A 57671-nucleotide genomic window follows, 5' to 3' on the forward strand; every position below is an offset into this window, starting at 1 on the left:
AACATTACGTTAGACGGAATTTACGCTGAGCTTAGTGCTTAAGGTTCTGTCTATGATTGTGGATTAGAAGATTTAGCTACATTGTTGGATCCTTAGGCATGAGGAAAAGTAAGGCAAGTTGCAGGTATGAAACTGAGTTCAATCTCTCTGGCATACTTTGGGGCAAAAGTTTATAGCAACAAAGCTCACGAAAACACTCCATGCTCTAAACGGCCAATCAAATTGAGTACAGCCTTGGTATCTTCGGCTGTCGAAAGCATATCAATTGGTCGTTTGTTACCAAGTCCTCGAACTGGGTGCTTAAGCCAGTGATTAGCAGCTTCTTCATTACCACACAGTGCTAACGCAGCCTGAAATACTTTATCAAAATTCTTTTTGGTTTCTTTATTCACCTTAAACTCCGCCCAAATCTATATGATAACTCCTATACACCATACCTACATCAGGAAAAGTTGGTCAAATAATGATTAGCGAACGGATAGATAGTAATGAGCTCAGCAATAATTGGGTAAAGACGATTTACGAAACAACTTCTTTCGCATTTTTGCAAGACCCTCTTGCAAAACTTAGGTATTAAAATTTATCCAACAGGCTATTGGACAATTGGGCATGTAGGGGTAGTTGCAAACTTTGCAACTACTGAGGATTCCTCGGTAGTTGTTCATTAGCTAATCCTATGGGTTTTACTATGGCTCCTGAAACGTTTTGGGGTATTTTTGAGCTAGCAGGATTTACTAGCTCTTTCGGGCCAGAAGCAATACAGGTCGAAATGCTGAATTTATATTGAATCAAACGACTTGGTAAAACAATAGGCCTATTCAAGAAGCCAAAAATGCCGATATTACCCGCTGTTTAAAAGCTCCGAGCCGAAGCTCATCAAACGCACCAAATGCGACATCAATATTCTCAGTATTCCTTGTCGTGCTATTCCATACCAACTTAGAGCTAAGTCCTCCTCTCTCTTCTAGCCCCCCCTTTTCGCTCAGACGGTTGCGCTTAGTATCTGGCTCGGCTTCTGCAAACTTTTCCCATTTTGCATATATACACGACTCAGGAATATCTTGTTCGATCCTTTCTGCATAGTCAATCAAGCTTTGTTCAGCAAAAGTGAATAGCCACGCTTGTTGATTTGTCGCGCCGTTCACACGAAGAATTCGCCCGAGCACCTGTCTGAAGTATAATTCGGTTTTGACAGAACTCATGTGACAACACACTTGAAGGCGCGGAATATCAGTTCCCTCACTAATCATTCCAACGCTGACAATCCATTGAGTATCGCTTAGTCTATAACGTTCAATCTCTGCTAAAGGCTCTTCATGCCGATAGGTCACTATTGAGACCGATTGAGCATACTTTTCAAAAAGTACCTTTTTAATTGTTTGTGCGTGCTGAACTGATGCAGCAACAATTAACCCTCCAGCCATCGGGGATAAAGCACGGATTTCGGCAAGCTTTTTGCAGCCCAATCCAAGTAAGTACTCCATTGCATCTGGATTATGAATGATGCTTTGATATGAGGCCTTAGTCTGCTTAATCATTTCCAATATTGAAGAAAAAGACTCCACCTTCTCATCGTTCGTCACGGTCAAGTGTTCATTATCAACCAAAACAATCTTAGGGGCTCTGCAAACCTTATCCCCGATTGCTTGTTTCAACGTGTATTGATAATCAACCAAAAGTATCCCGTCAGGATCGCTGTACTGTCCCAATACTATCGGCAAAGAGTCTGAACGCCACGGAGTCCCTGAAATAGCAAGGGTATACGTTGCGAGTCCTTGAATCTTTGCAAGGACTTGTTGCCCCCAAACATTCGCATTTTCAATCTCTGTACCAGAGCAGTGGTGTATCTCATCAAAGACCACAAAAACTCGATGATTTCTTAACGTCAGCCAAAACTCTTCATTTAAAAATTGAATCGACTGATAAGTGAGAGATCGTCCAATAGAACCTAACCCTCCATTAAAGGTACAATTTAGAATCTGTGAAAAGGTTTTCTTTATTCCACTTGAAACCGTTAAAGAGGGTGAGAAACATAATACAAGGTCGATCTTGTCCTCTTGTATCAACCTTGAAGCGACCGTCGCAGCCAGTACCGTTTTTCCAGCCCCTGGAGTTGCTTGGCAGAAAAAGTGCTGTTGGTTTGAGCTGTATTTCTGTAATGCCTTCTCTGAGCATTCTGCCTGCCATTGCCTTAGCACGACTGGTTGTCCTCACAAAGTGTTTTGAGAACACTGGTGAGTACATTCACTCTTCCTAACAACTGCGCTGAATGCACTCTTGCTTGCTCAAGAAGTGGAAGCAACCTCGGCTCGAGTTCAGGAAAGCGGCTACAGAGAGATTGATACTCATTAATCTCCCCAAAAACAATCTCTAGCTCACCTTTGTACTGATTGCGTTCGTGTCTTAATACCGAGTAAGCAGACGAGGTGGTAAAAGTAACCTTAGTTTTGTCTGATGCAGTATCGATTTGAAGGCCTTTAAATAAGTCTGTTTGAAAGTATCGTTTCTGCTGCCCCGTCCCTTCAACTCGAAGCCAATTGTTCTTCACCAAACGAAGGAGCTGTCGATAAACCTTACGACGAGCATCATCCAAATCAACATAGGAGTCATCAATCGAAACAAATGCATCTCTTAGCTCAACAACTAAAAAACCATCCATCTCTTTTTCAATCAATAGGTTGTGCATTTCATCACTGATTTTCAAAGAACGCTTCATGTACCGCATACACCACTAAAATACTAAGGATTGCTTAGTATACAGAAATCAGTAAAACTAAGAAAATCTTAGTTACCGTGAGATCAGAGAAATGAAACTTAAGTGCCATTCGAAAACCCAATTCCAGTGCGGCTCAAAGAAGCCCGCAAAAAAGCAAACCTCTCTCAAAAAGCATTGGGAGTACGTATAGGTATGGATGAAAGCTCTGCTAGCCCAAGAATGAATCAATACGAGAAGGGTAAACACACACCAGACGTACAAACCTTAAAGCTATTAGCCGATGAACTAGGTGTGCCTTTAAGTTACTTTTTCTGTGAAGATGCAAGCGCCGCAGAACTAGCATGTATTGTTTCTCAAATGACAGAGAGTGAGAGGAAAGAATTAATTTCATCATTACTAGCCAAAAGTAAACGTGAAGTCTAATTGCACTATCCAGACTTAGATTTGGTCTGCGGCCTGACTAAATAGGTACTATTTAGGATCTTCCTTTACTGTTTCTTGTTGGCAGAATTCAAAGGCGTAATTACCGAGTACGTCCACACAGTATGTCCACTCCCAAGCAAGGAGCTGGACAAAAACGTGTCAGTGGCTTCGCTAAATTAGTAACAAACGGATAACCATAGGTATGGCAAATCCTCTAACGTTTGGCTAAGTCAACTGATCCACAACACATCACCAAGTCCGAACAAAATCTGTTATTTATTACCATCACATCTTTAATGGCTAAACATTGATACCTGTTAATATTTTTGTTCGTGCCCTTTCGAAGATTAATTGATAGAGTAGCTTATAAATCAGCAACTTTGGTGTCTTTAGGGTTATTAACTGTTGGAGCGATAGGCAGTGGTGAGAGTTGAAGTGAAGCATCTTCATTTTATCATGGAGCGGGCACAGATCCCAACGTGGGTGAATCGAATGTGTAACCTCGGCTTTATTGCGAGCATCTTGTTCGGCTTATACTGCTTTACTCAACTTACTTTGAGTGCCTTAACATTGAATATCGAACTCAAATGGTTTTTCGGGTTTGCAGCGTCTCTATCCTTTTTCTGGGTCATCGTAGAGTGCAAGAGTTGGTTGTTTTACAAAACCCTGTTTAAATCTTTTTGTATAGAGAAGCCAAATCCAGATGCCGTTGAGTTTTTCCTCGATAATCATCTGTATCGAGGTTCAGGGAGCCAACATGCATTGAAGCAATATTTGGCGAAAACAGAGCACAAGGAATTGTTGTGAGAGTGTTGTATATCGATGTGGTTGGGCTTCTCTATTCAAAGCGCTACCTTGAAAGCCACGAAGTCTTTTTTGATGACCTGAAATTCACTATCAGCTATCAACCAATGAGCATCACAGACAGCCTACCTCATGACGCAGTATCTGCGAGGTTGCTTGAAAAAGCTGTTTCGGACGCCTCTTTGAAAATCTACCCTGTTGAGCCGTTTAGATCCTATAAATGGGTTCGAGACCAAGAGGTTTTCAGTCCTGCATCTTTGGCTCCTGATATCGATTGGCGAGGAAAGCTGAGAATGGGGAGTGGCGGTACTACCGCAAGAACGCTCTTGCATGCGGAAAATTTAGGGGTAAAACAATGGTGGTGCTGTGGTGGCAGTAAGTTAAATTGGCAACTTGCACATCAACAAAGCCGATACTTAAAGTCATCGGCAGAGTTAGGAGTTACCCCTCAACTATTGAGTCGCATCCGCGCCCTTTAACCGACCTTTCGGCTGATAAGAGGTGGCAATAGGCACTAATGCAATACATTGCGTGCAATCACAGCAGAGCTGGTGGCTAAATAGAAACCATTAGCTATGCAGCACTTAGATCAGTTATGTAGTGCTCAAAGGGAGCTTAGTATGACATTTAAAGGACTAATCAGAGTTTTACTGGGCAAGGTTGAGCACCCAATCATTGTATCTCCATGCGACTTCGAGGCACTGTACTGCCTGTTTCCGAGGCCCATTACCTATGTCGGTGAAATCGAAGTCAGAGTGCAAGACTATTTTGATACGCATGTTTTAGTTGATGGGCTAACTCAAGAATATCTCTTAGGGAGTGCTATTGATTATCTATATGAAAAACAAGATGAACACAGCTTATTGGAGGTAGAGAAGCTAGAGCTTAAACATCTTGAACTGCGCTATCCACATTTTTTTTAACCATCAACACCCAACTTGGTTGCTCACCTCGAAATTATACTAGCCTTAGAGCACCTAAACGCTGCTTATGTTACATTTCCGTTACACGCTAATAAACGACCTAATTATGCAAGGCATCATACATGTACTCTGCGTTTTCAGTTTCATTTACAATGGCAAACGTGCAACAAACTCGCTTCAACATTGAGTGCCCGAAAACAATCACTGTTAGTGCTAATTTATATTTGTCTAGTTCATCAGTCTGATAATCAACAGGAAAACCTTCTACGCCTAACTTGCCATCTATAATCAATCGACACACTTCAACCAGCTCTGACAAAGTGCAGTCCCATGATGATGCCAACTCGTCAAGCAGGCAAGCTTTTGCGACATCCACATTATCGAAAATAAAATGGTTGTTTCTTTTTTGCTCGGAAAGAGAAGTGCTACTTTCCTTCTTTACATATCGTTCAACAAAGGCCTCGATAACTTGCGAGTAAGGCGAACTCGGGTCAATATCTTCATTAGAATAGTTCCAGTATTTATCCGCGACTTGTCTTTCCGTAGTTCGACACCCCAACACCTTCGGCAAGTATGTGCCAACCGCCCCTTCCCTTTTCAGACATGAAGATACTGTAAAGCAAGACAGCAAGTTCTGTTTTAACTGTTCAATCCTGTTAAGAATCCAATCCTTTAATGAGGAGTTCGCTGCGTCATCCATTGGCGCAACCTCATCGCAGATGGCATATAGGGCCATAACGCCGATTATCAAGTTAACAATCCGGTGTTTTCCATCAATTATGACATTCGCCTGTAATAAACCTTCCCCTTGGTCTAAGGGCCTCACTCCATAGACTGCTGCGGCGATAAGCGCTCCCTTAAAGTGCATTTTTTCAAGGTTCTGCGGGTAGATATTGAAAGAGCGCACCATAGTCGAAAACGTTTCCTTGATCTGCTCAGCATCATCGCAATAGTCACAGTGAAAACCCGGAATCAAGAAAAAGCTGTCATTGCTTCCCAATAGCGACTGTAGTGTTTCTGATCTGCATTCGAGTGACTTTCGCGCCCAATCAGCATTAACAGGAACAATACTAATACCCAGTGCTCGATATGTTTGTCTTAGTTCTTCGGCTTCAACATAATGGATTACATCATGATAATAGCGTGACAATAGCAGGCGATCTTGACGATGAATAGCGGATAAGCTCTCTAGGCTCATAGCCTTATCATGATACTCGCGAGCTCGCACTGAGTAACCCGCCTTCCAGAAAGTCAACGCCGACAAAAGTAGGGTTCGGCAACTAAAATCATTGTCCATGCTAACCTGCTGTGTCACATGGTTCATTGCGTCCATGACACTGGTAACAGCATCTGAGCTCTGCCGCATCTGCATGTAAGCCGAAGGTAGGTTGAGTAGCGCCTCCTCGTAACTTATTGCCACTTCCAAAACCACGGCCTTATGTTTGATCCTGAGGTAGTCTTGTCCAACCGAGGAGCGCCACTCCTCCTTTGAACGAAAACTCGTAATTGCTCTCTCACAGTGATTCACAGATGCTTGATAGTGCTGTGCATGTAAGCAATACTTGGCAAGTGTAGCGTGAATGATGACGTCACCAGCTGCCGAGCAGTGTGCATCCTTTTGGCTCAATACGTTATGAATGGATAATGCCATCTCCTCAGTGTGCACAGCTCGTTCATATTGCTCCATTTCAAAACAAATTAGCGCTTTTATTCGAAGGTGCTGAATGTACGTTTCATTCCAAGCCTGAGGGTTTTCTTTCAGTAGAGGCTTCATAGCCTCCATTAAGACAGTGCTAAGCCGCATCGACTCATTGTAACGATCGTAAGTCCGAGTTGTCAGTGCTCCTTTTGAGTACTTAGCTTCATCGGCTTGAGTTAAGCAATAGACCATATTCGAAGTGAGACCTTCAATGTAGTCGTTCCGCCAAAAATCGGGGTTACGATAGAACCCTTGCTCTCTGATGCTAAAGGATTCTTGTCGTTCGCTATGGTGTGACGACTTACGGGAACACAGATATTCATCAGTAGAGGCAAGGGCCAATAGCGCCGAAGCTTTGAGCTTGGCCCAGCTTTCATCATTCTCTGTTAGCTGGTGTTCATAGCGCCCAATAATTTCAAGCGCATCTTTACAAGTATCATGGGCTTTTTGAAAGTCATTAATTGAAGAGTAAAAGTCATCCACCAAATACTCTGATAACGTTACGAGGTGGTAAGCATACCTCATGTCTAGCTCTGGGCTAGTTCCCGTTTCATGGTACTGCTCAAAGACCTCACAAACTTTTTCCTGACAATGCTTTGCTCGCCACCTCGCCGGTGCTTTCAAAAATAGCTTGTACTTGCAATGCAGCAATTCACAGTAAAACGCATAATGCTCCCCTGGGTAACGCTCAAAATAAGTCGAATAAATCCTAGACGTCTCGAAAATAGGCAAGCTGCTTACTAATCCGTGGTTTAAGTCAAAACAAGCGTTAAACCAATCAATGCGATTTTGAACAAAACGCTTTGCCCAGACATTGCTATCCTTCTTTAAAGCCTCCCTCAGCAAACGATCTTTGATGAGTAAAAGATTTAACACTTCATCTGCATCCTGTTTGGCCAGGAGAGCAATCGGTTTGTCACTAACAAAAGGCGCCCCAATAGACTCTAGCGTTTCAAGAACCAGCTCATAAAACGCGACCCATGATTTTTCTTTCGGTGTACCACACACTAGACTAAGCAAACTTTCTCGTTGGCTAACAAGGTAGTAGTTCAACAAGCTATGGTAATGACGGTAGCTTTCCTGCGGCGAATCCACACGGCGCAGGAGCTCATACACCTGCTCGATGATCGTATAGTGCTCTTCCTGAATATAGAAGTTCGTCCCTTTTCCAAAGACGTGTTCTTGCATGGGGATAAGCAAAGGGTCTCGTGTGTTTCGAAGGGATTTTAATAACGTTAATACATTGTCTGGCGAAAACTGAGTGCCAAGTATCGATGAAAAAATCAAAGTATTTGCTGCGGCGTTACCATAGTCATTGAGATACAGCTTAAGGTGATGCAACCTCTCTTCAAAAACTGCGTACGTTGATAGATTGAACCGCAGTGTATCGTGCACTGAAGAGGCTTGTTTGAACGCGTCATGATACTTACTACGCAAGGATTCAAACGTTCTTTCCATCGTATAGCGAATACTCGTCACATCGTCATTGAATCTGATAGGCTCAACCAAAATTAATTGCTCTGCATCCATGCCATCGTATAGCCTTTGCTCACAAAGCATGTTGATCGCTTCAATTGCAAACAAAGTATTGACCGTCTCTGCATTGGAACCCGATAACTGAGAGATAATCGCCTGACTTAATTCAGCCGCTTGCTGTTGATTGCCGGCGACGACCTTCTCGATAAATGCTTGAAGCTGAAAACAGTCGAAGCCTCTAAGGTGTAGGCTACTTGCTTGCGGTGTGACGATCCCCTGAGCATACTCGGTATCATCACTACCGAAAGTACCAATCGCCTTTAACAATGACAGCCTAAAGGCATTCTCGTCTTTTGATTCAGCGTGGACCTTGTACAGCGTCGCCGCATCACTAGGCCTCACCGAAGTCACTACGTAAAGGGAGTAATGCTTGGCAAGATGAGTTAGGACGTATTCACTGGAACTTTCATCAATCCATTGAAGATCGTCAATAAAAAGCATCAGTGGCGAGCTCGGGTCAACCAACTTGCACAGCAGGCTGATTGCTTTATCGAGTTTATTAAACTGTTGCTGCTTGTAGCTGCTGTGCTCACCATTCAAGTCACCGCTGCCCACTTGTTTGGTCTTCTCAAGCACAGATCCCACATCAAGACGCTGCTTGACTGCCAAACCGGTATTGATGAAGTTGTCTACGTTACTAAACACTTTACCAATGGCATCGACAACCAGCTTTTCTTTATCCAGATTAAAGAAATAGTCGAGGCTCTTTTCTTTCCAGTTTTTTAGCTGCTCTAGCCTTGCTGCCTCCTCGAGAATACTTTGCTCTAAAGAACAAAGCCCTGTATTGAGAGAGCTGTGTCCGTTCTCGTTAAGCATGGAAAGCACAACGCTGCGCTCAGGCGCAATGTCATCGATATGCTTTTTAATGAGAGTGGTCTTTCCAACGCCGGGCTCACCGCTCACTGCCATCATAGTAAAACCCGAATGTTTCTCAAAGCGGTCTCGAAGCGCTTGCAGTTCACTCTCTCTCCCAATAAAGTGAGAGTGCTTTGCAGCCACAGTGGGTACTTCATTATTTGGGCTCACTAACATCGCGTAGCGCTGCGCGAAACGGCGCTGCTCATCAAGAAGGCGTTTCTTAGTTTCTAACGCCTTGGGCACTTTACCGTAGGGCTGGCACTCCTCATCGCAATGCGCGTAAACCACAGAGAGGCCCAAATGCATGCCCTCGTCTTTTCGGTGTTTTGCATATGACAGTAACAACGAGATGATCGCTAAAGAGTTATCATCGAGCCTGTGAGGGTTTTTCACATAGAGTAGTTTCGAGGAACCAATGGAGGTGGCGAGCAATACCTTAAAAGTCAGCTGAAAAATATCGTGCTTCCCGGCTTTACTAAACGTCTGCGAAAGTAACTCTAATTCCCCTATCGCCTCACGACTTAGACTTAATGGACGTTTAGGCTGCTCGCCCGTCATCCTTGCCACGCCATTTGCAATGGCATCTTGAATTAAGCCCTCAACATTACCCGTGATTTGGTTAGAAACATCAATGGTTTCTGTGAGCGTATTGAAGAGTATGTTTGAAAAACGTTCGCCTAAATCGTCAAAGAGAAAGTCCACCCCTTTGTCAACATAGGTACCAATAAACTGATTGAGTAATCCGCCAGTCCCTACCGCAAGTCCGGTACTAATAACCTCTCGGACGATCTCAACGTTTTTAATATTTTTGATTTCATCTTGAAGCTGCTCAATCAAACTCTCCAAAAGAACAAACGGCTCTGTGCCTTCTTTTATTTGTCCATCTATGACAATGATGTTCGTCGCATTTCTCTCTGAGTTGGCGTCATACATCGCTTTTGCAAGAAAATAAGAAACATCGACGCTCGATTGCTCGGGTTTGGGAGCAATGGCGTCCATTTCTTTTTTGTTGAGTTCGATTAAGAGAGGCGTATCTAAGGACTTGATAAGCTGCCGCTGATAGCTGATTAGTTGAGACTTAGAGTTCATTTATAGCTTTTATTCTTTCAAGGTTTGATCCATTACACCAGACGTTCAGAAATATATCAAGAATATGAAATCATTGACTTTATAATAAAAAACTTAAGCCTTGGGCGTACAAATATCAGAACGGTACGCAAAGAATATTTAGTGCATTTCACGAATACAATTTCTCGTATTTGGTCAACAACTTGTTGACCAAATAAATATTATGATGGTTTTATACATGCAAACACGTTTTGGGGCAAAAACGAGTCAGCTTTAATAACCCCAAAGTTGTGATCACCCCAAAGTATGATCTAGACGAAAAAGGTGGCTGATTGAACAATTCTCAAGAGAACGCTAGTCTTTCAAAAAACTTTCAAACACTTGATTGCGATGGTAGTTTAAGTATTCTTCTTTGGGTGGTGACTTTCTCGGTCTGTGAATTTTTACCCCTTTAATCAGGTCTGTTACAGCTTTTAGCGGTAGATCGGCATTCACAACGTCAGAAACGACTACTTTATTTTCGGAGCTAAGTGTTATATAGCCCGCATCAAAAAGCTTGTCATGCATAACACAAAGCGAAATTCCATTTGATGGGTCGAGACGGATATCCTTTCGTGTAGCCCATGGAATAATGTGTGATCCTATTAGTAGGGATTTGGTTTGAATTCCACATATGGCACATATATTCCCATAGTTATTCTTAACCTTATTTGAAAAGACACTTTGCTTCGAACGTCGATTCGCTTCACTTCTTTCATCATCCGCATGGTAGTTTTCATTTTGGATATCTTGAAGCGCCTCTGTAGCAGCTTCATTGTCATACTCAATATCCCTCGCTCCGAGCTCCATTAAGGCAATGAAGTCCTCTCTAGCAATCTTGTTCATTCCGTATTGATTGAAGAAGTACATCCATGAGCCTGGCTTTCGGTCTTTAAACGTCCATTTGAAATTGTCGAGATCATCAGGGTGAAGATTATTGATAAATGGGTACGCTTTACTTATAGCACCATTCACGCGAGTTTCATCATCTACGTCAATGCCTAAATCTACCGCAGAGGTAATTGTCTCGATTTTACCTGCACCAAAAAAGTAAAACTTACCGGTTTCAGATGCCTTGCCCGGCCGACGGTATATGAAGAGGTCCCCAGGCTTAACTAGGCCAAATTTGTTTGTTCGCCAAGAGTATTTTACAAAGTCCGTATCATCATGCTTCACACCGCTTCCTTTAGTATCAAGTATGAAGAAATTTGTGCCAGAATTGTTTAGCTCTTTCTCATATATTGTTTTGTAATTCATAACCTAGCTCAGGTAATCAACCGATATTATCTAGACACTATATTGTCTAGCAAACCTTCGTCAAATTCCAGTTTTCAAAACGGGAGTTAGACGGTTGCTAAGGTGTCGGGGAAAGCTGTTAAAGGTTGAAGGCTAAACTAACAGGGTTAGCCTAGCTGGTTTTGTGGCAGTTCTAGTTAATTAGAAAATTATGCATAATTACGTCTATGAAAAGTCACTAAACTTAATACCCAGTCTTTGTGATGCGCGTTATATAGCTATCAACTCTCACATCAATCTCGACAAGCTCTTTTGATCGATTCTGGATTGTGAGACCAGATTTTACTGGACAAGCTGGTTCTGAGACGATTTTGCTCCGCCAAGCTTAGGTTGTTCAAAAATGATAATCCCGACATGACTTCAATTTCATCTATCGTCGTCAGGTAACGAAAGTGTTGATATGTGCCGTTGTAGTAACCGGCCCCCACTTGAGGGTAAATAAACGCGAGCACCTCCGGTTTTCCTTCTGTGAGCTCCCTTATTACTATTTTGAACAAAGCATCGGGGATCGCGACTTTGAATTCGTTTTCTTCACCTATATAGCCTGAGGGCATTCCGTCGATATAAATCGGCCCAGTCACCACCCAAAGCTTGCCATACTCTTGAGCCCAAGCTGAGGTGATGTATTCTAAATCGAGCCAGATCCCTTCATTGAATTTAGCTCGTTGAGGAACCGCATTTAAAAAGGTGTGTGTTTGCGCTGCCGCTTCATGGCTAATCCTCTCTGCGATTAACTTCATTTGGAGGTGCCCACGAACATACCAATCAGGGTTAGCACTTCTAAACGCTCGTGCGTATCTATAACTATTGTCTTTCGGTGCTATCCCCTCATCGACAAACCGTCTCTCCGATCGCCACTCTGGCCGCTTCTCAGTAGGAATACACTCTTCAGCATACTTCTTAATCTCATAAGCTACCCACTCCGGTGCCCCTATTACATCCTCTCCGGGTAACCCGTCATTATCATCTTTGGAATCCATACTCGCAGTGAAGGCGATGAAGTCTTTAGTTGTGTCTTTCGGCAAAGTGCCCCATTTGTCGTGTTCATAAGGAATTTGATTTTCAGCGAAGCTATATGGCACGGCCAAAGCCAGCCGCATAATCAACAAGATAGAATGGTTCATCGACACTTCCCTGTTATTCTGTCAGTTGAGGAACGCTTATAGTGTAAGCATAGCACTTTGCACGGCCTAACTTCTTGTGTCGGTTTGGGAATGTGTCGAGGATATGAGGGGCGAGCTGGATACAGCGGTCGCTATGGTTTTGGTGGGAGGGTTTTGGACATTTCTAAGTTATGACCCAAAGATCATTCTTACTTTTTCGGATTAATTCTAGTATTGCAACCATGCGACCTGCCTACATGTGGTGACTAAATTCCCTTATCCACTACACAATAGTAAATCCAACTGACTCTAGTTGCTGCCTTTCTGCTGGTTTCAGCGTTTTCACTGCCCAAATCAGAAGTTCTCTCGGCCTTGATGATGCAACGTAAGCAAACCTAGCAGCCTCGCTATCAGGGTCTTTGAGCCAATCTTTCCAATGAGCATCACCTCCTGAGCGAGCAGATGATATAACTATAGTGGCCGAGTGGGTTTCGCCTTTCGCACTATGAATCGTTCCTTTTGTAAACTGCAAAAATGGCTTGTTAGTAACAGTCAATGACAGCGCAACTTCAAGTTTGGCAGATCCTGGCGGGGAAATTAAGTTAACGTCTTCCAACGGAGCTAGTGTGCTTACAATAGCTTCAGAACAAAAGCTTTGCTGTGGGAGAGCTCGGATTAATACCTTTGCTTTTTTTGCCCAGCTTGACCACTCAATATCGACATTCTGTAAAGAGTTACTAATCAAATAATTTAAAGCCCCATATAAAAACTTGCGCCATGTAAGGTTAGAGCTAATAGATTGAGGACAATTTAAACTGTTTGGCTTATAGCTTTCCTTTAAGTGATAGCGAAGAAACTCTGAGAAGTGCTGTAAAGACTGATTGAGGGCTTCCATATTATCGGGGTCATATAGCTTAACAGCGAGAGCTAGCCTCTGAATGTTGTTTGGCTTGGCAATAGAAGTCTGGAATTTATTCAGTATGGAGTGGCCTCTTGACACAACGACGTTGTTTTCGAACCCATCACATTTTTCCTCGAAAGAACTTATGAGTTCTGTAGGGCACTTGTCATACTGAAGCACTAAGCACCTTGGTTCAAGCCAAGTCATGTTTCCAACTATATTGTCACGACCAGTTAATGTCGCACAAAGGTTGACGATATTTTGGCAACTTCTAAAATTTCGCGTTAGATACAAGCAAGTGAAATTATTATCTTGTGCAAACTGTTTTACTTTTTCTGGCTCAACTTTACGGAAGCCATAAATTGCTTGATGAAGATCTCCAACAAAGTGGAGACTTGTTCCATTACGGGCAAGTAGCTTTACAATTGTTAGTTGTAATTCTGATAGATCTTGGCACTCATCAACAATGATTAGTGGATATCGTACCGCAAGCAAAGAAAAATAGTTGTCAAACTCTTTTTTCTTCAGTGCTTTATAGGTTAAATATTCAATATCTTGATAGGTAGCAAACCCGCCTCTGAGCATTTTTCTCTTGGTAGTGATCAGATCTTGTATTTGGGTGTCTTCTAAGGCAATTGAATTAAGGGCTTTATCTAACTTTTGGTCAGCAGTTGCAAAAATAAATTTCTTCTTTATCGGGTCAAAAGAGTAATGGTGGGCACTTATTCGCCCGCGTTCTGAAATATCAGTTGCAGTTCGATATCCTAAATACGCACTTGGCTCAACAATGCGAATTGATGCATCATGCCCTTCTCCAGTATAGCCTGTCAGTTCTGTAGAGAGTGGAGAAACGATATTCTTGTACATAAAACTATCAAATGTACCTAAAAAGTGAGGGAATTTGCTCTGACCTCTGGGTAGATACTTTGAGACTCTTCTCGCTAACTCGTCTGTAGCGCTGTTTGCAAACGAAAGTGCAGCAAGTCCACCTGGATGCTTTTCCCAAGCATCGATTTCCTTAGCAACCTTTGCAGCAACAACTTCAGTTTTTCCGCTTCCGGGACACGCTTCCAAAAAGATGTTATCTTCTATACTTGAGTGCACATAAGCAAGTTGCTCATCAGTAAATTCCACAGCCATTAGCATTCCTCTGCAACATCAATTGATGTAGCCCACAGAATTGCATCCCTGATGTATTTAGGGACAGCAAAAGGGCGACCCTCACGTTGGATTTTTTCGGTGAGCACTTGAGCAAAAATCCCTTTCCCAATCTTATCGTCGTCAATTCTTTTTAGAATGTTGTGAGCCATTACAGCGACATCTTCTGGAGATTTTTTTGTCCAGTCTATCGAGGCTAGCTGTGAAAAATGTTCAATTATTTTGCTCGTTCCTGTTTCTGGCGTAGGCCACAGAGAAGCGATGATTTCAGACATTAACGCAGCATTATTTCCTTCCATAGCTAAGTCATACTCTAAGGTCTTGTAATTACTAACATATAGCCGAGCATTGGTAGATTCATTGATAGAGGCAACTAGTTTGATGGCATGGTTAGTCCCGTCTTTCGTGTTACCTTCATAGGGTCTGAAATCCTCTTCGATTTCTTTTATTTTGCTTGTATCTTCTGGATCGGAAATCTGCCTTGTTTGCCTCTTCGGTGGATCTAGATCTGTGATGCCGGCACATCTTACAGGAATGTTATTCCAGGAGCTCCTATCGTCATCATCTTTGCTATCAATATTGCAATATAACTGCATGAAATGCTTGAAATAGATTCCGTTTAAGTTAATTGCCGAGATGCCTAAGTCTTCAAGGTTTTGGCGTCCTTCTTCTTGTTCTTTCAGTACGATTTCTGCCAAGGCTGGAATTATCATTTGTTCTGCAATCCCTTCTACAAGGATTACGCCACCTGCAAATAATAAGTTTGATTTAGTTACATCTAACCATCGGTTTATGAACTGACTGCTAGTTTTAGGAAGTCCACAGGTACGCAGAGGAGTTGCTACTGGGGTTGGTGATTTGGACAAATGAATGATCGACTCAAGGTCTACAGAAGAAGCTAAAACGGTAGAGTGTGTAGTTACTATGACTTGAACATTTTTGTTCTCTTCCGCCACTGATCTTAAGTGATTTAACAGCCTTATTTGCAGCTGAGGATGAAGATGGGCTTCTGGTTCTTCAATAAGTAATAGCTTGAAAAGTGGTTGGTCTTCATCTTCGTCATCAAGCGTTAGCTCTGCCAAAATCGACGCAATATAAAGCAAGTTGTTATAGCCCAAGCTATTTTGACTAAGCTCACGGAACAGTTCCTGATCTTTTTCAGATAAGTCTGGGAAGAAGAGCAAGGTCAGGCTTTCGGCAATTTTAGTAAAATCACTTTTTGCAAATTGGATACTGGTTTTTTGCCCGAAGTAATGCCCAATTGCCTTGGTCAAATTATCATTTATTAGCTTACTAGCATCTTTAATCCCTAATTTACCGTCATCAGCCAATGATTCATTGAATTCTTTCAACTTAGATTCAAGAGGATGAAGTTTAGTGTCTCTTTTACACTCTTTTAACTGTTTACGATTTAGAGCTTTTAAAAGCTTTGATAGCCTAGATTGGCGTCCATTTGATAGTTTTGCCTCAGCGTCCCTTAATGGGGGAAGGTAAATACACTGAACGAGATCTAGTAACTCAGGATCAAACTGGGAGCTTCTAGATATCCCTCCCCAAATAACTTTTTTGAATCGCCCTCGAACTTCCTTGTTTTCAGCTTGTAGGTTTAACAGCGCAGTATTAGAGGCTCCCACCCAGGGAAGAAAAGCAACTTTGTCAGCTGCGTCTAGCCCATCAAATTCAGCGCTTATAGAGAGCGATGAAGCATCTATGCCTCCAGCGACAAAAGGGCTAAAAAAATCATCGCTAATAATGCTATATCTACCTGATTCAGAATCGTGAAAAAGCTGTCTAATAGCGCTAATTATGGCCGTTTTACCTGCGCCATTTTCACCAACTATCACATTTAATCCGCTTGCTAATTGGACGTTAAACTCTTTTCCAAAACACCGGAAACCTTCAGCTTTTAAGTTACTTAAATACATGCCTTACCCTACCTACTTGAATAGACATATTCTAACTGTTTGATATGGTTTGGGTAACTATATTGATAGCTGACTTGAGTGACTTAGCTAACACTATTCATGTACGATGCGGACTTTAATGGTTCTAACAGGAGGTCGACGAGTTCACTATATACACATGTTACTTTGCATAACCTTTACTATGGCAAACTAATGAAAAAGCAATGTGATTGAACTTTTACTCTAAATGATAAATTTACTCACAACGTTGGCGCGTTGAGGATTATCACAAAGCCTGGATAACCGGTGCCGGCGCAGAACGTCAACGCATGACTGAACCGAAAAACCTTGAGCGTATGGTCTCGATATTAGCCTTTGTCGCCGTTAGGCTCATGCAGCTGCAAGAATGCCTGAAGCTGGCGGCGCAACTCAGGGCTCGCGGGCTCAAATAACAGGCCGAAGCGATTGAGTCACAACCTTGCACAAACGTGCTCACACATGACGAAGGCGTATCCTCTATCAAGCTATTGACAAACTTGGCGGCTTTTATGACTCCAAACGCACAGGAATCGCCAGTTGGGCAACCATGAGGCTCGGGTGGGACAAACTACAGGATATGCTTAGTGGCTACTATTTGAGCAAAGAAACAGCATCGCTGCTGAATTATTAGACCGAGATATGATTAAGAGATAGACGTATGAGTTTTTATTTTATGAATAGACTTCAATTTAAATTTTTGGTTTTTGCGATCAATATCAAGATATTTAGTGATAATTTCCAGGCGACTGATTCAGCGGTTGCTATAGTTTAATATGCAGTCGCTAGTATTAAAAAAGACTTATCAAAAGCGTGTCTGGCAACTGCATAAATCCAGTTGGCTGGAGACATATTATGAGCAAATCAATACTCGTCGTCACCCACGGCATGGGTGAGCACACGGCAAGTGCCACTGAAGCAAAAATCATCAAAGCTGCAAACATTGCCTTGAGTCGATACCCTTCCTCAAAGGACGTTAAGTTTGAAAACCACGTCGATATTGTTTCTATTGGCTACGATGATATTTTCGAGGTAGAGCGGGAACGAATAAAACAGGCCAACGAGCCCATCAGTGCTTACTTTCAAGCCCATTCAAACCTGCCTGCCAGCTTTATTCAGCACATCGTCTCTCTGGAATCACAGATTGATAAAGATACCTTTTTTACTACCCATATCCTCGATGTATTGCTCTATGCGGGTTTACACGGACAAAGGGTGAGGTTGAGACTGGCTGAAAAGTTTGCCGAAGCTATGGCGACTCGCACCCAGCAACAGAAGGTTCATGTGTTGGCGCATTCACTAGGAACTGCGGCAATGCATGACACATTAGCATGTTTATACGGTGGGGGAATAAAAGACCCTGAGACTGGTATATCATATAGCTACACTCCAAATGAGCTAAGATTGGACTCACTCTGGATGGTTTCCAACGTCAGTAACTTGCTCTATTCCGTAAATCGTAAGCTCCTTGGTACAAGCCTGAACCCACTATCTACAAAAGTTAAACCAAGCCGCGACAATACTGGGTGCACGGAATATTTTTATAATGTTTTTCATGAATATGACCCGTTTAATCTCTTCTATCGTTTTGATCCCAAAGCGGATGAAGGTTGGGTGACAGTACGTGCCTATCAACGCAATTACATTCGTATGGAGACTGAAAGATTTACTCACTCTGCAAATCCACATGATCTGGTGGGTTACCTTAGCAACCCGAATGTGGCGATACAGTTTTTAGATAGAGTGATGCCTCAAGGCAGTTTCTCAGTTAATGATACTGAAGTTGAGAAAGCGCATCAGCAAGTTAAGGATGTATACCAAGGCGTAAAGGCCATCAAAAACTATGTATCAGCGATGGACTCATTTGATGATATGAAGGGTTTACTTCTGATGCTCAAAGACTATCGAATGTTTATAGAAAGTCTTTTTGATGACGATGATGAGTAACGGAGGACAAGCCATGAAAGTCTATAAACTAGCACTAGTCTTAGTGATGGGTTGGAGCCAAATGGTTAATGGTTCTGAGTGTCAACCATCCAGCGGATACGAACATTGGAACATACTGAACAAAACCTCAACAGAGCTCGGCGAAATGTTGTTGAAAGCGAAAGATAGGGGGTTGACAGAGTCGGAGAAAAAACAGGTGACAACGTGGCTTGAACGGTTGGAAATGAGTGCTGAAGAGGTAGATAGAACGCTGCTGTTAAATCAGGAAAACAGTACAACCCATTTGATGACTAAGTTTCAGCATCAAACGGAAGTGACGAACGTTTGGCCATTGTTTGGTGTCAGATTTGATAAGGCAAGACATGGGTCTGGCTCACCAGATGAATTGTATCTAGAAGATACCTCTCCACAAGACGGAGATGTGCTCGGATTTGAAGTCGATACCATCGCGAACAGTCAGCGCTGCGCGTCTGAAATGAAGTGCCTTTCGCCAGAAAATAACGCTAACGCCTGCCGACTCTATCTCGACGGGTGGGCGTCTGCGGTGAGCGCTTACAAAGACCCAATTGTTCAAGTTGAATCAAAGATAATTTCTGGTTTAGCGCTAGCCTACGGTAAAGAGTGGGATAATTATTTCGACAATGCGCGTTCTCAAACATTTCTAGACCGGATGGTGACTGCGGGCTTTAACCGAAAAGAGCTGACAAAAAAGGAGTTTGCCCTCCCTCCGAAATTGCAATACTTTCTCTTCCACCCAAATGCATTACTCGAATACGTCCATGACGCATCAGATGGTAACCAATTCAAAGCGGCCCTTGCGGTAGAATGGTTTGGTATCAACGCTTGGCGGTCTTGCTTAGGCGCGAACTTTGGGTGCGGTGCGTCAATTGTTAGTACATATTCTGATAGAGCCGGAGTTGATGACTTTGGGCATGGCGTTATGCTTCATATCAATAATAGTTACTCACTTGGGGTGACGACACGAGATGGTGACATTGGTTATTTTGTCACGGTGGATTTGCTTAAAATCTTTGAAGATAAGAAGAGCGAAGCTATGCGATGGCAACAAACCGCGAATAAACTGCTGAACAATCAATAGTGCACTGTGAGGTGAACTGAAATGAGTATGCCGAGTATTCGTCCATTAACAATAAAAACTAAAGGTGAAACGCTCCCCATCAAATTATTTAGATGGATAACCTCGATCCGCCAATGGGAGTTGCTGGAAAACTGGCATTATGTTTATCAGGGACATGAATATGTTATCCCTAAAGGGTTCGTGTTTGATGGCGCGTCGATCCCAAGGTTGCTGTGGTTCTTGTTATCTCCGACAGGATTATTGTTAATCCCTGGGCTTATCCACGATTATGGTTATCGCTACCAATACTTGTGGGAGGTCGATAAAGACTCACCGACGGGCTATAAAAAGTCGCTAGAAATGCATAATCACAAAGCGTGGGATAAGCTTTTCCATGAGGTCAGTAAAGAAGTCAATGAGATGGCCATCATCAGCGGTTTAGCTTACGTCGCCCTATGGGTATTCGGTGGTTTTGCATGGGAAAGCAATCGAAGGAAAAGTGCGGAAGAGCTTTATCCTTGGGAATAAAACCATGGTGACAATATTATCTGAAACAAAGCACCAGCCATCGGGGAGGGTCAATAATTATGAAAGCACTACTTGGAGTGAATCGTTGGCATTCAGCACTGATGAGTCCGCTAATTATTTTGATAGAAATCATTATCTTAAGTTAGAATCACATCTTGTCATTAAATACGATGCTAAGAGATGGCGTCATGTGGGATGAGAACATAGCTAAAAATTAGTTATTGACGCCATAGTCGTTTGTTAGTTTGTATTTCTCACGGATACATTAAAGACGTTCCACCCCCATTCATCACTTAAACCTATTAAGAGAGCGTCTTCACTGTTAACCCAAACTTGCTCTTTACCCGAAGATTCACAAGCATTGTGCGCACTTGCATAAACAGAAATTAAGCTACTCCCACCAATTGAACGAACAATCAACTCTTTACTATATAGTCCACTACCGCTACAAACTAATGCATGGCCTTTTGTCACATTAGTGGAAATGTAGAATTGAGCCTCATATTGTTTCCAAACATTTTCTCGATTAGAAGTGCTACCTTTATTGGAAAGAAAATCGGTATTAATAATTTTTAAGGTCGCACTGGCGCTTTCACCGAGCTTGTTAAGCTCTATAACTTTTATTTCGAGTTCATCTACTAATTTAGATTTAGTTCGCAGTTCATCCAGCTCTTTTTTCGAATCCTCTAGTAGTGCTTTAGACACTTCCAATTGAACATGCGCATCAGTTAATGCTTGACTAGTATAGGATTGAACTAGCGTTGTTAATACAACACTGATTATCAACGCACTCAGCGCTCCGATCCAGGCATACTTTTTCGTCAAATTTTTCTCTATTTGCTGGGTTATATCTTGAGCCAATTTCCAGCGTTCAAACTCTTCTAAGTTTCTTTCTACATCTTTGCACACAACTTTTCTCCTGCAAACTAAACGCCCGCTTAACTTGCTGCCAACTGCATCACACTCAAACAGACCACCGTATTCACGAAAGCCAAACTGAACTAAAAATGCCACGGGTTGGCAGTCAGGTTGAAGCGTTTGTTAGGCATCTTTTTCAGCTTCCCTTGCTTCTGGGTAACGTGCGCATACCACTCTATAATTTGAGTAAAGCTCCAAAAATGACCGTGAGAAAAATGCACCAATTAAGACAACTACAACAGATACAATCAAAGTCACCCAAGTCACGATTTTTTGCGATGAGTCTATATCACCTTCCAACCGAACTTGATTAGTTTTCATGTTAATAATGTCTGTTTTTATGGAAGATATAGAAGATTTATTAGCCGTTATATCTTCAGATATTGAGCTAAAGGAAGCCTCTTTTCTTAGGATGCTTTGATATTTTGATTCAATTTCTTCTCTAAGCGATTGTACATCTGCGAGCTCAATAGACAATTTAGAGAGTCTTGATTCTAAAGATTTCACCCTTTCTTCTAGAAATTCATTGTCTGAGCGAAGAGTATTCTCTACTTGGTTAATTTGTTCCAATAGAATGTTTGTCTTTTCATCATTTGCGATACATAACGAAGAAAACATGAAGAAAAGTGAGAACAATACAATTTTTATATTTTTCATACCCTTAGCTCCCTATCTCGACCATCGACTCACTTACTAACTGTGGCTTACCGTTACGTTCGACATAAACACGAAAAACATAACGTCCTTTACTCTGACTCCAAACCCTTTTCGAAACCCAGTAAAAGGCCTCTTCTCTGTCTGCTTTTCGTTGATAGTGAAGATACTTCTTATTGGTATTGTAGTTACCCAAATTTTCAGTTCTTCCATCTACTTGGTATTCCCACTCTAAGTAATAGGTTTCTGGAGCTATTTTTCCATCCGGTATAAACCTTAACCACCCCCAAAGTTGAACAAGTTGATTGGGACTAATCATAGAGACAGCCTGAGCTTCTCGGTAATTATCTTTATCAAAGTTAATTACAATTTGACTCTCCACATGATCTTTGGCCAAACTCGTTTCATAAAAAAAAGACAGTACGAGCACAAAAAGTCCTTTATATTTCAATTTCATAGATATCCCTCTACTCATTATGTCTGATAGATGCCTAACGCCCGCTTAAGCTGCAACCAACGCAATGCAGAGCCAAAACAAAACAAAACACCGTAATCACTAAACTTGCTGAAACCGAAAATGCCACGCGTTGGTTGTCGGCTTAAAGCGTTTGTATGGTCTATTCCCCAAAGCGTTTGATCAGAACTTTTACTATGGAGCTTTCTACTTGCTTCAATAAGTTGCTCATAACATTTTGGATTTCATCCTGATCACTAAGTTTACAATGGGCAATTTGCCATTCCTGCGAATTACCTAGTTTGCGATTGTTCCAACTTACTTCCTTCAATCTTTCATACTTGCAGAAAATTGTAAGTTTGGACTTTGAGAAAACGAACGTTATAAACACCTGATACCAAGGTAGGTTTTCTTCAGATGGGGTAAGTGTCACAACCAATGCCGAGCCAGGAGACGGTGCTGTTAATTCAAAACCATCGACAACTTTTCGATATTTAGTTACAGGCCTATATTCGACACGCTTTTCTCTACCAAACATAGCTAAAGAACGAATTGATTGGGGTTCATATTCGACCTTCTCCTTAACTTCGTACTCTTCATCTTTGTATGTAGGCCTTGCGAAATAGTTGTCATCATTTGATGTTAACCAGTTAGCTATACTTTCGGTGTTGTTCAACTTGTCACAGTCAGTTTCCAAGTCAACTTCTATATCGTATAGTTCATTTAATATAACTGACCACTCAAAAGCCTTAACCGTTTCTATTAACTTTGAAAGAGACTGCATACACTTTTCTTCATCACAGTAATCTTTCGCTTTAGCACGAATAGCCTGAATTAACTTTTCATCTTCTGAAAGCTCAGATTTTCCACCTTCTGTTACACCTTCTTCATCTTCCAATTGTATTGAAGATGACGAAGGTAGTAATTCTTCCAACTTTTCACCTAGCAACTCAGATACATTACAAAACACTTCCGTATTATCAGCCTGCTGCACAAACAATGGTGTTTGATATTTCTGAACTGAAACATCATCTGAAATATAGGCCATGATATCTCTATAACGAATATCTTTGCCTTCGAAGTTTTGTAAGGAATGAGCAAAGCTCTTTGTGAATACACTATAATCAGGCAATGCTATTGATGATTGGGTGTTTGACGATGAAAATAGGAAATAAGTTTTATTAAAATTGTTTGTTGACGATTTTTCAAATACAACCTGTAAATCGTTATTTGATTTTATGTACTCTGTACCAGATTGGCACGCGTCAACAATTTTAACAGCTAAGTCAGGATTTAAGGACTTTAACATTGAATCAAACTCACTATTCCTTAAGGACGTTTGCTCGATTTTTGATCCACTAAAATCAGAAAAAAGATATAGAAAGTCATCTCCATAGCGGGTCCCATGACCAGTATAATAGAAAAACACTTCTTCTATATCATCTTCATGATACTTGCGTATAAATGAGGAAAGTGCAGCTTTTGCTTCTGTGCTGTTTGGGCTCTCATTTAACAAAAGGCAGTCGTCATATTTTTGAGTCAAATTAATTATTGATGACATTAACTCTAAATCGCGACTGCACGGTTCTAGACTCGCTTCATTATCGTAATTGGATACGCCAATTAACATTGCCAATTTCTTACCCACAGGTACCTCTTTACTATTTTTATTACCTAGACCTAACGCTTTATAGGCGGACTTTTTCCGTCTTTGCATTCCGTCTATGTTGCTGCCATTTATAATGAAACTCAACTGCTATCAACCTGTTATGTGAATCGACATATAGTTGTTGGGGCGAGTTACGGAAAAATTCCGTATGAGAGAACAAAGCACGGATTAGTTTAACTTGGCCTATTGGTGTACTGCTCAGGTGTTCCGTTTGCAGGTTCTGTGAAGGTTTGGGGCAGATCTGCGTTACGATGATCTACCCGTCAGCACGGAGCTGGACAGAAATGTGTTTACGCCCATGCGCTCATAAAAACTACTCTAGCCCCTGAGACCTGTGTCGTCTTTAAAGTATTTCTACCTTTTATTGCCAGATCAGATACACATTCATATACCCTTTATAGGTCGAAACTTTTATTTAGGGACATCCAGTCTAGGCTAGCCATCATGTGTCCTCTTTTGGCCAAAGTCCTTTCAATATCTCGCCAGTGTTAGGGCCACACTCGAAATGTTTCTGCGTATGCGCAAGCAAGTTTGCTAAATCATGAGCGTTACCGCAGACGTCGTCATACGCACGATAGATCTCTACCATCTGAGCAACCATTGTAGCCATAGCTTCAGAGTCACTGCCAGTCTCGAGCTTAGCAGAGAGCAGTTCGACTTTGGCTTCTAATCGTTTGATTTTTTCGGCCTGCTTTCGGATCAACTTATCCTTATCGGTTTCAATTCTCTGCTGTTTTTGCTGATCCTTCAGAATTTTGATTCTCGCATGCAGTTCAGGATAATGGCGTAAATTGGCTGTAGTAGTTCCTGCACGTTTAGCAACTGCGTTAGGATTTATCTTCACTCCCTCTTGGATCATCCTATCTAGAGCTGCATAAAGTTTCTCCCTCGTGGACTGACTCATACTCCAACCTCCCCAAATGGTTGATTTTTACCAGTTTCAACATGTTCTATAATCATCCTTGCCGCTTTAAGTGTTGCGTGCCATGACTTAGCTTGTAACTGGTAGGGAGCCTGTTGCTCAAGTGTAGCTTGTTCAAAAATACTCAATTTGTTTAATGTGTAGTTTTCCATCGCTTTCCAATGCGGTAGGTGACGCTCACTAACGATGTAGTTACCGCATAAAACACAACCAGTCGGAACAGCCGCATTTTTGATCTTGCAGTCCTCGCCGCCTGTACATAGACCATGTGGCAAGCCCCTAACCCCATTAAGGTGCTTAACTAAGAAAGCAGTGTACTGCTCCACATCTTTGAAATGCAGTGTCTTTTTTATGGTGGATGCAGAATTGTCATCATTAATTATATCAATATTACTAACACTGATTTGAAGTGCTTCAGCAGCCTTAACCCAGCGCTGACCACCACCGCCTGACAGGCGGCGAACTTGAGCCTTAGCCACCAATTCGGTTGCCAATTTCTCGGTGATCTGAGCATCGAATCCCTCAATAACATCCAGAAGTTCTTCTATGGTTTCATATCCCCGGTGTGAATATACCATAGACATCGATGAGGATAGGTGCTTAAATTGATACTTGATATCATCAAGGTCACCAAGTCGGTTAGCGATAATAAACCAAGCGAAGGTGTGTCTAAACTGGTGCGGAGTGATGTTGAACTTGTCGCCTGACCTATATCTAGTGCGACGACTCCTACCCCCCATTCCCTGATAGTTGCAACTCATCATATTAAGTTGTTGAATATCGCGCTCTGACAGTTCAAAGCGGTATTCATTTAAGTTGAACCTACCGTCTTTACCTGGAGAGTTCGACCGTGTATTTAATTTACACTTATCAGTAAAACTTATTGAACGCTGGCTAGGTATTGTGCCAAACAGCTTGTCTTGTTTTATTCCATCCTCTAAGTAGTAGATGAGCTCTTGCGTCATCTCATCCCTATGGTGTTCAAGAAGCATCTGCGCCCGTTTATGTAGGGACTTGTTGAAACGTGACAGTAAGCTAATTGCGCGGTATGTATCTGCATTACTAACCCAGTTTAGGGTCATCCGGCCTGGAGAAGTCTTAAACAGTACTGACCGAATATAGAAACGGTCATCACGAGATTTCGCGGCATTGTTTTTCAATGCCGCCACTTCCTGATTTCGCATGCCCGAGAATGTTAGTACTTGTACATAAACTTCAACCCGGAGCCATTTAAACGTCTCATACAGGCGTTTGAGATCGCCTTTAAAGTCATTATCATAATTGGGATTGGACGACACATAACGGCGAATAATATCGCTTGATTTTTTCGCTAGTTTTTCTGCGAACTTCGGTCTCCCTTCTATTAGTTTATTGATAAGGCGTTCGTTAGCATCCTCCCACTCGGGGAGTAGCCTTTCAGCTTCGTCAATTCGCTCTTTGGACTGTTGGATCACCTTCTTAAGTATCCCAGTAGGGATCACTGGGTGTGAGCTGCTGTAATCCCTAATTTCAATACTTGGGATGGCATCAATAGCTTCATAAAAGGTGGCTGCCGTATCATCGCTGAACAAACCATAACGATGAATAACTGGCAAACTATCCTGAATCGTTTTACGTGATGATGCGGTTCCTTGCAAATCCATACCGTTCTCAGTATTGCTTGCCAATAGAAAGTTATCTAACAAGTTTCTCTGTATAACGGGGTGGACTTGGTCAAACTGCCGAAAAGAAATGTAGTTTCTCTCGCTGAGAAACAGGGCAAGCTTTTTGATTGGCGCAAGCATACTTCGCGTCGTTGACCACCTAAAACCATAGTCACCCTCAATATAACCAATCTTATGATAAAGAAGCGTAAGAGACTTAAGTTCATAGTCAAATAGGCGCAAACCCGTAAACGACATTTGACCGTCTAAGCGTCCCATTCCTTTGAATTCGTTGTCACCAAAGCTGACATTTTTTATCAGATTTAGCTGACCACGCTCTGTGCGCCACAAAACGCACTCATCTAGTCGTTGGTATTGCTCTAAACAAAGTTTCTTCAGCTTCAATTGCCCAGCAGGGTCAATCAGATGCAACTGGTCTATAAGATATGTAATGTCCACATGCTTTCCTTTTTATTGCATGCCACTTGTCGTACTAGCTAACATCCAATCTGAGTGGATACCATGCTCTTCCATGTAGAACTCTGCTGTTTTACGACAGTTAGGATTTATAGCATCCATATCGGCTAATACCTCATCTACTCGCTGCATTAGCAGGCGGGTATACTCTTTTTGTAGCCCCGTGTTCAATGACTCACCAATACTCGCCTCCATGTCAGCAATAACAAAATTACGATATGACAGAAGCCGGTAAGCATGCTCAGCATCCGCGATTCCGCGATAATGTTCACACCACAGGCAGGCATTGAAGTCGGCACAACGTTCGCTATCCTCCATGCCAAGTGCCTTGAATAGCGCATGGTTTGCTTTGTTGTAAGCTTGAGCTTGTACATCATTGCCTAGCGAGGCGCATTTACCATTCGGTACTTGCTGCCAATATTCTTCTGTTTCTGTGATTATTTTAATTTTCTCAATAATGGGCCGACCATGGAAATAATCTCCCATGATTGAAATGGCATTTGATAACGTTTCCTCACTGGCCTTTCCATCGTATCTAAAGTAATGCTTCTTGAATACTTCCCAAGTATGGTTCGACGCTGCCTTGTATTTTCTTACGTCCTTACCTACTTGGCGATAGATGAAATTTAGCCCCCCTTTTCGAATCCTGGTAGGCGTAAATAGGATAGGGCAATTATTCGCCGACAGCAGATCATTAATGCCTTTTTTAAAGCTGCCCTCCGTTAAGCGTTTTGTCCGACCGTTGGAGTGCAGTCCGTCATTGAATATCATCAGCGACGTTTTGAAAGGGTGTGTATCTGACAAGTTAATCCTGATGCTTGCAGATAGGTCCTTCATTATGAATTGAAGGTCTCTGATCACCGACAACACCTCTTTACCAACCTTGATATCATCAGTAAATAACGCGTCGGCTCTGATGTCAGTGTCAAAGCGATTCCATTGGGTGTCGTAGTTAGCACGAGGCTTGAACAGCCGAACAAGGTAAGAGCGCTTACCGGCGAACTCAACCTCGAAGAGGTCCCCCACCTCCAAGTTTAAAACAGGCGTAAGATTCCAGTTAGTTTTCAGAATGATGCGCGCCACTCTCAGCCAAAGTTGATGCAGACGCGGCAGATCGTCTTTCGCCAACAGCAATTCAATGTGAAAAGCCAGTTGTGCTACTTCCTCTAGAATATAATAGTCATCTGTATCTTTCTTATCATTCAACAAGTTGGCGCGACCCGCATCAATTGGGAAAGAGTCTACCCAAGTAAAACCATGCATCGCAGAAAACTCTTTGAGTACCCTTTGACTAGTGTGAGCAGTCTCTGAACTGATATCGCCCGACTTGAAACGTTGCTGTATTCGCTCCAAGCATTTCTTCATGATCCTATGATGATGAAGCGAGAGTGCTCGCACCCCCTTTTTTGCTAAGCTATTTTTTTCCCTCGTCGTGAACAACCCATCACAGAATTCAAAGATGGGTTTCAAAACTCGGAAGAAGCTATATACCGATACATTAGCTCGAGCGTCATGTGCCATAGAGCCTAGCATTCTATCTTTAGCCTTAACTATATCGCAGCTAAGAGCCGGATAATTCTCATGTATATACTGGATCGAGTAATAGCGAAAATCATGAGGATCACCTTCATGGGGAAACTCAAGAAAATACGGATAATAGCGCTCCACTTTAATTCTATGACCTACCAGAAATGACAGCAGCCCCGTAAGGGCGATATAAGAGTTCTGTAAACTGGTTCCAGCCATTGTCGGCTTAATGGACAATTTTTTCTCAATGTTGGTATTTTTCTTTTTTAACGATTGTGACATTTCATATAACCATCGAAGTAACTTACCTTCATTTTCCAAGAACGCTAAGGCTCCCTTGTCATAAATCAGTCGACGGTCGTCAGTGTCAAGCTGGTCTTGAAGTTGATTGATCCATCGACCTACGCTGGGAAAGTTGCTCACAAACTCTTTCGGCGATTTTCCAATTAAAGCATCCTCATGACTTTCAGCTACCTTTAATAAATATTCTTGGGCTTGCTGAACCATTTTAGGAGAAATTAAATAGACCGCCTGCAGGTTTCTCTTAATACCATCGTACTCAATAGGGAAGGATTTCACTGTGGCCGGAATGGCTTTTTCGTTGGGGCCTAGAATGCTCGGGTCACACTCTCGCAACAACACCAATAACGCAAGTTTGTCCTGTCTTGTAAGGCAGGCGTTAAGTGCCTGGAGACAATTTTCACCATCCGAGGCGATGTATCTGAGGCCTTCTGCCTGTAACCCCTCCTTGATTTGGTTGTCTTGAGCGGCAGCAACCAACCCAGAGACTGCTGGTTGAGTTTTTAGTATGGCCCGTTCAGGCATTGCGCTTGCTGCTACATAGCGCATGATTAAAGCTTGGCACTCTAATATCAGCTCAGTGGAAATTTGGTAAAGTGCCGCTAGTGTGTAAGTGTGTGCCTTGTTCTGATCTGGTAATCTAATAGAACTTGGAGATATCAGGTCTGGAGGATTATTCTTGAACGACCTCAACAAATATAAAATAGCTTTTGATAACTCTGAAACACCCTTATTCCCCTTAACTCCCTCCTTGTGTATAAAGACCACTTCAGCGCATTTCTCAATCTTCATCCAATAGTCACGATCTGACAATAACACTTGGAACCCCTGTAGCAGAAGAGGGGCTGCATCATCACCCAGTTTAGTTACTAAATTAGATAGATTTTCCGCGAACACCTTTAAATATTTGATTGTAACTTGGTATGTCCATCCACTTTCACGCCCGAGAGATCGCTGCACAACCAGGTATGCGTCATTTGCGATCTTTATGGACACCGCGTTTATCACATCAAGCTGCTGTTTGCAGATAGGACTACACTGTGGAAACATCGGTATGTTGACGTCAATGTTAGACGTGTTTTTTTGCATTGGCGTCCTCATATAACCAGTTCTTTTGTTTCTTCGCAAAGCAATGCCTGTAATGGTTGGTAAATTTCAGTCACCCAAGGCGAAGCAACATTACTGAACGAGCAATCCGTTTTAGCGAAATCAATGTAACGTTGTGAAGTCTCAAAGTTAGAGTGTCCTAGTTCGCGAGTTAACGTGACCTTGATAAATTGATCCGAGTACCCGGCTTCAAGCATATAACTGGCTAGGTATGTAGCAAACGTCGCTCTAAGATCATGGAACGAACGCTTTAGGACAGGCCGCCCTTTCTCTTTTTCCTCAGCTCGAACAATGGAAATCATGTTGCTGACACTACGTTTTGTTGTTCGACAACCCATATTGTTGATGAACAAAGGCAGTTTGCTATCAAGCCCTTGTTTTATCTCGTATTTCATACGGCGGCTTGCGTATTCATCGCTATTAACGAAAGCCCAAAGTTTCCCCATCAACTCTCGGGACAGGGTGAAACGGCGTTCCTTATTTCCTTTTGATGACAGGATGGTAATCTTAAACTGTTTGTTCGAAGCGACGTCAGGGTTCTGAAGGTCTTCGTAGTTTAGTTGAACTATATCCATTGTCCTAAGACCACAGCGGTAACCCAATTCGGTCCAAAGTGCGTAGTTATCTTTTTTTAGCGTATCGCTACTGATCAGCGAATTAAGCTCATCAAGCGAGTAAGGTTGCAGCCCATCTTCTGGCGATGATTGTTTCTGTATGATCTTTCTCGGGAGCGCCAAGCTGGTTGTGAACACGGGAATTCCACCTTTGGGGGTGGGCCCATTACCCATACTAAACAGCAAGCTAGCCAAGTTAGACCCGCAGTTACTGGCCTTATAGCCACGCTTTCGGATAGTTTTGGTTATATGCTTGAAGGGAATTGATTTGATTCTATGGTTTTTCCATGCCCATTCATAAAATGTTTTAACTATCTGAATACGGTTACTCGCATAGTGGTAGGAAAGTTGACCTGACTCTACATGGTTCATTAAGTCTTCACGAAATCGCCATACGGGCAACAACTCTAAACTTGACACACGATCATTCAAGGGTTCGGACAGAGACTCAGCCCAGTCAACATCGTTGTCGATGAGCCAGCGCAGGAACACTGTCAGATGCTTTGCTGAAACCTCTACCGTGGCAATGTCGACGCGAGAAGGTCGGGCTGAGGCTCTGGTGGTTTCTGATTCAGCCAAATGACTACGACCTTTTGTATTGTTCCTCTTAATGGAATACTGACCGATATATCGATGAATTAAGAAAAGGTTCATCTCCAACACATCTGACACCCGATACGGTGAAACAAGCATCGGGAACTTATCCACGAACTCATCCCTTGCATACCTCACTGTCCGCAATTTGATATCGGGAGCAATTGTGGTCATCTGGTATTCACCATGGTCATCCACAACGAACTCTGGGTGGCTTCCAACATTGACCCGAGTTGGTATAACTTTGACCAACGCTTGTAACTCTGCGTCTTTATTGACTGTCATCGGTTTCTCCAGCTGTTGGTTGTTCCATGGTCAAAAATAATATGTTAACGCCGCCTATTTAAACGGTTTGGATATGGTAATACTTTTTAATAATAGTAATAAATGAAGGTTTATCCTAATTAGTTACGTGAAGGTAGGTGGTAGTGATGTCATCAACGGCACGATGTCAGCGGGTGACTTAGCGGCGTTTGTCTTCTATGCCATTATGGTCGCTTCGTCATTAGGTACCATTTCTGAAGTGATGGGTGAACTGCAACGCGCGGCAGGTGCGACCGAGCGATTAATCGAAATCCTACAAGTTGAAAGCCATATTGTTGCGCCGGTAGCGAACCCAACATCACTAGATAATGTGACTCCAGAAGTTGCGTTTGATGATGTGACCTTCTGTTACCCATCAAGACCGGATCAACCCGCAACAAGCAACCTCACGCTCACTGCCCATGAAGGCAAAGTGTTGGCACTGGTTGGCCCATCTGGCGCAGGTAAAACTACTCTGTTCGAACTGCTGCAACGTTTCTACGACCCGCAAGTGGGTAAAGTAACCTTAGGCGGTGTTGAACTGAATCAGTTTGATCCTAACGAGCTAAGAAAGCAGATGGCACTCGTGCCGCAGCAACCTGCTCTGTTCAGTAACGATGTGTTTCACAACATTCGCTACGGAAACCCGAAAGCAACGGACGAACAAGTTATCGAGGCCGCTAAAAAAGCACACGCACATGAGTTCATCCAAAACCTACCTGAGGGCTATCACAGCTTTCTTGGTGAACGCGGTGTTAGGCTTTCTGGCGGGCAGAGACAACGCATTGCCATCGCACGTGCCATCCTAAAAGATCCGAATATTCTCTTATTGGATGAAGCAACCAGTGCGCTAGACAGTGAAAGTGAGCATCACGTACAACAAGCTTTAGATGAGTTAATGCGTGGTAGAACGACGATCATTATCGCCCATCGATTATCAACAATTAAACACGCCGACCAGATTGCAGTGCTCGATAAAGGACAGCTAGTAGACATCGGCGACCACCAGTCTCTCATCAATAGCTGCGAATTGTACCAACGCCTAGTTGAACTGCAATTCAAACACCTTAATGCGTAATCATTGAGTGGATGTGCGTGAGTCGTTTGTTTAGTGAGACACTAATCAATAAGTAACGGAAAGTTAAGTCACTGACATTGTGTGGTTTCAAGCTTCAAAAACTTAAATCACACGTGTTGCAGTTTTGTTAATTTAGCGGTAGGGTTTTTATTCCAATAACAACTTATCCCGATGAAGGATAAGCAGATAACATTAATTACCCAGATAACATTAACTACACAGATAACAATAAGAGAGTTCGCATGGAAGCACTATTATCTGACTACCCGGTAGTAACAGAAATCCCTGTCGCTTGGGGAGAAATGGACGCGCTTAATCACGTTAACAACGCCGTATATTTTCGTTATTTCGAAACCGCTCGCTTAGATTTTTTCAAGCATGTAGAGCTGATGGAAGAGATGGCGATTACCAAAGTTGGCCCTGTTCTTGGCGACACTTATTGTAAATATTTCAGACCAGTCACGTATCCAGACACGCTGATGGTTGGTTCTCGTGTCACTGACATTCAAGATGACCGATTCACCATGGAATACGCGATTGTCAGTAAGACTCAGCAAAAACTGACGACCATTGGCACCGCGACTATCGTGATGTTTGATTTTGCTTCAAACCAAAAAGCCCTGCTCTCGCTGCGCTTAACCAACGAAATTGAAAAGATGAACACGTTGAAAAGCCCATGCTTCAAACAAGAAGCCGTGACGGAATAACGTATTCGTTGGTTGAGAAAGATTCAGAAAGTTTCAGACATTAAAAAGGCCACTCGATTGAGTGGCCTTTTGTTTATTGGTTCAGAGTGCTTATAAGCGGTTGAGCGTTATAAACCTTGAACGCTCTTTGCGTTAGAAGCTATAAGCCTTACAGCCCATAGACATTGAACCCTATAAACCTTGTACGCTATAGACCTTGCACGTACTGAGCATTAGTTCGAACTTCAACCATCTGCTCTAGGTTCTGTTGTGAACCTTCAACGCCGTTCAGTAGCGCTTCGAAATGCTTGATAAGCTCAACTTTGTCTTTCACTTCTTTAGAACCTGCACCGATGTTGGTTAGGTCAATGAAGAACTCGTCGAACAGACCAGAGAAGTCAGTTACTGCGTCGTGGTTCAAGAACTGCTCGTGGTTGTAAATGCTTGGGTAGCCACCCTTCTGTTTATCAACCGCAAAAGAGATGCCTTTCACGTTGGTAATCGTGGTCGCTTTCTCACACTTCAACATACAACCTGCTTCGATGCTTGGCTTGTTACAACCCACGGTTCTTTGGAAGAAACACTGACGGCTGGTCATCATCAAGATTGGGTGGTAAATGCTGTAGAACAGTTTGAAGTTCTCTGGGCGACGAATATGACGAATCTGACCTTTGTTGATCTCGTTCGAAATGAATGCGCCTGCACAGTTCAGCTCTTCTTTCAGAGTAACCAGTGCGTGAGAGTTGGTCGTGTTCATGAACGGGCCTGCAACCCACTCAATACCCATCTCGTAAGCTTTGTAAGCAATACCCGTGTTGTTGGTTACGATGCGAGCTGGCTTGATCTCTTCAAGAATACGAACCGCTTCGTCGTAATCTTTACCGATCAATACCGCTGGGAACCAAGGAATCAAACGTGGGTTTGCTGCCAAGATGTCGATGTACTTGTTACAACGCTTCTTGAAGCTTTCTGGAAGTTTGAAGTAAACATCCGCGTCAGTCACGTCATACAGGTGTAAGTCTTCTACATCGGCGATAAGCATCGACATAGTCGGCTTCTCGTTCACTTTAGGGTGCTGAGGCAGTGCTGGCACTTCAACGTGCTTAATCACTTCCACAGAGCCGTTCAGAATGAAGTCGATCTCGTCTTTTAGGTCTGAAACTTCTTTTAGAGGAATCAACAAGCCTGCATCCACTTCACTGAAGTCGTGGCTTTCTAGCGTGTGAACTGCACTCTTCACGTTTTTGAAGCGCTTCTCAAGTAGCTCTTGAGTAATCGCCTTCTCTTCAACCGCTTTCAATAGCGATTTAGATTGAAGAGTAAAGTTCTCTTTTGGCGTGTTCACAGTCACCGTAAATGGTTGACCCACTTTTGCGCTGAACGACAGTGCTACTGGTGTCTTGCGAATATCAAGGAACTCGATCTTGTCACGCATTTCGTTACCAAGAACGTCTTTCGCTTGGTGAAGTTCGTTGGTCACTTCTTGAATCTGTACAACTGAGATTTCGTTGTTCTGCTCCGTCGCTTTTTCAACAGCGTAGTTCATGCTGTTGTCGCGCGGGTTATCGATGAACATGTCTTTCGTTAGGTTGCCCTTTAGGAAAGAGTTGGTGAAATCACGGTTGAATACTTTGTGTAGGTTCGAATCGTCTTCGATCAACAAACCACTTTCTACAAAGCTATCAATCTGTTTACGCCATGTGTCTACCACAGTGTAAACGTAGTGTGCGCCTTTAATACGGCCTTCTACTTTCAATGAGTCGACTTTCGCATCAACCAATTCAGGTAGGTCGTAGTAAGCTGAGTTATCTTTCAGGTTAAGTGGGAACTTGTTGCCCGCGTTGGTGATTTCGTACTCATCACGACACGCTTGGCTACAACGACCACGGTTACCTGAGTTACCCACACTTACTGAGCTTGAGTAACATTGACCAGAGAATGCGATACACAGAGCGCCGTGTACGAACACTTCGGTTAATACGTCGTGATCGTGTGCCACTTCCGTCAGCATCTTGATTTCAGGCAGGTTCAACTCACGAGACAAGTTAACGCGCGTCGCGCCAATCTTAGACAAGAACTTAATCTGACCTTCGTTGTGCGTAGTTAACTGAGTCGACGCGTGAACGTCTAACGATGGGAAATGCTTCTTAACCAGGTTGAATAAACCCAAGTCTTGAACAATGATGCCGTCCACTTTGGTGTTCACAAGCTGGTTCAGCAGTTTGGTGATGCTCTTAGTCTCGTGCTCCAGTAGCACAACGTTAAGAGTCAGGAACACTTCACAGCCGTATTCATGAGCAAGGCGAATCACACCATTCAATTCGTCTAACGACAGGTTAGAGGCTCTGTTACGAGCGTTGAATGTGTCTAAACCACAATAAACTGCATTAGCACCCGCTACGATGGCGGCTTTTATCGCTTCTACATCGCCACCTGGGGCTAATAACTCAATTTTTCTGCTCATTTTTGAAGTCGCTCACTTACTTATAATTTTTAAGCCGCGTATTCTACCCACATCACGATCTCTTTACCACCGTACAACACTTTTCAAACTAAATGACCTCAATAATGCCGAACGAATCCGATCTACCTATCCTTTATTCTTTACGCCGTTGCCCTTATGCAATGCGCGGACGAATGGGCATCGCACTATCACAGCAAAAAGTGTTACTTCGAGAAATTGTTACCAAAGACAAGCCTAGCGAACTATTGGCCAGTTCGCCAAAAGGAACAGTGCCTGTATTGGTGTTACCCAATGGACAAGTCATTGAACAGAGCTTGGATGTGATGAACTGGTCACTTCAACAAAACGATCCTCAAGATCTTCTGCGTTCAAGCAATCCAACGCTTAGCGAACAAGTTCAGCAGCTCATTAAAACCAACGATGAAGAATTTATTGGTCACTTAGAAAGGTATCGTGCATCGGTTCGTTACCGAAACATCGATGTTGAACAACGCCGACAAGCCTGCGAAACCTTCATTAAGCAGTTAGAAGTGCGACTTACCGATCAGCCCTACTTTTTTGGAGAAAGCCCAAGCTTGGCCGATTTTGCGGTGATGCCTTTTGTCAGCCAGTTTGTGCGGGTCGAAAAGAAGTGGTTTGTGCAATCTGAATACCAAAACGTAGGACGTTGGTTAAGAGCGCACTTGGAAAGTAAGCTCTACACCCAAGTCATGAAGCAATACCCTTTGTGGAATGAAACCAAGCAAGATTGTCTTTTTGGATAACTTAAGAGAATTTTGGGTGACTTAAGGGTATCTAGGGTGATCTAGGGGAATTCTGGAATAGATAATTCCTAGGTATTAAAGTAGTTACGTGACACTTTATCTTCTTTGTAAAGAACAGATATTCAAAGGCTTAACTGGGATTCCGTTGTCTCTTTACCGGTAACGACTGTCTCTTAACTGGCAAACACAGTCTAAGCTAAGCCTTTTGTTCATTTTAACCTGATCACTGAATCGCTATCGAAATCTCGACTTCAGTTTCACCTTTGTATAGTTCAAAATCTGTCGTGTAAGTTCTCACATGTGGGCAGTCAGCAGCGCTGAAATACGCCCACACTTCACCCCATAGGTCGATCACAGCTTGTGGTAATTCACCTTCAGCAGAAAACGTTAAGTATTTACCTGCTTGTATTTCGGTTTCTACAAGCGTATCAACATTCTGATCCGTAAGTGCATTAGTACACGCGATAACATCAAATTCGCCCGTAAAGTCAGACTCGTAGTTAGTGTAAACGCCATACACTTTTGAATCCGGTGTTAATTTCGGAAATGCTTGGTCAAAAAAGCCCTGCCACAATTGCCCTATCTTGGCTCTTGCTGGGTCCATCTCATCGGTATTGGTGGTTCTTACTGAAAAACCATACGCCTTTACGGCTTCTATCGTTTCAACTTTCATTCGTTCTATTCCTAAGCCAATTGACGATCTAACTGTATTGAATCCAATGTTTTATAAGATAACGATGCTAATCTTGTATCTCTTTATGGCCACATTTTTCACAGACAAGGTGACGAGAAAACTCATCCATTGACGCGACAAACGGGCCAAGGAACCAACCTTTTATCATGCCTGCCCAAAACTCACTTCGCTTTTGGTTAGGTTTGTCTGCAAACGCACTCGTCTTTCTGACCAACACAACAACATGTTGTGTCTCTTCTCTGCACGCGGTGCAATAGCATTGTTCTATGGTTCTATTCATTTGAAAGCCTATGACGTTTTGAATGAAACATGCTGAAAGTGAGGGTTGTCGACACAGACATCCAATGTCGCTATTTGAGTTAATACGACAAGTTGTTGCTCGCCTTGAGTACTGACTTTAATGCACTCTTCACGGCTATCATTGCGTTGAGTATCTAATCCGACACATTCAATCTGCTCGCCAGATTTCAGCGTTAATTTGATTGGGTATCGGTGCATACACACAATCTCAATATAATCGTAATCGTTGCAACTAATCATAATACCCTTCCAATTCATCCACCACGCTAATGCGACATGCCATACTATTCAATATCTTTACAATCAATAAGTTACTCGTATCACAATCGCATTGCCATAATCAGATTATTGAGTAATTTGTTAAATTTAATCTCGTTCTCACCATTCACATTTCATCTGTGAACGACAATTTAAGGCTTCAAGAATCCTTTCCAATAATGGTACAAACCACCAATGTCTGAAGAACACATTAGCGACATTGCGCCTTTGATTTGTTCTTCGCTCCATTCCCACCATTTCATTTCTAGCAACTGAGCGATTTCAGTCTCATTGAAACGATAACGGATATGGCGTGCTGGGTTTGAACCGACAATCGAGTATGGCGCGACATCTTTAGTCACAACCGCTCGACTTGCGATGATGGCTCCGTCACCAACCTTAACACCACTCATGATCATGGCTTCTGTACCAATCCACACATCGTTACCAATCACGGTATCACCAGAGCGTTCAAAGCCGTCTATCGCACCTTCAAACTTCTCATCGTCTTGATAGAAAAACGGGAAGGTACTCACCCACTGGTTTTGGTGGCCTTGGTTGCCCGCCATCATAAACACGGCGCCAGAACCAATCGAGCAGTAGCTGCCAATGATCAGCTTATCGATGTCGGTTCTATCCGGTAATAGGTAACGCGCACAGTCATCAAAGCTGTGGTTATGGTAGTAACCCGAGTAATAGCTGTGCTCGCCCACGATGATGTTTGGGTTGGTCACTTGTTCTTTGAGTGACTTTCCAACAAACGGGCTTTCAAAATAGTTTTTCATGGTTGTACTCTTAGTTTCGTTCTTTTAGTTAGGTACTTTTGTTGCGTGTTGATGGTTTTAACTTGTTTATATTAGTGTAAAGGCAAACGTGCCCTATTGACCGCCTGCAATATCAATAAACGAGCCGGTGACATACGAAGCTTCGTCTGATAATAACCACGCGATAGAGTTCGCGACTTCTTCTGGTGTGCCACCTCGTTGTAACGGTAACTGCGAAGCTAGTCTGTCTACGCGATCTGGCTCTCCGCCGTCTGCATGCATCTCAGTATAAATACAACCTGGCCTTACGCCATTCACTCGGATATTGCGTGAAGCTAATTCAAGCGATAAGCCTTTGGTGAGTGAATCCATCGCACCTTTCGATGCTGCGTAATCCACATACTCAAACGGTGCGCCAGTACGAGAAGCGGCAGACGATACATTCACAATCGAACCCGCGCCATCGGCTTGTTTGATAAAGGCTTTACTGCACAGAAAGCAGCTTGATACGTTGGATTTCATCACCTTTTCAAAGCGATCCAATTCAATATCAACCAATGGTGACTGGGTAAACAAGATCCCGGCATTATTGACCAAGTGCGTCACTGGACCTAGCTTATTACGAGCAATCTCAAATAAAGATTTCACATCCGATTCAACAGACACATCCGCACGCACGCTTATCGCGGTTCCGCCTTGTTCACGAATCTCGTCTACTAGATCTTCAGCTCGCGACTCATTGTGTATGAAGTTAACGCATACAGCATAGCCTTTACTGGCCAACAATTTAGACGTTGCTGCGCCAATGCCTCGGCTTCCGCCGGTTACAACCACTACCTTGCTCAATGAAACCTCCTAATGTTTACTTATTCTGTGCAACCTGATTGTTCGTGACAAACTGATCGTATCGATACAAACTAATTGTTCGATACGATCTGAACCCACTGCGATCGCCACGCCGGCGCTTCGAATGGGTCTGGCCAAAACTCAGTTTGCTTTTGAATTAAACCGTCAACCACCGTGTGAAAGGTGATCACTCGGTCTTTCAACACACTGTCAGTGACCGAAACGTCCGTGACTACCGTATCACCTTCACAGACAATCGAATTGAGCGTGAATTCCCAAACACCATTGGCTGGGTATTCAGTATTGATTGCAGTGAAGTTGTCGCGCCCTAACGTCAATTCAGACGACTGCGGCCAATAGCCTTCAAAATCTGCGGTTAGCCATTCACCTGCCTTTGCAAAATCATTACTGCGCATTGAATCCCAAAATCCCAATACCACTTGTTTTGGTGTCATTATTCTTCCTTAAAGTTATTTACGTGTGGTGATTTTTAAATGTCGGCTTCGTTATGCGTACTTGCTAATGATCGTTAAAAGATCATCGACACTGTTAGCAATGTAATCGGGCTTGGTTTGCCAATTTTCAGGTTTCGATCGGCTATAACCTGCTGCAACGGCAATCACTTTTGCGTTTTTACCCAGCGCGGCTTCAATATTGCGAGCAAACTGTGTGTCCGCTTCATGGTCACCGATGTACATCAAACAAAGCTCGTTAGTCGGATCGGCGCCAAATATGTTCTCGACACATTTCACACCACCAAATGGATGGGGTTTTTGGTTACCGTTCGAGACATCGTCATAGCCCACGACCGATTTAAACAAATCACCAATGCCATAACTGTCGAGCACACCACGAATATTCAATTGAGAGTTTTGAGAGCAGATCCCATGTGGAAGATGAGCAAACTGATTAACCACGGTTTCCATTCCTTCAAACAAGGCAACGGCTGTTTGGTTTTTCTCTTGATGCTCTGCCCACATTCCACCAGCGATCAACATTTCATCGTGTGATAAACCGTAATAATCGACATATAAGGCTTGCCAGTTTTTAGCCCCGTGGTTGGCTTCATGATAAAGCGCTTCGCTGAGCAAATATTTAGGTAAGTTATCACCTGACAAGTGTGGCGCGACTAAAGAGATAATATCTTTTGTGATTGCGATATTCTTTGGAACGGAATTGACTATGGTTCCATCGTAATCCCACAGGATGGCATCTAACTTCATACACTATCTCTTTGTTTCGATTAGTAATTTGAATTTATCATTCATAAGCCTATTTAGGGCAATTTTATTGTCTTGAATTTCGAAATTTGTCGAATAGAAGCAAAGCTAGAGAACAAACCGTTACTAGCAAACAAAAACCAAACAGTGTTTGCTCACATCACTGCTTTATCAATTGCAATATATGCGTATAATCCCCGCTCCATTGCGCTATCGCCGTTAAAAATAGCGCCATTCAACATTTTTAATGAGTACCCAATGTCGAAACTATTTTTCAAAGGCCGTATCGAAACAAGACAGAACCACGTTCTTGCTGGCTACAACGTAAACCGCGATGTGAAAGCGGGTACTGAAGAATCTCCAATCGCAGTAATGGTTCAAACTGAAGCGCGCAAAGCAGAAGTTGAAGCACTAGCCGCTGAAAATACTATCTTCGTTACTGTTACAGTCGACGCAGACAAAGAAGAGAACACCATCGAGCTTGATACTCTACTGAACAAGCCAAAAACGATGACGTTTGAAAAGACCCCTAACCGTAACGATCCGTGTTCTTGCGGCAGCGGTAAAAAATACAAGAAGTGTTGTGCATAAGGCTTCTCACTCAAACTGCCAATAGCACGATGAGTTAAGTAATATCTAACGGGAAGATCATTGAGGTCTTCCCGTTTTTATTTGCCTAAGCCAAACTCACAAACTCACAAACTCACAAACTCAGTCGAGGTTGTCTGGTGTATTCAGATATGTTCCACATTGGGTACATTTGTAATCACCTGTCGCGCCCGAACCTGTAACACCAAAAGATAGAAACTCCGATAAAATTCGTTGGAGTAAGCTCGGTTCTTTATCTTCAGCTTGTGGTGCCTTTTGCACTTGGCTACTGAACATCGTGTACCTATGCAGTGTAAGTTCCTTACAGTTACAGCAGAACGCTCTCGTCTTCTCACTTCCATACATAATATCTATCGCCTTAACTCAAAGCACAAATTCAACACATGGCAAATATGCCACATGTTGAGTTAAATCTATATATTTTCATGAAGTTATGAGCAAATTAAAGCGTTTCAAAGAAAGGTAAGCTCTCGACTGTTAAGTGACGTGTTGATGAACAAAGTTATTCAATTCAGTCACGCTTCTGATGATGTAAACCTCTTTCTCTTTAGCACGCAATTCTAACTGCGCTTTAAAGTCGTCATTCCAAAATTTAGGACACAGTTTTAGTGTCTTATAACTTTGTATCGTGCCTTTTATAACTGAACTTCCATCAGGCCAGCCTTCAGGTTTAACGAATAGACCTTTGAGCATTCGCTTGGTTACAAACCAGTAGCTAATTGAATAAGGAAGGTCGATATAAACCAAGGTATCAGCTGCATCTAAACGTGTGTTGAACGATCCTAGAGGGCCAAAACCATCGATGATCCAGCTTTCTGACTTAAGTATGCTCTCATGAGCCTGCTCGAATACTTCACGTTCAACAAACTCTCCGTTGGCCTTATAAACAATAGAATCTAACTGGTGAAGCTCTATCCCTGTAGCTAGTGCTAACGCCTTGCTGATTGTGGATTTTCCACTCCCAGGCTTGCCAAAAACCGCGATCTTTTTCATATGACTTCCTCTATTCAGATAAAACCCATAAGACAGCGACAAAAAACCCACCTTACGGGTGGGTTCGATAAACAAAGCGCATCAACAATCCCACCATTCCTATGGAATGATGATAATTCGTTGGTTAGATGGCGCTAAATTCAGTTTCATAAAACTACTTTTATATACTGTTGCTTAGTTGTCAACACAATGACTAATGGGCGATATCATCGTCATATCGCACCCATTAATAGTCTTAATGAGTGCTTATTCGTCTTGGTTATTTTGCTTTCTTTTTCGTCACTGTCGCTTCTGATAGCTTGCTTAGTACACCCGATACTTTCTTAACGACCTCGTCACAGCCATTGATCGCGTGACGCTCTACCAAGTAATTAGGATCGTTGTAAGACAACCATACTTTCTTATTAGAATCCTCAGTGACTAACACCTTCTGCGGTAAATCTATCGCGACTTCTTGAGCACATTGCATTAATGGTGTCCCTACTTTCGGGTTACCAAAGATGATGACTTCCGTTGGTCTCAATTCAAGATCGACCTTACTCGCGTTTTTCTGATGGTCGATTCTCGCAAACAAGGTCAAACCTTTGCTCTTGGCGATTTCTTCAAAGCGGTCAGCGGTCTCTTTCACTGAATAATTACTTTGGTATTTAATCAAACCATCAGAAGCCGCAGCTGAAAATGATGCCGAGAGTAAAATGGCGCATAGTGGTAGTAATTTTTTCATCGTCACCTCTGAGATTTAACCTAATCAAACTTACATTCATAGCGCCACTTCCAAATTCAGCGACGTAACCCATGTCAGTATAGACGCGATTCCATTCTCAGTTTGCAGAGAGGATCACTTTTCTAATGCGTCTTATTATCATCAGTTTAGGTGGGGATTTTTTCAAAAGTTAAACACACGATCAGTGCCACGACTTAGTCCCACATTTCTCACATTGGTATTCGTAATCACTGTCTACATAAAAACCGGGAACATTATGGTCACCTTTAAACAATAACGTCATCAGGTATTCCATCAACACGCCTAACTTCCATTGTTTCTTTTCAGATTCAGCGTCCGCTTTAGATTCAGCATCGGAAGCGCTAACAGCAAGGTGCGGGGTAAGTGCGTCGCACTGCTCACAGTGATAAGGGTGTTTAATATACTTATTATCAAGCATTTATATAAGCCAACTGATATTTATAAATTTGATACATACTAACAACTTATCACTCGGTTCTCGAACTTATTGTTGTCCACTAGAGTTTTATTAGAAAGAAATGAGACACAAGGTAAGTGCCATGCATCTTGAATCAGTTACCATCGAGATCTCCCTCATTGAGCCGCTAAAGCTATACTTACGCTAAGGTATGAAATTAGCTTTTACTTTAATAACCCTTTGTCTGCAGCGCCTTCAAGTTGTACTTCTAGTTCTTTCCATAGAGCACGACTGCCTTTAGAAATACGCTCGCCATTGAAGGTCAGTACTTTGTCTTTAGATACGTTGTGCTTCTTCCAGCTGTGACCACCACCATGGATGTTATGAAGCAAAGGCGGCACTCTATCGATCGCCTTACCAAATCTGGCTTCTGGTGACTCACCTGCTTCGAACTCAAGCCATAAATCCAAATACTCGATTCTTGAATGGCTCGGTAATGATTTCAGCAAGCGCTCAACGCAGTTTCTCTCTTTGAGCTTGTTTTCTGCGGTTTCACTGGCATAAATGATGGTGTCTCCGGCATCGATTTCCCCAAGATCATGAATCAGCAGCATCTTCATTACTCGCGTAATATCGATTTCTTCATTGGCATAGTCTTTCAACATGAGTGCGCTCAAACAGACGTGCCAACTGTGCTCAGCGGAGTTTTCATATCGATCCAATCCAACCGGTTTTGTCTGTCGATGAACATCCTTTAATTGTTCAATCTCGACCATGAATTGCAGAATGCCTTTGATTTCTTCCACGATGAGCTTCCTTAACTTAAGTTGATGATTTATCGGAGCTGAGAGTTAACTTAGCGACAAAGAAGCGTTACTCCCAATGAACCGACATTTTGTAATACGCAACACCCGATTTTTCAAATTCAGAGCCTTCTACAGCCATCCCAAACTTTTGATAAAAACCTAAAGCCGTTGTGCGCGCATCGCACCAAAAATATTGGATGTTTGATTCTTTGAGGTTAGAGATGGCATGATCAATCACGTTTGAACCGATTCCCTGCCCTTGGAATTCAGGCAGCGTGGCAAACTTTCTCAGCCTCGCTTCATTGCCTTGGATATAGATAGACGCGACACAAACCAACTGCTCACCAACAAACGCGCCGTAATGCGTTGCTTGTTCGTCATCTGGCACCATACAAAATGACATCGGTTTATCAGGCCAAAGCACTTGATGCCTAACCGGAAGTACCTCCGTCGCTGAAAGCTGTTTTATTTCCATATTATCTCCAATGTTCAGAAGCCTACGTAAGTATGCAAGCTTGAAATGAAGCAAATCCTTTTCAACATTAATTTACTATTGAGTAGTCTTGGCATACATTTCACAAACGACTTCGACGTTTAGAAAATTACTTGTGCGCCAAAAAGGCTGGCGTTCAAAACCTCGAGTTGCATTTCTTTGTTTGTAGCCATCCGGATTGCGACCAAAATAAGATGTTAACCTTGCCGTCATATCATTTTCGAGCGAAATTCCGCTAATCGAAATATCGTAACCGCCCTGACATGGAGATACCCATACCCTCCCATTAGCCCCACTCAAACTAATATTCTTTGTTGTTATTTGTTGCTGATGTAGAACCAAAGAAACTGGCAAACGTTTATTTAAATCAGACACTATTCTATTCATTAGGGCATAAAGAACTTCAACTTGATTCATTCGGGACCTCTAGTAACGACTAAACATTGAAACAGAATTGGATGACGCTACCATTTGAAATTATCTATTGCACCGTAAACAAAGAACTCAAATTTGATTTTTCAATACTTAGAGCTAAGTTGTAGCTCACATCCTAACTTTAGATATCAGCTATCTGTATTCCATTAAATGATAACGCTCTAATCCCTCTCCTTTTGTGAATGAGATAACAAAACCTTGCGACTGGTAAAAGCCAATAGCATGTTCATTGGCAGTCAAACACTTCAAAGTCAGATCAGTGTAATGTTGTTTGCAGGTATTGAGTAAAGCAGAGCCTACTCCAGAACGTAGCGTTCGCGGGCACACATAGAGGTGATGGATGAAACTCTCAGGTTCCCAAACAGAGGCAAAACCTAAAACCTTGTCGCCAGAAACAGCCACCCATATCTGCTCACCTTCTGTATCTAATTCGAAATCGGATAACTCAAAAGCGTCGGCATCAGCCCAATGAAAGGTGTCCTGTCTTGATTCTAGATAGAGCGCCTGTAAAGCGGTTAAATACTTGGGTTGATACCTTGTGACTTCCATGTCGCTCCTGCCTATCCGTATGACCAGAATTAAGGTTGTTGACTAAGCTTTTCTACCTGTTAGCCATAGGGTGTTCAGGGTTTAACTGAAGCAGATCCCACAAGTTACCGTAAAGATCTTCAAACACAGCAACGGTGCCGTAGCCTTGCTCTTTAGGCTCTCGGACAAAGTTAATGCCCAAAGACGTCATGCGTTCGTAATCACGCCAGAAATCATCGGTGTTTAAGAATAGGAATACGCGTCCACCAGCTTGGTTGCCGATGAAATCGAGTTGCTCTGGCTTGGAAGCTCTAGCAAGTAACAGGCTCACACCGGTTGAATTTGGTGGAGCAACAACAACCCAGCGCTTATCTTCTTCTGGCAGATACGTGTCTTCGATGAGATCAAACTTAAGCTTGTTTACATAGAAATCAAGCGCTTCATCGTAGTCTTTTACCACGAGTGCAATGTGAACAATATTCTGTTTCATAACATACCTTGTTGGGGTTTTAGCTGCAGGGAATGATGCCATGAAGCAGGTAAAGACACTAGGTGTCGCATCATAAATCGTAGTATCTCGTCCGTCACAATCTAAAAGGTATACATCATTTATAACTGCCAGAATCCGAGCTCGACGCCACCTTGAATGACAATGGCACACATCCCGTGACGTGGTAACTCCATTGGCGGCACCGCAACTTCGGCGCCTAGTTTCTCGGCTGCAGTTACTGCAGACTGAATATCCTCAACCAACGTGTAATGACGAACAGTTGGTTCTTCAGTTTCACGAAGCGGTGCTCGAATGCCAATTACCCCGCCATTAGATAGCTTTGCAGTGCGCGCCCCACCAAGGTTCACATCTGCACCACTGAATTTCACGTTGTAGAGCTGAGCGTATGTTGCACAAACGACATCGACCTCTGGGGTAACCACTTCAAGATATTGAACCTTCATCAAATTTCCTTCTCGTGTTCTTTAAGACTCTCAACCTGCATACAGCTGTGCAGGTGTTTCTCATCAATAATTTATTACTAAGCAATTCGACCGCGCATGATAAATTGCGGGCCTGCTGCGCCACCTAAATACTGTTGATTGATATCTTCGAAGCCGCCTTTCTTATAACAGTTGAATGCTGCCGGATTTTTGCAATTCACAGTTAAGTAAATCGACTCATACGCTGAGTAATTCGCTTTTAAATACGGAAACAAAGCCTTCACCGTGCCTGTTCCTAAACCTTTACCTTGCTGGTTTTTATCAAGCACAAAAGCTCTCAAGCCAATGCTTCCTTCAGGGCAGAATTCGTAGTGCTCTGCGTAAGCGATATCCAGCTTAAAGAAACCCACAACTTCGTTATCAGACTTAATCACGTGCAAGTGCGTCGTTTCACTGCCGTCTAATAAAAACTCTGCAGCTGTACCAGCGAACTTAACCTGTTCATCGGCGAGTTGGATGGCCTGAACTAACGCCACATGTGAATCTTCAAGCCTTTCGATAGTTATCATTGTTGTTCCTTCTGTATAACACGCACGAAAAACCGACTAGAGCTCATCGCTAGTGTCTCGAGAACCGTAGTTTGGGAAATGCAACCTTAGTACTCAGTTAATACGTTTAGTCCATCCAATAATTTAGAGCAAAGACCAGCATTTGGTATCCAACCAAAAGGTCATGACTTAATGAATATCTTGGCAGAGCCTAAAGAGATAACCGTCAGGAGTTTGAACGATGAACTGCTTCTGAGTCGCGATCGAATCCCCACATTGATAAGACTTTGACTCTAACGCTAAGTAAATAGAATCAGCGGCGCTTTCGTTAACTCTCTGATAAAGTGGTTCGATATCGATAACATCCCATTGGAAGTTAACACCACGCCCTAACGGAAACTCCAGATCACCTGAAAGCCATTTTCGACTTTTGCCCGCAATCCCTTCAAGCATCACATCAACACCGTCAAGCGTTAGATAAACAAACTCTTCATCTGAGCGCTCGTATTTCACTTCAAACCCCAACACATCGACAAAAAAGGATTTGCTCACATTAATATCGAAACAATAAAGCTCTGGAACTACTCGTAATGTCATGATTTACCTATTCACTAAATAGCGAGAGATTAGTAAGAATCTAATCAGGATTTCCACTCTAATATAGAGTTAATTAATCTGTGTACTTTAGCTAGCTTTATAAAGCCTTTCGTTAATCTCCCAAAGCGCGTTTCTGTTTGAGTCATATGTTAGAAGTTCAATAGCTTCTTGGTAGTCGCACCAACGGTAATCTGTGTGTTCACTTGATAGTTCAGGATCTTCTGTGACTTTAACTGAGAAGGAATGCTCAGGAATGACGAATGGATGCTCAGTCCAATTGTAATTCCCTGCATAAAAGACTTTTGGAAGCATGCACATTGAATCAAGCTGCTGCCAGTTATCACCGACTAACTGAGTTTCTTCAGAAAGCTCTCGTTTTGCTGCTTCAAGAATTGATTCATCATTTTCGCCACCACCGGATATTGCCTGCCATACACTATTGTCACTTCTGCGTACGATTAAAAACCGAGGTTTGGTGTCGACTATTTGATAGGGAAAGACTAAAACTTGAAAAGGTGCTCTCATTGATATGCCCTCCAATCGTTCACGTTTACGGCGCTAACTTCCCAAGGATGACCGGGTCGCTCAACAGATTCGTCAGAGGAAGAAACAATGGCTCAGGTAACTCATCTAGCTTAAACCATTTCCATTGCTTACATTTATCAGGCTCTGTCACCTGTGGTTTGCCGCTAGCATCAGAAGCCACAACAAACAGCGTTATATAGTGCTTGTTCTCTTTCTCAAAAATATCATTGGTAAAAGAGAGCTTTTCAAATCCACTAACAACGAGGCCAGTCTCTTCGAGTGTTTCGCGTTTGGCACACTCTTCAATGCTCTCACCCCATTCAAGGTGTCCGCCCGGCGTTGCCCACGTATGAGCTCCGTGAGAACCAATTCGCTCTCCAAGTAACACTCGCCCTTCACGTAGAATAACCGCAGCGATACCTACTCTTACTTCCTGACTCACTTAAAACTCCTTAATTCTTACCAAAAGACAAACGAACAGCTAAGTGACTAACAATGCCGAGATTACGCTCAAACTTACCACTAGCGCTAAGCCGAGTTAAATACCAAATGTTGAGAATGATCTCGTAAAGCTCTGTCGATCACACCCAAGGAAACACTTTTACTTGCTGCCATCTAGCCTTATAACCAGCGGTCATTTTGTTGTAGTTCGCTTCTGTCATTGCTCGCTTATTCGGTTTAATCAGCATATCAAACGCGTCCTCTACACCGTATGGTGCAAACAACTTGATATCGCCTGAATCATCCAGAGTAAACCCGATAGCAAGCGCAGAAAGCCAAGACTTGATACCTTGTTCAACACGATCGTATGGTTGAATCAAGCAACCGAACTTCTTAGCGTAACGCTCATGGATGGTCGCTTGGTTCTTTACATCCACGTCGACACGATGACTTAACCGCGAACGAATGCGGTTTTTGAATTCGTCCTCAGTGAGGGCTGATGCATTATTGAAATAGACAATATCTAAGTCTTTAACTTGGTCTAGAAGCGGTTTGTTTTCGATATCATTCCAGATTATTTGAGTGATGGCGCCGCCTGCAATATAGAAGTTTGGCAAACCCACCTCACGACATACGTTGGCTGTTTCGATTAGCTCAGGAACTTGTTGAATGAGGTTCTTTAGTTTTTGTTTATTCATCATTCCCTTTTTATCTAATCACGAATCGTACATTGCCCAACGGAAATAAGGTCTTTGACCATCCATTCGCTCAACCTTTGCACCCAACCTTTTGTAGAAATCATGCGCTTTCTTATTGTGCGGACTTGCCGTCCATGAGATGTGAGAGGCGGATGATGACTTCGCTTGTTAACAGACAAGAATGCCACCATTACAAATCAACTTGCTGCACCAATTAAGTTTTTTGTTTCGCAGACGTTATTGCTTGGGCTATTTTAGCCCTATGACTCGTTTCCCACTCAGCGAGTGTTAATGAAGCTTCGTCACTTGCTTTCTTTGAAGCCATTAGAAACACTTCATCTTTTCTTGATTTAGGAATAACGACAATACCCTCTACATCAGCAACAATGATATCTCCCGTATACACCTTTGCTCCCCCGCAAGTGATTGGAGCACCCAATTCAGAATAGACCTCTTTCTTTCCCGGTACTGGATGAACACCTTTCGCAAAAACTGGAAAATTCATATCTGAAATTTCATTCAAATCTCGAATGACACCATCAATAATAAAACCTTTGATACCTCGACTCTTAGCGACTGCGCATACATTACCGCCGGCTACTGCATATTCGCTATCAACTCCATCCACTACAATGATGGAACCTTTTGGTGCTTCGTATATGGCTGAATGAAGCATTAAATTATCACCAGACGTTAACTGGACAGTAAACGCTTCTCCAAAAATTGGCGGCATTCCCTGCCAAAGAGGACCAATACTAAAGTCAATAAAGTGCTCGTTACTTAGTATGTTTCCGTAATCGGTTGTCGCTAATTTAGAAAAATCTCGCTTCATATTTACTCTCCACTTTCAAAGTGGGCAAATACCTCTGCACCAGTCATATTATGTGTTTCATTTTTAAATTCGTAGTATTCGGGCTTTTCATCGATGAATATCTGATGAGTTAACTTGTAGTCATCCCCAGACATCAATAAACCGACAGGAAGGTGATACTGATTATTTGGCACCAAAAAGTAAAACAAGTGAGTACCACATTTACCGCAGAAACCCCTCTCAGCCCAATCGGACGACTTATATCTAACTACATTCGATTCACCTGATATTTTAACTGAATCAGCGCAATCAATGGCTAACATCGGACCGCCCGACCAATTTCTACACATACTACAATGACAAGCCCCCAATTCATTACTGGCGTACTCTACTTCCAACTCAACCGAGCCACATAGGCACTTTCCTTTACCTTTCATGAATCCTCCAATCTTTGCAATGTGTGTAAATGAATAGCAGATCACGCTTTTTATACCGATGACTTAATTAGAAAGGCTATTTTGTGCTCCCCTTCTCCGACAGATACGCGGCATACTTTTTAGAAATCCATTTATGAATATGAAGCCCTGTTTTACGAACAAGATACCAATCTATAGCAGCTAGAATCACCAAACCGATTACAGTTCCCATTACAAAACCTCCATGCTAATTGAAATGTCACTCTACCAAATGGGTAAGAAAAGCACCGTGAACCTAAACTAGATATGGATAGTTACTTTAACTCAGGAAGAATGACGAGGCATAACGCTTAGCTACGCTGAAAGTGGATGTGTGCCATGTCTGAGCGAAGCGAGTTCGGCACGCGTTTACGATTCAGATTTAGGCGCCTTGTTATATGTTTTACTTACTAATATGCCAAGCCATTACACCACTAGTAATAAGTAAAAATATACCTATCAATCCGACATTAACTGCAAAACTTACTTTATTACTTTCGTCTTGAAAGTCATTGGTTCGGGACACAAGTTCACGATGAATCATTAACGAAAAAAAGTCTTGATTAGCTGGATTGTTACCATCAAATGTAATGCCTGCCAACACAACAAGTAAAATTCCGCTATATGCAATGTAGTCAACCAAGTCTATTGTGGATAGGTAATCAAAAAAATTGCGAGAAATTAGCAGAGCTACCGAGATCACAACAAGATAAGCTAAAATCCCTTTGAGAAAACCCCTCATTGAAACTCCCTGTACATATAACAGCTATCAAACAGAAAAATTCTGCACTTAACTCCAGAATAATTTTGTCTAGTATCTAAGATAGACAAGCAATATGCAACTAAGCCATTACATAACAATGGCTTATGTCACAGCTAATTTCAGGCATGTGAAAAATCGCTTACTTTAATTCATCTGGAATGCGGCAATCTTTGTAGTAATACTCTCGGTCGCGTTCGTTGATTTCGCGTACCACTTTGCATGGGTTGCCGACTGCGACGACGTTAGCTGGGATGTCTTGGGTGACGATGCTGCCTGCGCCTATTACTGAGTTTTCACCAATGGTGACACCGGGAAGTACGACGGTGTGCGCGCCAAGCCATACGTTGTTGCCAATACGAACGGGAACATTGAACTGCGCTGCTTTTAGCCTGAGTTCTGGGCTGATGGGATGTGTGCCAGTGGCGATGGTCACGTTAGGCGCAATCATCACGTTGTCGCCGATGAATACATCTGTGTCGTCGACCAGAGTTAGATTGAAGTTCACGTATACATTGTCGCCTAGGTGGGTGTGACGCCCCCAGTTCGCGTGTAACGGTGGCTCGATGTAGCAGCCCTCACCGACTTCGGCGAACAGTTGCTTCATGATTTGTTGTCGTTTATACCCTTCACTAGGACGAGTGTGGTTGAAATCGTATAGCACTTCTAAGCATTGAGTTTGCTCAGCAACCAAATCAACGTCGTCACAGTAGTAAACGTCTTGGCTGTGCATTTTAGCCTTTATATCCATGTTTGAACCTATTTGATCATTGCCTTATGTAGGCAGAAATAAAGAAACAGATGGATAATTTGAAGTTTTCACTGGCCTCAATGCAAGTTGGATGAATTAACGCGGCCTGATGTTTTCAGCCACACGCCACAGCACACCACTTGGGTCGGTGATACAAAACTCAAGCATTCCCCAAGGTTGCTCAACAACCTCGGAAACGGTAACTTCAAATTCCGACACTACATTAGAGTTTTGGATGTGTTGATACCAACTTTTTACGTCTTCAACCAGCAAGTGCATCATGTAATTGTGACAGTGCGCAGGTTCATAAAAGTTTTGCAAAAGGAAGGCGCAACTGCCGTGTCGTAGATAGGCGATATCGTGAAATTCAGACATCACTTCGAAGCCGATTGACTGGTAAAAACGCTTAGATAAATCGAAGTCTTTCGCGGGCACGAAAGACTTAATTTCCGAGACTTTAAGGTTTTCCATCTTACATCCTTATAGTGTTGATGTTCTTGTGCTGACACGCTTAACGCTTTAAGTGGTTACGGTGTTTATTCAGAGTCTTGCTGAAATGAGTCGACTTCGGCTTTAGTTAGATAACGCCACTGGCCTGCTTCAACATCCAAACGAACGTCACCAATCTGTTCACGGTGTAGGCCAACAACTCGATTCCCGACCGCAGCAAACATTCGTTTTACTTGATGAAACTTGCCTTCTGTAATGGTCAACAGCACTTCTTTACTGGTAATCACCTCGAGCTCTGCCGGACGCGTCGGCTTTTGTTCGCCCTGCAATTGAATGCCCGCTTTAAACTTATCAGCGACATCGTCTTTGATGTCTCGTGACAATGTCACGCGATATACCTTCTTACATGACTTGGTTGGCAGAGTGATGTTGAATGACCATCGCCCATCATCGGTAATCAAGACTAAGCCTGTTGTGTCGGCATCTAAGCGCCCTGCGATGTGCAGTTCTGATGCTTTGTCTATCTCGATGTAGTTGAACAGTGAAGGATAAACTTCATCGACATTAGAACAGATAGTACCCGCAGGCTTGTGCATTAAGAGGTATCGAAATTCACGCAATTTAAGCGGCATGCCATTAAACAAGATGGCGTTGGTTTCATGAACCTGAGTCGATTCATCGGTGACTGTTTCACTGTTTACGTTCACCTCGCCATTATGGATGCGTTCAATCGCTTCAGGCTTGGTTAGGTCAGTGCTTTTACATAGGTATTTATCAAGGCGCATTAATCGTCGGCACCACATTTAGCACAAGGCTTGTAAGTTCGTTCACCTTGCTCGATAACCACATAGTCACCAACGCACTTGTCACATAAAGCGAGCTTTGGGTAAGCCTCTTTTTGTTTCTTTGTGTTAATGTTGCCTTCGGTGGTGTATACGGTTCTCATCTTGATGCCTTTGTTTGAATAACGTGAGAGGCGCAAATTGTATCACTGTTTACAGCTTTGATTGGAGTGGCGGTTCATAGATAAATTGATTTTAAGTACCGCTATTCCAAGTTCCCGCCCGTAACGGCTTAACCATGAACAACAAAATCAACGTGCCACGCCTATCAGTGGTAAAATGATAAAAGCTCACCAACTTATGAAGTCGATAATGAAAGATTGTAATCAATGCGGAAAATGCTGTATCAAATACGGAGATGGCGACCTTGCCGCGACTCAAGAAGAGATCGATTTGTGGGAGTTGTTCAACCCAGACATCTTTGAATATGTTCGAGGAAGCGAGATCTGGTTCGACCCTGAATCTGGCGAACGTTTAACTCGCTGCCCTTTTCTGGAGCTGGTTCCGACGAAAGACACCAAGGCTCAAGCCAAGTACACATGTAGCATTTACTTAGACCGACCAGAAGATTGCCGACACTACCCAAGCCTAATTAATGAGATGGTACGAGATGAGTGTGAAATGATTGAGGTGGTGGATTTACAAGACACGAAGAAAGCTCAAAGGAAACTCGACCTGTTGATGAAAGACAGCCGCCCTTCAAGCTATTCGTAAGCGATGATCTTTTGAAGATCAATCTTCAGCATTAGCTAATAGCCGCTAAAACCTTAAGCCAAGTACTGGTTCGCTTCTAACCAATCAAGCGCAACCAGTGCTGCCAATGAACATACCGCTCTGTCGTTGATATCCACATACTTAAGCTCTTCGATTTCAGCATCTGGAGACAGTTCGCCTGTATAATCAGCAAGATAGCAAGTCAATTGCACCGATACGCCTTCCGCTTTGCCATCAGCTTGGCCTGTAAACGTCTCGACGTATTTGATGGAGTCAGGCACTAAATCAACTGAGATCTCTTCTTTGATTTCGCGAACCAGTGCTTGCTCATCACTTTCGCCAGCTTCACGCTTACCACCCGGTAGATAGAACAGTTCTTTGCCTTTTGATCTGACCATCAACAGCTTGCCGTCTTTGATGAATATCCAAGCCAGCTTATCAATTACCTTATGCATGTCGTTAGACCTTATTTCTGTTTTAGTTCTCGTTCTTACTGAATCAAGCCACACCATTAGTCGCGACCAAACAAAGCCTGGGTATGTTACACGCTGGAAGGAATATACTCTATTGAATCGAATAGGAAATATCATCGCCAAAACGAAAAATGACAGCGTTCGAGACAATTCTCGTCAACTGTCATCGGCGTTGTTTACGGATTGCTTTCTAGTTGTTCGTAGATAGAATCAATCGACTAGCCACTTAAGCGCAGAGTCATGGTCTTCGAATGACTTAATCTCACCGGACACAAACCAACTGCCGACTTTTGATGCCATTTCTTGCCAGCTTTTGTCACCATAAATCGCGATTTTGTCTATCTTCGAATTGAGCTCTAATCCCAGTTTGAAATCATCCCAAGCAGCACGTAACTCCCAACCCGTTAAGGTGGAGATGTCGACCAGCATCTTGAGTTTCGATGAATCGAGTTCTTCTAGCGTGGTATTTAGAATTGGCATCATTGCTTGATAGTCATCGTGTGTGAGTTTGCCTTTCGCTTTGAACACAACAATGGTTTCACCGCTAACACGTTCAATTCCAACCGATATTCCGTGACGTTCGATATTCATAGCCTAGCCCTCATAGTGGAAACTAGACTTAGCTTAGAGGATTAAACAGCAAAGAGATGAGAGGTTTACGTCAAAACGGACAAGCGCTTTATCTGAACTTAATATCAGAGAGTTAATCGCGCTACTCCAACAGTTCGCTTAGGGATTGAACTTGTACGATACCTGGATGCTGTGACTTAAGCTCAGCACCTTCCGTGTTCAACCACACCGCTTGCAAACCCGCTTCAAGTGCTGGGTAAATGTCTTTCTCTAGAGTGTCGCCTACCATGGTGATCTCTTGTGGTGAAACACCGAGCTTAGAAATAATGGCAGGATAGAACCCCGACTCGAACTTAGAAAAACCAATGCTCGCCTTACAAAAGTAACCCAAGATATATTGAGACAGGCCAACACGCTCAAAGGCTCGAATGATGTCGTCTTTACTGGAATCACCAGCATTGGTGGCAACATAAACTTGGTGATTTTTGGAGAGTTCAGCCAGTAATGCACGAGCACCACTTACTTCTTGTACGGTTTCCCAGTCACACATCTTCCCTTGTGCGTCTGGGAAATCGACCATCAGCGTATTGCCCCAGTCGAATAAGACTATTTCTGTTAATTCGATTAGCTTTGTCATCTTGCCTCCTGCATACGATGAATTATCTAATGTTTAAGCGAGCCTATAAAAACTTCTCGGACGGTTAGGCTCATTATGGACAACCTTGTTACTGTTTATGGAGCACGATCTTCTAAACACAAAATACCCTTTATTGATAAACCACTTTGAAACGCTCCAACATAAGTAACATGTCTTCACTTGGTGAGATCTTGAGCTCTTCACATTCACGAGAGAAGAAGTTCCAGTGAGCTTCTTTCCACCATTCGAGTGTTTTGTCACCCTCGCCTTCGACAGCAGCAAACTCCGCCGTCACTTCGTTATATTTGCACTGTGAGACTGAAGTGATCTCTACAATGCAAACTGGCTTGCCATCCCAGTCAGTGACGACTTGCAAGTGACCAACTACTGGTCTCGTCTCGCCTTCATGGCTGTACCAATATTCAAGGCTGCAAGACGCTTGTTTTTCACCCTTGAGAATTAACTGGGCGCAGAGGTTGGCGTTGTATTCATCAGCACAGTAATAGTCGGCACTAAAAGAGGTGTATTGCGAAGCAACGTCTGCTGGTAATGTGTTGAGGTAGCTATCAAGATAAGCTTTGCTTCTTTCTTCCATGATCTTTCCAAATTCAATATCAGGTTGAGCCGATAAACACTTATAGATTAAGCATCTGGCTGCATTGGGAGTAACCTATCAAGTCAGGTTATAGCTGTAAACCGAGTGAATATCAAAATGTGGGCTGAGAAAGAAGAATATAGGTAGGATTTCGAGGCCAGTACAAGGAGATCCAAAAAGTGAAAGAAGAGCCAAAAGCACCTTTAGTCGGTGCTTTTGGCTCTTAGTATCTCGTTACTAATAGCTCGTAACTGACGGGGTATTAACGGTTCAAGAAGTCGACCGCTTTGTCTGGGAAGTCGGTAAACACACCATCAACTTTGACTTGGTTGTAGAAGACATCCAACATGCCATCAAAGTTATCAGCATAAGCTGGGATTCTTCCTGGGTCAGCACGGAACGTGTACGGGTGAACATCTAAGCCCGCGTCTTTTGCTGACTTCATTAACGGTTTAATAATGATGTTATCTTTGGTCGATGCATCGTCCACCAACATTGGCTTCCAAAGGCCTATTCCTTCCGCATAAGACGCCACTTTTTCCATGCCACCAGCTTCAAACATCCAGTCGTAACTGTACGGCGTTGCTTTGTCACCTTGGTAGGTCATGGTTTCATTCCAATCTGTATAGGCCATCAACTGAACGAGCTTAAGATCCATTTCCATCACTGGCATGAGCTCATCGTTAATGCGTTGAAGTTCATTGGCGTCAAAACACTGCAAATACACTTTGTCGTCTTTTGATAGGTAACCATATTGATGCAAGGTCGCAAGTACCGCTTTGGAGATGTCTTTGCCTTCGTGACGATGGAACCAAGGTGCTTTAATTTCAGGATAGATGCCGACGTCATAACCTAAGGTCTTATTTAGGCCTTGGATCAGCTCGATCTCTTCTGCAAAGGTAGCGACACGAAAATCAGACTGCCACATTGGGAAGCGCGTTGGGTACCCTGCCACTCTTTTACCTTGGTCATCGAGGTTAAAGCCTTCGGTCACTTTCAGGGATTTAATCTCAGCGAGCGTAAAATCAATCGCGTAGTAGCGGCCATCTGCGCGAGCGCGTGTTGGAAAGCGATCCGCGACATCGGTGACGCGGTCTAGATAATGATCATGCAAAACCACTAATTGATCGTCTTTGGTCATCACGACATCTTGTTCGATGTAGTCGGGTTTCATTGCGTAAGCGAGCGCTTTAGCGGGTAAAGTGTGTTCAGGTAAATAACCAGAAGCGCCGCGATGCGCAATCACTAAAGGATCGGCGAATGCATTTGCAGATAAGCTTAGTGCTAATAAGGTCAGAGACAGTGACGTTGTTTTCATTATTGTTTCCCTTGATAAAACAGAAGCAGGATATACCTGCCTCTGTTGTTATTTATAGATGTGATTCAGTAAATACACTACTGAGCTAGCGCTTCTCTCTCTCGTTCGAGATCTTTTTGTTTATGGTGCGCACGCTCACCTAAGAAGGCGTAAAGCAGACAGATGATTGAAGCCACACAAGCGCCGACCAAAATAATGAAGCCGCCATCCCAGCCGTAATGGTCAACCATAAAGCCGAGTATTGCGTTCGCAGCAACCGCGCCACCTAAGTAAC

General features: G+C 42.8%; 62 protein-coding genes and 3 pseudogenes (1 of these 65 running past the window's edge). 12 read left to right on the top strand and 53 right to left on the bottom strand.

Going from position 1 to position 57671, the window contains the following annotated elements; translation table 11 throughout:
* Positions 1-185 precede the first annotated feature (185 nt).
* The 3 genes from AB6D93_RS11640 to AB6D93_RS11650 form a co-directional block, all read right to left on the bottom strand.
* The gene (locus tag AB6D93_RS11640) at positions 186-392 is read right to left on the bottom strand and encodes an antitoxin Xre/MbcA/ParS toxin-binding domain-containing protein (protein ID WP_372050127.1); all 207 of its coding nucleotides are present in this window, start codon (positions 390-392) and stop codon (positions 186-188) included.
* A gap of 426 nt (positions 393-818) precedes the next feature.
* Positions 819-2198: a DEAD/DEAH box helicase gene (locus tag AB6D93_RS11645; RefSeq protein ID WP_372050128.1), complete on the bottom strand. Its 1380-nt coding sequence runs from the start codon at positions 2196-2198 to the stop codon at positions 819-821.
* Positions 2192-2704, bottom strand: a complete 513-nt coding sequence (locus tag AB6D93_RS11650) for a hypothetical protein (protein WP_372050164.1) — start codon at positions 2702-2704, stop codon at positions 2192-2194. The genes AB6D93_RS11645 and AB6D93_RS11650 overlap by 7 nt, the downstream gene beginning before the upstream one ends.
* 114 nt (positions 2705-2818) lie before the next feature.
* On the opposite strand from AB6D93_RS11650, the gene AB6D93_RS11655 reads away from it, so the two are divergent.
* From AB6D93_RS11655 to AB6D93_RS11665, 3 genes are all read left to right on the top strand, one after another.
* Positions 2819-3139, top strand: a complete 321-nt coding sequence (locus AB6D93_RS11655; RefSeq protein ID WP_048662950.1) for a helix-turn-helix domain-containing protein — start codon at positions 2819-2821, stop codon at positions 3137-3139.
* A gap of 803 nt (positions 3140-3942) precedes the next feature.
* Positions 3943-4422 carry a hypothetical protein gene (locus AB6D93_RS11660; protein WP_372050129.1) on the top strand — a complete coding sequence of 160 codons (480 nt, stop codon included), beginning with the start codon at positions 3943-3945 and terminating at the stop codon, positions 4420-4422.
* Between the two features lie 141 nt (positions 4423-4563).
* Entirely contained in the window at positions 4564-4866 is a 303-nt protein-coding gene (locus AB6D93_RS11665; RefSeq protein WP_372050130.1) for a hypothetical protein, read from the top strand.
* Positions 4867-4966: 100 nt separating this feature from the next.
* Here AB6D93_RS11665 and AB6D93_RS11670 read toward each other — a convergent pair whose 3' ends face one another.
* From AB6D93_RS11670 to AB6D93_RS11690, 5 genes are all read right to left on the bottom strand, one after another.
* Positions 4967-10048 (bottom strand): AAA family ATPase, encoded by a 5082-nt coding sequence (locus AB6D93_RS11670; RefSeq protein ID WP_372050131.1) that lies wholly within the window; start codon positions 10046-10048, stop codon positions 4967-4969.
* Between the two features lie 333 nt (positions 10049-10381).
* Positions 10382-11323: an HNH endonuclease gene (locus tag AB6D93_RS11675; protein WP_372050132.1), complete on the bottom strand. Its 942-nt coding sequence runs from the start codon at positions 11321-11323 to the stop codon at positions 10382-10384.
* A gap of 272 nt (positions 11324-11595) precedes the next feature.
* Entirely contained in the window at positions 11596-12486 is an 891-nt protein-coding gene (locus AB6D93_RS11680; protein WP_372050133.1) for a DNA/RNA non-specific endonuclease, read from the bottom strand.
* Between the two features lie 262 nt (positions 12487-12748).
* The gene (locus tag AB6D93_RS11685; protein ID WP_372050134.1) at positions 12749-14506 is read right to left on the bottom strand and encodes a UvrD-helicase domain-containing protein; all 1758 of its coding nucleotides are present in this window, start codon (positions 14504-14506) and stop codon (positions 12749-12751) included.
* Entirely contained in the window at positions 14506-16449 is a 1944-nt protein-coding gene (locus tag AB6D93_RS11690) for an ATP-dependent endonuclease (protein ID WP_372050135.1), read from the bottom strand. The genes AB6D93_RS11685 and AB6D93_RS11690 overlap by 1 nt, the downstream gene beginning before the upstream one ends.
* A gap of 236 nt (positions 16450-16685) precedes the next feature.
* On the opposite strand from AB6D93_RS11690, the pseudogene AB6D93_RS11695 reads away from it, so the two are divergent.
* From AB6D93_RS11695 to AB6D93_RS11710, 4 genes and pseudogenes are all read left to right on the top strand, one after another.
* Positions 16686-17098: pseudogene (locus tag AB6D93_RS11695) on the top strand (IS4 family transposase); the annotation flags it as partial.
* Between the two features lie 221 nt (positions 17099-17319).
* Entirely contained in the window at positions 17320-18411 is a 1092-nt protein-coding gene (locus tag AB6D93_RS11700; protein WP_372050136.1) for a hypothetical protein, read from the top strand.
* Between the two features lie 13 nt (positions 18412-18424).
* Positions 18425-19510 carry a hypothetical protein gene (locus AB6D93_RS11705; RefSeq protein WP_372050137.1) on the top strand — a complete coding sequence of 362 codons (1086 nt, stop codon included), beginning with the start codon at positions 18425-18427 and terminating at the stop codon, positions 19508-19510.
* Between the two features lie 21 nt (positions 19511-19531).
* Positions 19532-20017 (top strand): DUF1353 domain-containing protein, encoded by a 486-nt coding sequence (locus tag AB6D93_RS11710; RefSeq protein WP_372050138.1) that lies wholly within the window; start codon positions 19532-19534, stop codon positions 20015-20017.
* A gap of 240 nt (positions 20018-20257) precedes the next feature.
* Here AB6D93_RS11710 and AB6D93_RS11715 read toward each other — a convergent pair whose 3' ends face one another.
* From AB6D93_RS11715 to AB6D93_RS11750, 8 genes are all read right to left on the bottom strand, one after another.
* Entirely contained in the window at positions 20258-21031 is a 774-nt protein-coding gene (locus tag AB6D93_RS11715) for a hypothetical protein (RefSeq protein WP_372050139.1), read from the bottom strand.
* Between the two features lie 27 nt (positions 21032-21058).
* Positions 21059-21592 carry a hypothetical protein gene (locus tag AB6D93_RS11720; RefSeq protein ID WP_372050140.1) on the bottom strand — a complete coding sequence of 178 codons (534 nt, stop codon included), beginning with the start codon at positions 21590-21592 and terminating at the stop codon, positions 21059-21061.
* A 4-nt stretch (positions 21593-21596) separates the two neighbouring features.
* A complete protein-coding gene (locus AB6D93_RS11725) occupies positions 21597-22046 on the bottom strand; it encodes a hypothetical protein (protein ID WP_372050141.1) in 450 nt (149 codons plus the stop codon).
* 160 nt (positions 22047-22206) lie between these two features.
* A complete protein-coding gene (locus tag AB6D93_RS11730) occupies positions 22207-23691 on the bottom strand; it encodes a caspase domain-containing protein (protein WP_372050142.1) in 1485 nt (494 codons plus the stop codon).
* Positions 23692-24154: 463 nt separating this feature from the next.
* Positions 24155-24616 (bottom strand): transposase, encoded by a 462-nt coding sequence (locus tag AB6D93_RS11735; protein WP_372050143.1) that lies wholly within the window; start codon positions 24614-24616, stop codon positions 24155-24157.
* Positions 24613-26736 (bottom strand): hypothetical protein, encoded by a 2124-nt coding sequence (locus AB6D93_RS11740; RefSeq protein ID WP_372050144.1) that lies wholly within the window; start codon positions 26734-26736, stop codon positions 24613-24615. Before AB6D93_RS11740 ends, AB6D93_RS11735 begins: the two co-directional genes overlap by 4 nt.
* A gap of 12 nt (positions 26737-26748) precedes the next feature.
* The gene (locus AB6D93_RS11745; RefSeq protein ID WP_372050145.1) at positions 26749-29670 is read right to left on the bottom strand and encodes a hypothetical protein; all 2922 of its coding nucleotides are present in this window, start codon (positions 29668-29670) and stop codon (positions 26749-26751) included.
* An 8-nt stretch (positions 29671-29678) separates the two neighbouring features.
* Complete coding sequence (locus tag AB6D93_RS11750) at positions 29679-31181, bottom strand: tyrosine-type recombinase/integrase (protein WP_372050146.1); 1503 nt, start codon at positions 31179-31181, stop codon at positions 29679-29681.
* A gap of 133 nt (positions 31182-31314) precedes the next feature.
* Here AB6D93_RS11750 and AB6D93_RS11755 point away from each other — a divergent pair.
* Both AB6D93_RS11755 and AB6D93_RS11760 read left to right on the top strand, forming a co-directional pair.
* Positions 31315-32277: pseudogene (locus AB6D93_RS11755) on the top strand (ATP-binding cassette domain-containing protein); the annotation flags it as partial.
* Between the two features lie 242 nt (positions 32278-32519).
* Positions 32520-32984 (top strand): thioesterase family protein, encoded by a 465-nt coding sequence (locus AB6D93_RS11760; protein WP_102333309.1) that lies wholly within the window; start codon positions 32520-32522, stop codon positions 32982-32984.
* 187 nt (positions 32985-33171) lie between these two features.
* Here the strand turns inward: AB6D93_RS11760 and AB6D93_RS11765 are convergent, their stop codons facing one another.
* Positions 33172-35427 (bottom strand): peptidase U32 family protein, encoded by a 2256-nt coding sequence (locus AB6D93_RS11765; protein WP_102333308.1) that lies wholly within the window; start codon positions 35425-35427, stop codon positions 33172-33174.
* A gap of 173 nt (positions 35428-35600) precedes the next feature.
* Here AB6D93_RS11765 and AB6D93_RS11770 point away from each other — a divergent pair, with 173 nt between their 5' ends.
* Positions 35601-36191 carry a glutathione S-transferase gene (locus AB6D93_RS11770; RefSeq protein WP_240799499.1) on the top strand — a complete coding sequence of 197 codons (591 nt, stop codon included), beginning with the start codon at positions 35601-35603 and terminating at the stop codon, positions 36189-36191.
* Positions 36192-36414: 223 nt separating this feature from the next.
* Here the strand turns inward: AB6D93_RS11770 and AB6D93_RS11775 are convergent, their stop codons facing one another.
* The 7 genes from AB6D93_RS11775 to AB6D93_RS11805 form a co-directional block, all read right to left on the bottom strand.
* Positions 36415-36864 carry a GyrI-like domain-containing protein gene (locus tag AB6D93_RS11775; RefSeq protein ID WP_102319784.1) on the bottom strand — a complete coding sequence of 150 codons (450 nt, stop codon included), beginning with the start codon at positions 36862-36864 and terminating at the stop codon, positions 36415-36417.
* 67 nt (positions 36865-36931) lie between these two features.
* Positions 36932-37165, bottom strand: a complete 234-nt coding sequence (locus tag AB6D93_RS11780; protein WP_017068340.1) for a hypothetical protein — start codon at positions 37163-37165, stop codon at positions 36932-36934.
* 8 nt (positions 37166-37173) lie between these two features.
* A complete protein-coding gene (locus AB6D93_RS11785) occupies positions 37174-37425 on the bottom strand; it encodes a Rho-binding antiterminator (protein ID WP_017068339.1) in 252 nt (83 codons plus the stop codon).
* A gap of 170 nt (positions 37426-37595) precedes the next feature.
* On the bottom strand, positions 37596-38228 hold the full coding sequence (gene catB, locus AB6D93_RS11790; protein ID WP_017063920.1) for a type B chloramphenicol O-acetyltransferase: 633 nt from the start codon (positions 38226-38228) through the stop codon (positions 37596-37598).
* A 93-nt stretch (positions 38229-38321) separates the two neighbouring features.
* A complete protein-coding gene (locus tag AB6D93_RS11795) occupies positions 38322-39053 on the bottom strand; it encodes a glucose 1-dehydrogenase (protein WP_102333306.1) in 732 nt (243 codons plus the stop codon).
* Between the two features lie 71 nt (positions 39054-39124).
* Complete coding sequence (locus AB6D93_RS11800; protein WP_102333305.1) at positions 39125-39508, bottom strand: nuclear transport factor 2 family protein; 384 nt, start codon at positions 39506-39508, stop codon at positions 39125-39127.
* Positions 39509-39559: 51 nt separating this feature from the next.
* On the bottom strand, positions 39560-40276 hold the full coding sequence (locus AB6D93_RS11805; protein ID WP_017061811.1) for an HAD family hydrolase: 717 nt from the start codon (positions 40274-40276) through the stop codon (positions 39560-39562).
* A gap of 255 nt (positions 40277-40531) precedes the next feature.
* On the opposite strand from AB6D93_RS11805, the gene AB6D93_RS11810 reads away from it, so the two are divergent.
* Complete coding sequence (locus AB6D93_RS11810; protein WP_017068336.1) at positions 40532-40864, top strand: PBPRA1643 family SWIM/SEC-C metal-binding motif protein; 333 nt, start codon at positions 40532-40534, stop codon at positions 40862-40864.
* Between the two features lie 120 nt (positions 40865-40984).
* On the opposite strand, the gene AB6D93_RS11815 is transcribed toward AB6D93_RS11810, so the two are convergent.
* From AB6D93_RS11815 to AB6D93_RS11925, 23 genes and pseudogenes are all read right to left on the bottom strand, one after another.
* Positions 40985-41227 carry a hypothetical protein gene (locus AB6D93_RS11815; protein ID WP_029235167.1) on the bottom strand — a complete coding sequence of 81 codons (243 nt, stop codon included), beginning with the start codon at positions 41225-41227 and terminating at the stop codon, positions 40985-40987.
* Positions 41228-41359: 132 nt separating this feature from the next.
* Positions 41360-41875 carry an adenylate kinase gene (locus AB6D93_RS11820; RefSeq protein WP_065583646.1) on the bottom strand — a complete coding sequence of 172 codons (516 nt, stop codon included), beginning with the start codon at positions 41873-41875 and terminating at the stop codon, positions 41360-41362.
* A 259-nt stretch (positions 41876-42134) separates the two neighbouring features.
* A complete protein-coding gene (locus tag AB6D93_RS11825; protein ID WP_102333304.1) occupies positions 42135-42599 on the bottom strand; it encodes a DUF302 domain-containing protein in 465 nt (154 codons plus the stop codon).
* A gap of 181 nt (positions 42600-42780) precedes the next feature.
* A complete protein-coding gene (locus tag AB6D93_RS11830; protein ID WP_065583644.1) occupies positions 42781-43038 on the bottom strand; it encodes a hypothetical protein in 258 nt (85 codons plus the stop codon).
* Positions 43039-43241: 203 nt separating this feature from the next.
* Positions 43242-43823, bottom strand: a complete 582-nt coding sequence (locus AB6D93_RS11835) for an HD domain-containing protein (RefSeq protein ID WP_102333303.1) — start codon at positions 43821-43823, stop codon at positions 43242-43244.
* 67 nt (positions 43824-43890) lie between these two features.
* Positions 43891-44298 (bottom strand): GNAT family N-acetyltransferase, encoded by a 408-nt coding sequence (locus AB6D93_RS11840; RefSeq protein WP_102333302.1) that lies wholly within the window; start codon positions 44296-44298, stop codon positions 43891-43893.
* A 75-nt stretch (positions 44299-44373) separates the two neighbouring features.
* Positions 44374-44733 (bottom strand): histidine kinase, encoded by a 360-nt coding sequence (locus AB6D93_RS11845; RefSeq protein WP_102333301.1) that lies wholly within the window; start codon positions 44731-44733, stop codon positions 44374-44376.
* Between the two features lie 150 nt (positions 44734-44883).
* Positions 44884-45300, bottom strand: a complete 417-nt coding sequence (locus AB6D93_RS11850) for a GNAT family N-acetyltransferase (protein WP_102333300.1) — start codon at positions 45298-45300, stop codon at positions 44884-44886.
* A gap of 52 nt (positions 45301-45352) precedes the next feature.
* Positions 45353-45769, bottom strand: coding sequence for a VOC family protein (locus tag AB6D93_RS11855; RefSeq protein ID WP_017061801.1), 417 nt, complete (start codon positions 45767-45769; stop codon positions 45353-45355).
* Positions 45770-45888: 119 nt separating this feature from the next.
* Positions 45889-46233, bottom strand: coding sequence for a VOC family protein (locus AB6D93_RS11860; protein ID WP_017061800.1), 345 nt, complete (start codon positions 46231-46233; stop codon positions 45889-45891).
* Positions 46234-46310: 77 nt separating this feature from the next.
* Positions 46311-46781 carry a GNAT family N-acetyltransferase gene (locus AB6D93_RS11865; RefSeq protein ID WP_017070703.1) on the bottom strand — a complete coding sequence of 157 codons (471 nt, stop codon included), beginning with the start codon at positions 46779-46781 and terminating at the stop codon, positions 46311-46313.
* A gap of 168 nt (positions 46782-46949) precedes the next feature.
* On the bottom strand, positions 46950-47357 hold the full coding sequence (locus AB6D93_RS11870) for a VOC family protein (RefSeq protein ID WP_102333299.1): 408 nt from the start codon (positions 47355-47357) through the stop codon (positions 46950-46952).
* Positions 47358-47444: 87 nt separating this feature from the next.
* Positions 47445-47882 (bottom strand): NUDIX pyrophosphatase, encoded by a 438-nt coding sequence (locus tag AB6D93_RS11875; RefSeq protein ID WP_102333298.1) that lies wholly within the window; start codon positions 47880-47882, stop codon positions 47445-47447.
* 25 nt (positions 47883-47907) lie between these two features.
* Positions 47908-48324, bottom strand: coding sequence for an NUDIX hydrolase (locus tag AB6D93_RS11880; RefSeq protein ID WP_102333297.1), 417 nt, complete (start codon positions 48322-48324; stop codon positions 47908-47910).
* A gap of 139 nt (positions 48325-48463) precedes the next feature.
* Positions 48464-49021 carry a nucleotidyltransferase family protein gene (locus tag AB6D93_RS11885; protein ID WP_102333296.1) on the bottom strand — a complete coding sequence of 186 codons (558 nt, stop codon included), beginning with the start codon at positions 49019-49021 and terminating at the stop codon, positions 48464-48466.
* An 18-nt stretch (positions 49022-49039) separates the two neighbouring features.
* Positions 49040-49189, bottom strand: a pseudogene (locus AB6D93_RS11890) (GNAT family N-acetyltransferase); the annotation flags it as partial.
* A gap of 46 nt (positions 49190-49235) precedes the next feature.
* Entirely contained in the window at positions 49236-49853 is a 618-nt protein-coding gene (locus AB6D93_RS11895; protein WP_102333295.1) for an RraA family protein, read from the bottom strand.
* A gap of 2 nt (positions 49854-49855) precedes the next feature.
* On the bottom strand, positions 49856-50269 hold the full coding sequence (locus AB6D93_RS11900; RefSeq protein ID WP_102333294.1) for a GFA family protein: 414 nt from the start codon (positions 50267-50269) through the stop codon (positions 49856-49858).
* A 421-nt stretch (positions 50270-50690) separates the two neighbouring features.
* Positions 50691-51029, bottom strand: a complete 339-nt coding sequence (locus tag AB6D93_RS11905; RefSeq protein WP_102333292.1) for a hypothetical protein — start codon at positions 51027-51029, stop codon at positions 50691-50693.
* Positions 51030-51189: 160 nt separating this feature from the next.
* Positions 51190-51798, bottom strand: coding sequence for a sugar O-acetyltransferase (locus AB6D93_RS11910; RefSeq protein ID WP_102333291.1), 609 nt, complete (start codon positions 51796-51798; stop codon positions 51190-51192).
* A gap of 96 nt (positions 51799-51894) precedes the next feature.
* Positions 51895-52269 (bottom strand): VOC family protein, encoded by a 375-nt coding sequence (locus AB6D93_RS11915; RefSeq protein ID WP_017059214.1) that lies wholly within the window; start codon positions 52267-52269, stop codon positions 51895-51897.
* 65 nt (positions 52270-52334) lie between these two features.
* Positions 52335-53033, bottom strand: a complete 699-nt coding sequence (locus AB6D93_RS11920) for a pseudouridine synthase (RefSeq protein WP_102333290.1) — start codon at positions 53031-53033, stop codon at positions 52335-52337.
* Positions 53033-53194: a hypothetical protein gene (locus tag AB6D93_RS11925; protein WP_050634408.1), complete on the bottom strand. Its 162-nt coding sequence runs from the start codon at positions 53192-53194 to the stop codon at positions 53033-53035. The genes AB6D93_RS11920 and AB6D93_RS11925 overlap by 1 nt, the downstream gene beginning before the upstream one ends.
* 208 nt (positions 53195-53402) lie before the next feature.
* Here AB6D93_RS11925 and AB6D93_RS11930 point away from each other — a divergent pair, with 208 nt between their 5' ends.
* Positions 53403-53804, top strand: coding sequence for a YkgJ family cysteine cluster protein (locus AB6D93_RS11930; protein ID WP_017065706.1), 402 nt, complete (start codon positions 53403-53405; stop codon positions 53802-53804).
* Positions 53805-53857: 53 nt separating this feature from the next.
* On the opposite strand, the gene AB6D93_RS11935 is transcribed toward AB6D93_RS11930, so the two are convergent.
* The 6 genes from AB6D93_RS11935 to glpT all read right to left on the bottom strand — a co-directional run.
* Positions 53858-54259: an NUDIX domain-containing protein gene (locus AB6D93_RS11935; RefSeq protein WP_017070706.1), complete on the bottom strand. Its 402-nt coding sequence runs from the start codon at positions 54257-54259 to the stop codon at positions 53858-53860.
* Positions 54260-54487: 228 nt separating this feature from the next.
* A complete protein-coding gene (locus AB6D93_RS11940; RefSeq protein WP_017068319.1) occupies positions 54488-54868 on the bottom strand; it encodes an STAS/SEC14 domain-containing protein in 381 nt (126 codons plus the stop codon).
* Positions 54869-54989: 121 nt separating this feature from the next.
* On the bottom strand, positions 54990-55484 hold the full coding sequence (locus AB6D93_RS11945) for an HAD family hydrolase (protein ID WP_102333289.1): 495 nt from the start codon (positions 55482-55484) through the stop codon (positions 54990-54992).
* Between the two features lie 130 nt (positions 55485-55614).
* Positions 55615-56079, bottom strand: a complete 465-nt coding sequence (locus AB6D93_RS11950) for an ASCH domain-containing protein (RefSeq protein WP_102333288.1) — start codon at positions 56077-56079, stop codon at positions 55615-55617.
* Between the two features lie 262 nt (positions 56080-56341).
* Positions 56342-57397 carry a glycerophosphodiester phosphodiesterase gene (gene glpQ, locus AB6D93_RS11955; RefSeq protein ID WP_102333287.1) on the bottom strand — a complete coding sequence of 352 codons (1056 nt, stop codon included), beginning with the start codon at positions 57395-57397 and terminating at the stop codon, positions 56342-56344.
* Between the two features lie 77 nt (positions 57398-57474).
* Positions 57475-57671, bottom strand: partial view of a glycerol-3-phosphate transporter gene (glpT, locus tag AB6D93_RS11960; RefSeq protein ID WP_029235174.1) — the 3' end only. Its footprint extends 1177 nt past the window's final position; the window shows 197 of its 1374 coding nt (coding positions 1178-1374); its start codon lies off the right edge, out of view; its stop codon occupies positions 57475-57477.

The sequence above is a fragment of the Vibrio sp. 10N.247.310.23 genome (assembly GCF_041467155.1).
Lineage (GTDB): Bacteria > Pseudomonadota > Gammaproteobacteria > Enterobacterales > Vibrionaceae > Vibrio > Vibrio crassostreae_C.

Coding starts and splice junctions, on each gene's coding strand:
- AB6D93_RS11665 (WP_372050130.1), top strand. CDS start 4,564: ATGACATTTAAAGGACTAATCAGAGTTTTACTGGGCAAGGTTGAGCAC.
- AB6D93_RS11670 (WP_372050131.1), bottom strand. CDS start 10,048: ATGAACTCTAAGTCTCAACTAATCAGCTATCAGCGGCAGCTTATCAAG.
- AB6D93_RS11675 (WP_372050132.1), bottom strand. CDS start 11,323: ATGAATTACAAAACAATATATGAGAAAGAGCTAAACAATTCTGGCACA.
- AB6D93_RS11680 (WP_372050133.1), bottom strand. CDS start 12,486: ATGAACCATTCTATCTTGTTGATTATGCGGCTGGCTTTGGCCGTGCCA.
- AB6D93_RS11685 (WP_372050134.1), bottom strand. CDS start 14,506: ATGGCTGTGGAATTTACTGATGAGCAACTTGCTTATGTGCACTCAAGT.
- AB6D93_RS11690 (WP_372050135.1), bottom strand. CDS start 16,449: ATGTATTTAAGTAACTTAAAAGCTGAAGGTTTCCGGTGTTTTGGAAAA.
- AB6D93_RS11700 (WP_372050136.1), top strand. CDS start 17,320: ATGAGCAAATCAATACTCGTCGTCACCCACGGCATGGGTGAGCACACG.
- AB6D93_RS11705 (WP_372050137.1), top strand. CDS start 18,425: ATGAAAGTCTATAAACTAGCACTAGTCTTAGTGATGGGTTGGAGCCAA.
- AB6D93_RS11710 (WP_372050138.1), top strand. CDS start 19,532: ATGAGTATGCCGAGTATTCGTCCATTAACAATAAAAACTAAAGGTGAA.
- AB6D93_RS11720 (WP_372050140.1), bottom strand. CDS start 21,592: ATGAAAAATATAAAAATTGTATTGTTCTCACTTTTCTTCATGTTTTCT.
- AB6D93_RS11725 (WP_372050141.1), bottom strand. CDS start 22,046: ATGAAATTGAAATATAAAGGACTTTTTGTGCTCGTACTGTCTTTTTTT.
- AB6D93_RS11735 (WP_372050143.1), bottom strand. CDS start 24,616: ATGAGTCAGTCCACGAGGGAGAAACTTTATGCAGCTCTAGATAGGATG.
- AB6D93_RS11745 (WP_372050145.1), bottom strand. CDS start 29,670: ATGCAAAAAAACACGTCTAACATTGACGTCAACATACCGATGTTTCCA.
- AB6D93_RS11750 (WP_372050146.1), bottom strand. CDS start 31,181: ATGACAGTCAATAAAGACGCAGAGTTACAAGCGTTGGTCAAAGTTATA.
- AB6D93_RS11760 (WP_102333309.1), top strand. CDS start 32,520: ATGGAAGCACTATTATCTGACTACCCGGTAGTAACAGAAATCCCTGTC.
- AB6D93_RS11765 (WP_102333308.1), bottom strand. CDS start 35,427: ATGAGCAGAAAAATTGAGTTATTAGCCCCAGGTGGCGATGTAGAAGCG.
- AB6D93_RS11770 (WP_240799499.1), top strand. CDS start 35,601: ATGGGCATCGCACTATCACAGCAAAAAGTGTTACTTCGAGAAATTGTT.
- AB6D93_RS11775 (WP_102319784.1), bottom strand. CDS start 36,864: ATGAAAGTTGAAACGATAGAAGCCGTAAAGGCGTATGGTTTTTCAGTA.
- AB6D93_RS11780 (WP_017068340.1), bottom strand. CDS start 37,165: ATGAATAGAACCATAGAACAATGCTATTGCACCGCGTGCAGAGAAGAG.
- AB6D93_RS11785 (WP_017068339.1), bottom strand. CDS start 37,425: ATGATTAGTTGCAACGATTACGATTATATTGAGATTGTGTGTATGCAC.
- catB (WP_017063920.1), bottom strand. CDS start 38,228: ATGAAAAACTATTTTGAAAGCCCGTTTGTTGGAAAGTCACTCAAAGAA.
- AB6D93_RS11800 (WP_102333305.1), bottom strand. CDS start 39,508: ATGACACCAAAACAAGTGGTATTGGGATTTTGGGATTCAATGCGCAGT.
- AB6D93_RS11805 (WP_017061811.1), bottom strand. CDS start 40,276: ATGAAGTTAGATGCCATCCTGTGGGATTACGATGGAACCATAGTCAAT.
- AB6D93_RS11810 (WP_017068336.1), top strand. CDS start 40,532: ATGTCGAAACTATTTTTCAAAGGCCGTATCGAAACAAGACAGAACCAC.
- AB6D93_RS11815 (WP_029235167.1), bottom strand. CDS start 41,227: ATGTATGGAAGTGAGAAGACGAGAGCGTTCTGCTGTAACTGTAAGGAA.
- AB6D93_RS11820 (WP_065583646.1), bottom strand. CDS start 41,875: ATGAAAAAGATCGCGGTTTTTGGCAAGCCTGGGAGTGGAAAATCCACA.
- AB6D93_RS11825 (WP_102333304.1), bottom strand. CDS start 42,599: ATGAAAAAATTACTACCACTATGCGCCATTTTACTCTCGGCATCATTT.
- AB6D93_RS11830 (WP_065583644.1), bottom strand. CDS start 43,038: ATGCTTGATAATAAGTATATTAAACACCCTTATCACTGTGAGCAGTGC.
- AB6D93_RS11840 (WP_102333302.1), bottom strand. CDS start 44,298: ATGGAAATAAAACAGCTTTCAGCGACGGAGGTACTTCCGGTTAGGCAT.
- AB6D93_RS11845 (WP_102333301.1), bottom strand. CDS start 44,733: ATGAATCAAGTTGAAGTTCTTTATGCCCTAATGAATAGAATAGTGTCT.
- AB6D93_RS11850 (WP_102333300.1), bottom strand. CDS start 45,300: ATGGAAGTCACAAGGTATCAACCCAAGTATTTAACCGCTTTACAGGCG.
- AB6D93_RS11855 (WP_017061801.1), bottom strand. CDS start 45,769: ATGAAACAGAATATTGTTCACATTGCACTCGTGGTAAAAGACTACGAT.
- AB6D93_RS11860 (WP_017061800.1), bottom strand. CDS start 46,233: ATGAAGGTTCAATATCTTGAAGTGGTTACCCCAGAGGTCGATGTCGTT.
- AB6D93_RS11865 (WP_017070703.1), bottom strand. CDS start 46,781: ATGATAACTATCGAAAGGCTTGAAGATTCACATGTGGCGTTAGTTCAG.
- AB6D93_RS11870 (WP_102333299.1), bottom strand. CDS start 47,357: ATGACATTACGAGTAGTTCCAGAGCTTTATTGTTTCGATATTAATGTG.
- AB6D93_RS11875 (WP_102333298.1), bottom strand. CDS start 47,882: ATGAGAGCACCTTTTCAAGTTTTAGTCTTTCCCTATCAAATAGTCGAC.
- AB6D93_RS11885 (WP_102333296.1), bottom strand. CDS start 49,021: ATGAATAAACAAAAACTAAAGAACCTCATTCAACAAGTTCCTGAGCTA.
- AB6D93_RS11895 (WP_102333295.1), bottom strand. CDS start 49,853: ATGAAGCGAGATTTTTCTAAATTAGCGACAACCGATTACGGAAACATA.
- AB6D93_RS11900 (WP_102333294.1), bottom strand. CDS start 50,269: ATGAAAGGTAAAGGAAAGTGCCTATGTGGCTCGGTTGAGTTGGAAGTA.
- AB6D93_RS11905 (WP_102333292.1), bottom strand. CDS start 51,029: ATGAGGGGTTTTCTCAAAGGGATTTTAGCTTATCTTGTTGTGATCTCG.
- AB6D93_RS11910 (WP_102333291.1), bottom strand. CDS start 51,798: ATGGATATAAAGGCTAAAATGCACAGCCAAGACGTTTACTACTGTGAC.
- AB6D93_RS11915 (WP_017059214.1), bottom strand. CDS start 52,269: ATGGAAAACCTTAAAGTCTCGGAAATTAAGTCTTTCGTGCCCGCGAAA.
- AB6D93_RS11920 (WP_102333290.1), bottom strand. CDS start 53,033: ATGCGCCTTGATAAATACCTATGTAAAAGCACTGACCTAACCAAGCCT.
- AB6D93_RS11925 (WP_050634408.1), bottom strand. CDS start 53,194: ATGAGAACCGTATACACCACCGAAGGCAACATTAACACAAAGAAACAA.
- AB6D93_RS11930 (WP_017065706.1), top strand. CDS start 53,403: ATGAAAGATTGTAATCAATGCGGAAAATGCTGTATCAAATACGGAGAT.
- AB6D93_RS11935 (WP_017070706.1), bottom strand. CDS start 54,259: ATGCATAAGGTAATTGATAAGCTGGCTTGGATATTCATCAAAGACGGC.
- AB6D93_RS11940 (WP_017068319.1), bottom strand. CDS start 54,868: ATGAATATCGAACGTCACGGAATATCGGTTGGAATTGAACGTGTTAGC.
- AB6D93_RS11945 (WP_102333289.1), bottom strand. CDS start 55,484: ATGACAAAGCTAATCGAATTAACAGAAATAGTCTTATTCGACTGGGGC.
- AB6D93_RS11950 (WP_102333288.1), bottom strand. CDS start 56,079: ATGGAAGAAAGAAGCAAAGCTTATCTTGATAGCTACCTCAACACATTA.
- glpQ (WP_102333287.1), bottom strand. CDS start 57,397: ATGAAAACAACGTCACTGTCTCTGACCTTATTAGCACTAAGCTTATCT.